Raw genomic sequence first — 55,542 nt, 5'->3', positions numbered from 1 at the left:
TCATTCAATCCCCCACCGGAGTGCCGTGATGCCCATTGCCCTGCTCGCGCTGACCCTCAGCGCTTTCGCCATCGGGACGACCGAGTTCGTCATCGTTGGCCTGCTTCCTACCATCGGCGCCGATCTCGGCGTCAGCCTGCCGTCCGCCGGTCTGCTGGTCAGTCTCTATGCCCTCGGCGTAGCCATCGGTGCGCCGGTGCTGACCGCCCTCACCGGCAAAGTCCCGCGCAAACTGTTGCTGCTGTCGCTGATGGTGCTGTTCACCCTCGGCAACCTGCTGGCCTGGCTGGCGCCAAGTTATGAATCACTGGTGCTGGCGCGGATCGTCACGGGTCTGGCCCATGGCGTGTTCTTCTCCATCGGCTCGACCATCGCGACCAGCCTGGTGCCCAAGGAAAAAGCCGCCAGTGCGATTGCGATCATGTTCACCGGCCTGACCGTGGCGCTGGTCACCGGCGTGCCGCTGGGCACGTTCATCGGTCAGCATTTCGGCTGGCGTGAAACCTTCCTCGCCGTGTCGGCACTCGGCGTGATCGCGTTCATCGGCAGCTTGCTGTACGTGCCGAAAAACATCGCCCACAGCAAACCAGCCTCGCTGTTGCAGCAATTGCAGGTGCTCAAGCAACCGCGCCTGTTGCTGGTGTACGCCATGACCGCCATCGGTTACGGCGGTTCGTTCATCGCCTTCACATTCCTGGCGCCGATCCTTCAGGACATCTCCGGCTTCAGCGCCGGCACCGTCAGCCTGGTGTTGCTGGTGTACGGCGTGTCAGTGGCAGTCGGCAACATCTGGGGCGGCAAACTGGCGGACAAACGCGGGCCGATCAGCGCGCTGAAAATCATCTTCGCCCTGCTCGCCGCCGTGCTGTTCGTGCTTACTTTCACCGCAGGAAATCCATGGCTGGCGCTGGCCACCGTGCTGGTCTGGGGCGCAGTCGCCTTCGGCAACGTGCCGGGCTTGCAGGTGTATGTGGTGCGTCAGGCTGAACATCACACACCACAAGCCGTGGACGTCGCATCGGGCCTGAACATTGCCGCGTTCAACCTCAGGATTGCCGGCGGTGCGTGGGGTGGCGGTTTGATCGTCGAGCACATCGGCCTGATTCACACCGCGTGGATCGGCGGCCTGGTGGTACTGGTGGCATTGGCCCTGACAGCCTTGAGCGGTCGCCTCGATCGCCTGGGCCCGGTGTACGCCGAACCCGCCGAAGGCTCGGCCCGGATCGTCACCGGGCATTGATCAAGCCAGCCCGACCGTCCGTAATCCCGTCGAAACTTTCCGCGACCGCCCGCAGTCATCCACAGACAGAGGCCGTACGGGGACTTTCGACGGGAGGGCGGCATGGCAACGATTCATATCGGTATTTCAGGCTGGCGTTACGCCCCGTGGCGCGGGGACTTTTACCCGAAGGGGCTGGCGCAGAAACGCGAATTGCAGTTCGCCTCACGGGCGGTCAACAGCATCGAAATCAACGGATCGTTCTACGCCCTGCAACGGCCGGAACGCTACGCCCAGTGGTACGCCGAGACGCCGGATGACTTCGTGTTCAGCATCAAGGCGCCCCGCTTCATCACCCACATCCGCCGCCTGCGCGATATCGAAAAACCCCTGGCCAATTTCTTCGCCTCCGGAGTGCTGGAGCTGAAGGAAAAACTCGGTCCGGTCCTCTGGCAGTTCCCGCCCAACTTCACGTTCGACCCCGAACGCTTCGAAGCCTTTCTCGATCAGTTGCCCCACGACACCCAGGCTGCCGCCGCCCTCGCCCGCCAGCACGACTCACACCTGCACGGCCACGCGAGCCTGAAGGCCTACGGCAAAAAACCGCTGCGCCATGCCGTGGAAATCCGCAACGACAGTTTCATCGACCCCGACTTCGTGCGCCTGCTCAAACGCTACAACACCGCGCTGGTGATCGCCGACACCGCCGGGAAATGGCCGTACCGCGAAGACCTCACCAGCGATTTCGTCTACCTGCGCCTGCACGGTGCCGAAGAACTTTACGCCAGCGGTTACACCCGTGCCGCCCTGCAACGCTGGGCCGAGCGGATCGACGCCTGGCACCACGGCCGGCAACCGGGCGACGCCCATTTGATCGCGCCGCGCCTGAAGCCTCGGACCCGTAAATCCCGCGAGGTGTTCTGCTACTTCGACAACGACATCAAGGTCCGCGCGCCGTTCGATGCCCGCAGTCTCCTGCAGCGTTTCGATCTGGATAAAAACCTTGAAACCGTGCCCGGTGAGCCAGCCGCCGAAGGGGTACTCGCATGAGCATTCCCGAGCCGCTCGGCGTCACCGACGAGCAGACCACGGTAATCACCACGGTGCGCCGATTCACCGTGCTGACGGTCAACACCCACAAGGGTTTCACCGCACTGAACCGGCGTTTCATCCTGCCGGAATTGCGCGAAGCGGTGCGCAGCGTGTCCGCCGATGTAGTGTTTCTCCAGGAAGTCCACGGCACTCACGAACATCATCCCAAGCGCTACAACAATTGGCCGACGATGCCGCAGTACGAATTTCTCGCGGACAGTCTCTGGCCGCAGTTCGCCTACGGGCGCAACGCCGTGTATCCGGAGGGCGATCATGGCAATGCAGTGCTGTCGAAATTCCAGATCGTGCGCCATGACAACCTCGACGTTTCGATCAGCGGCCACGAAAACCGTGGCCTGTTGCACTGCGTGCTGCGCCTGCCGGGAGATGACCGTGAAGTGCATGCGATCTGCGTCCATCTGGGCCTGCGCGAAAGTCATCGCAACGATCAACTGCGCCTGCTGCGAGAACGTCTGGCCGAACTGCCTGATGACGCGCCGGTGATCGTCGCCGGTGATTTCAACGACTGGCGCCAGCGCGCCGATGCCTTGCTTGAACCCTGTGGCCTGCGTGAAGTATTTGCGGCGCATCACGGCCGGTCGGCGCGCAGCTTTCCCGCACGTCTGCCATTGCTGCGCCTGGACCGGATCTACGTACGCAACCTCAAGGCCAGTCAGCCAAAAGTGCTGGCGAACCGTCCCTGGTCACACCTTTCCGACCACGCACCGCTATCGGTGGAGATTGAACTATGAGCAGTGCACCGTTGGAGAAATCCGCTGTGGAGCCCGTCAGCATCACCCCGCCCGTGCGCGAGCCGGGCACCGTCGATGTCGAGTATCGCTGGCAGGGCAACAACCGGATCGAGCTGCTGGAAAACGGCGAGGAATATTTCCCCCGGGTGTTCGAAGCGATGCGCGCGGCGAAAAGCGAAATCCTGCTGGAGACCTTCATCGTCTTCGAAGACAAGGTCGGCAAGGAATTGCAGGAGATCCTGATCGATGCCGCCCGGCGTGGCGTGCGCACCACCGTCAGCCTCGACGGTTTCGGTTGTGGCGAACTGAGCACCGGCTATCTCGCCGCGCTGAGTGAAGCCGGCGTGCATCTGCAAATCTTCGATCCGGCCCCCAAGCATCTGGGGATTCGCACCAACTGGTTCCGGCGGTTGCATCGCAAGATTGTGGTGGTCGACGGGTTGGTCGCATTCATTGGCGGGATCAATTTTTCCGGTGATCACCTGGCCGATTTCGGTCCCGAAGCGAAGCAGGATTACTCGGTGGAAATTCAGGGCCCGGCAGTGGCCGACATCCATCATTTCGCTTTGCTGCAAAGCGGCCGACCGGGACGGGCGAGATTCTGGTGGCAGCGTCGCCGGCAACGGCGTGCCGAGATGGCGTTCGACGATCACGACGGTCAGGTGCGTCTGGTGTTCCGCGACAACGACCGGCACCACACGGATATCGAAGACGTTTATTTGCAGGTGCTGCGCCGCGCCCAACGGCGGGTGGTGATCGCCAACGCCTACTTCTTTCCCGGCTATCGCCTGCTGCGTGAGATCCGCAACGCAGCCCGGCGCGGGGTCGAGGTGCGGCTGATTTTGCAGGGGCAGCCGGACATGCTGGTGGCCAAACTCGCCGCGCGCATGACCTACGACTACCTGCTCAAGGCCGGGGTGCAGATTCACGAATATTGCGAGCGGCCGCTGCACGGCAAAGTGGCGCTGGTGGACGAGGAATGGAGCACTGTCGGCTCGAGCAATCTTGATCCGCTGAGCCTTTCGCTGAACCTGGAAGCCAATGTGCTGATCCGCGACCGCGCCTTCAATCGCCACCTGTTCGAACGCCTCGAAGACCTCAGCCACAACCACTGCAAGGCGATGGACGCCGCGAAGTCGCCGCGCGGGCGAATCTGGCACATGACCGTGGGCTTTCTGGTGTTTCACTTCCTGCGGCATTTCCCGGCGATGGCCGGCTGGCTGCCGGCGCACAAGCCACGGCTCAAACCCTTCACCCACGCCGCCGGGAGCGATCCGTCATGAGCCATTCCGAAGCCCACGCGGCGGTGCATCCGGCACCGGCGGGCAAGTCCCGCTGGAGCCGCTGGAAACGTCCGCTGACCCTGCTGTTTTTCCTTGCGCTGATCGTTTTGCTGACGATGTTCGCCAGCCGTATCGAATGGGCCGAGGTGCTGCAAACCCTCGCCGACTTCAAGGTGCGCACGCTGATCATCGCCTCCAGCCTGACCCTGCTGAGCTTTCTGGTGTACGCCAGTTTCGACCTGATCGGCCGCACTTACATTCGTCAGGACCTGACGTGGAAACAGATCCTGCCGGTGGGCGTCATCAGCTATGCGTTCAACCTCAACCTCAGCGCGTGGGTCGGCGGAATCGCCATGCGCTATCGCCTGTATTCGCGGCTCGGGGTGAGCAAAAGCAACATCGCCAAGATCCTCGGCCTGAGCCTGGCGACCAACTGGTTCGGCTACATGACCATCGCCGGCGTGGTGTTCGCCAGCGGGCTGGTGCGGATGCCACCGGGCTGGAAAATCAGCAGCGGTGCGTTGCAGGGCATTGGCGTGTTGCTGCTGTTGGTCAGTGTCGGCTATCTGGTCGCCTGCCAGTTTTCCCGGCGGCGCGAGTGGTCGATTCGCGGGGTGGAGATCAACCTGCCGTCGCTGCGCATGGCGGTCCTGCAATTGCTGCTCGGGGCGCTGAACTGGTCGCTGATGGCGGCGGTGATTTTCACCTTGCTACCGAGCAAACTCGACTATCCGCTGGTGCTCGGGGTGCTGTTGATCAGCGCGATTGCCGGTGTCATCACCCACATTCCCGCCGGGCTCGGCGTGCTGGAAGCAGTGTTCGTGGCGCTGCTGCAACACGAGGCTTCGCGCGGCAGTCTGGTGGCGGGGCTGCTGGCCTATCGGGCGATCTATTTCCTGCTGCCGCTGCTGATCACCGTGCTGATGTATCTGGTGGTGGAAGCCAAGGCCAAGGCGTTGCGGATCGAGAAGAAACCCAAGTCCTGATCAGCGCGACTGAATGATGCTCAACCGCTCGCCCACCACCATCTCGGTGATCCAGTCGACCAGGATCGAGGTGTAGGCCTGCTGCGAGGTCGGATCGCTCAGGGCATGGTCGGCGCCGTCGATGATGCGGTGCGTCAGCGAGTGAGTCTGCTGGCATGCGGCGCGGTAACTCATGATCGTCGCGTGGGGCACGTAGTCGTCGGTTTCCGACTGCACCAGCAGCACGTCGCCAGTGAATTGCGAGCAGGCGTGCAAGGCACGGTTGCTGTCGGCGCGCACCAGCGTGCCGCGATAATCGCGCAGGTCGGCCTTGTCCAGATCGCGCTTGGGCGTGTGCCATTGCTCGTCGCGGTACAGCGCCGGCACCCGCAGCGCCAGCCAGCGCACCGGGCGCAGCGAGGTCAGAATCGAAGCGAGGTAACCGCCATAGCTGGTGCCCACTACCGCAATGGCCGAGGTGTCCAGCGCCGGATGGGCGAGCAACCGGTCGTAGGCCGCCAGCAAGTCACGCAGGTTGTCTTCACGGGTGACCCGGCTCAGCGGAATGCCGGTGCCGCCGGTATGCCCGCGCAGATCGAACGTCAGGCACACGCAGCCCAGGCCGGCGATGCCTTTAGCCCGTTCCAGATCGCGCTCCTGACTGCCGCCCCAGCCGTGCACGAACAACACGCCGGGGACTTTCGATTTGGGACTGAGAAACGTCCCGCTCATCTGTTCATCATCAATGTCGATTTGAATGCTTTCGCTTCTAGCCGTCATAGGATTTGACCGTTACGTATTTGAGGAGAAAGTCGCTGTTCTCGGCCGGCCCGCGATACACCTCGATGGCATCCGCCGGCAGGGCCTGATCGGTATAGGTTTCCACCGACGACACGCGGATCGCGCGCATCGAAGGATCGTTGACGAAGCTTTGCAGCGCCGCCACTTCCGCGCTGCTGGCGCCGCCCATGCGCCAGGACTGTTCGAGAACGCCACTGCGCGGCCGGCCTTCGCTGTCCAGGCCCTGGGCGATGTCGTAATTGCGCCGCGAGGCATAGAAACGCGGATAGGCTTCGTCCGCCGCCCGGTCGAACACCTGCGCCTGCTGAATGGCCAGACGCACGTCGTCGGGCAGATCCAGCGCCAGCAGATCCTCGTAACCGCCCTGCACCACCAGCAGGTTCGAGCCTCCGTACACCTCTTCGCCGTGGGCGTCCTTGGTCAAGTATTGATCACCGCAGTAACTCAGCACCCTGCCGCCGATGAACGACTGACCGACGCTGTGGGTAACCACCTGACTCAAATCCTGCTCCAGCACCACGCCATCGCTGAACAGTTCTCCGGCCTCGGGTCGGGCGAGAATTTCGTCGAACGCATCCAGGCTCTTGATCACTTCCTGTCCGCGCCCGGCACAGGCGTGAATCGGCTTGATCCGGATCGGTCCGCTGTACAACAGATGTTCAGCGGCAGGCCGGGCATCTTCCAGCGCAAAGACGCTGAGCCCGTCCAGCACCACGGTGCGCACCCGCTCGGAAAACAGTGGCGACCAGCCTTGCGGCGCATGGGCCTGATGGCTGCGCAGACCGTGGCTGATGGCTTTGGTGCAGATGAAATCGTGCTCGACGAAACCGCCCCACAGATCATCCGGGCCGCTCACACCCAATTCGCGGGCCGCCGCGCCGACGAGGGTCTGGGTCGGCAGCAGATAAATATCCCGGCCGCGATGTTTTTCGGCGTCGTAACTGCCGCCGAACTTGAGACCGAGGATCTGCGCCAGCCATCGCGCGAGGGCCTTGTTGGTCTGCACTTCATGTTGTGGTGCGCCGGGTCGAACCGAGTGGGCGACGACCACTTTCCTGCGGGATGTCGGGGTCATGCGTCCCCCTTCCAACGGCGGGTTGAATGTAGGTCAGAGGGTGCAGAGATCAGGCCAACCGGGGTTCGCCGGAAACGCCCTGCAAATCAGCCACTTGAAAAACCCGTGCTGGCACCGCGCCTATTTCAATCTGCACGACTGCGCTGTGGGCTCCGGCATTTTGCACGACGGGTGCGTATTACTTCGCCACGGCTGGCGGCGGACTCACGCCGAATCGCGTGCGGTATTCACTCGGCGCCAGCCCGGTGATTTTCTTGAACGTCGCGCGAAAGGCTCCCGGATCCTGATAGCCCACCGTCCACGCGATGTGGTCAATAGTGCCATTGGTGAACTCGAGCATTTCCCGGGCCTTGCCGACCCGCAGGTGCTGGCAGTATTCGGTTGGCTTCAGGCCGGTCGCCGCGCGGAAACGACGCAGGAACGTGCGCTCCTCAAGGCCCGCGCGCTCGGCCATCGCCGTCAGTGAGACATCGGTCGCGCCATTGCTTTGCAGCCAGTGCTGAACCTTGAGAATCGCCGCGTCGCCATGATTGAGGATCGGGGCGAAATTGCTGCCGCAGGCACTGGCGCTGTCGCTGTGTTCCACCACCAGGAACCGCGCGGTCGCGCTGGCGATGCTCGGCCCGAGCAGACGATCGACCAGCCGTAGCCCCAGTTCCGACCAGGCCATCAATCCGGCCGTGGTGATCAGGTCGCCGTCATCGACAATCGGTGTGTCGGCCTTGAGTTTGATGTGCGGATAACGCTCGGCAAACGCCTTGGCTGACGTCCAGTGCGTGGTGGCGCTGCGACCGTCGAGCAGACCGCTTTCGGCCAGCAGCAGAGAACCCACGCACACCCCGCCGAGGGTGGCGCCGCGGGCGTGTTGCTCGCGCAGCCAGTGAATCAACCCGACGGACACCTGGGCCGCCGAGAAACCACCAATGGACGGCGGAATCACGACCGCCACCAGACCCGCTTCGGCGCCGGGGTCGCTGTCGTGGACCCGTACCGGCGGCTGATCGCCCTCAACCTGCCAATGGCTGACGCGCAAGCGCGGCAACTGCGCACTCTGGTACTCGGCAGCGACCCGGTTGGCCACCGCGAACAGGTCAGTCAAACCATGCACCGCCGCCAGCTGCGCGCCGGGATAGATCAGCACACCCAGTTCGACGACCGCCGGTTTCGCGTCCATTGTCAGTTTTCCCCTGTGTATTGTCGGTGCGGCCAATCCTCGAAAACGTGGCCAGCGCCAATACTGAGCCCACACCCAACGTTCACTTCGAGGACACACCCATGGCCAAGCAAGCGCTCATCGTAGTCGATATCCAGAACGACTACTTCCCCCAAGGCAAGTGGCCGCTGGCCGGTGCCGACGCCGCAGCGGACAACGCCGCCCGGTTGATCGCGGCGTTCCGCGAGGCCGGTGATTCGGTGGTGCACATCCGCCACGAATTCACTTCGCCCGAAGCACCGTTTTTCACCCCGGGCTCTGAAGGCGCGAAACTGCATCCGAAAGTGCTCAACCGCGCCGATGAGCCGGTAGTGCTCAAGCACTTCGTCAATTCATTCCGCGAAACAGAGCTGCAATCGATCCTCGATGAACAAGGCATCAAAGAGTTGGTAGTGGTCGGTAGCATGAGCCACATGTGCGTCGACGGCATCACCCGCGCAGCGGCAGATCTGGGTTACACCGTCACGGTGATCCACGATGCCTGCGCCAGCCGCGATCTGGAATTCAACGGCATGACCGTTCCCGCCGCCCACGTGCATGCGGCGTTCATGTCGGCGCTGGGGTTTGCCTACGCCAGCGTGGTGTCCACCGACGAGTTCCTCGTCGCCAGCCACTGAGCCCTGCTCTGATACAACCAGAAAAACCTGCGCCCGCCTCGTTGCGGGCGTTTTTTCGCGTGTCATGAAAATCTCACGCGTGAGCCATTGATGGCATTTTGATTTGGTTGTAGTGTTGCTCACGCGTGAGATGTTCATAACGGAGTCATCGCCATGAAAAGCCGCTCCCCCGCTACAGCGTCAGAGAGCCCAAAGGGAGTGCGCTCGACACCGTCCGCGAAAAAACCGTCGAGCTTCTACATGAAGCAGATGCGCGCGGGCCTGGCTGCCGCCGGTTATGTGAAACACGAAACTTGGGTGCTTCCGGAAAACCGAAGCTTGCTCAAGCAAATGGAGCAACAGCTACGCCAACCGATTCTGGCTGGCTCTTTCATGTCGGAGAATTACATGAGCGCAGGCAACAACTGGAACATCGATAGCCTCTACAACGCTTTCAAGGCGCTGGACGAGGTGGCTTCGCAAGAAATCACGCTGTCTCTGATCCAGAGCTCCGAACCCAGCCTCAAGCTGGAAATGAACGAATTCGGCGGTCTGCCGATTCACATCGCCATCGCCGGCCAGCAGATCATCGTCGACACCGTGCTGGTGGACATTGATTCGATCACCGACGTACGCGCGTTCAACGACGCCGTGCTGCGCAGCCGGGAAATGTTCCCGCTGTCGTCGATCGGCATCGAAACCATGCCCAATGGCCAGACCGTCTACAACATGTTCGGTGCACTGAGTGCCGATTCGAGCCTGACCAACGTAGTCACCGAGGTGAAAACCCTGGTCGACAACGTGCAGCGCGCCAGCGAAGCCTTCGAACACTTCTTCAAGTAATCAACAGGGAAAATCCAATGACTCAGTCCATCTGGAACAAGTTGTTCACCGCGCTGCGCGGCGGCGCCAATGAAGTCGGCGAAGCGATCGTTGACCAACAGGCCCTGCGCATCCTCGATCAGGAAATCCGTGACGCCGACAGCGCCCTGTCCAACGCCCGTCGCGAACTGGTCACCATCATGGCCAAGCACAAGCTGTCCGCCGACCGCGTGAGCGAGTACGACGCCAAGATCAAGGACCTGGAAGCCAAGGCTGTTTCCGCCCTGAACGCCGGCCGCGAAGATCTGGCGATGGAAGTGGCCGAAGCAATTTCGACCCTGACCAACGACCTGACCACCGAGAAGGCCCAGAGCGACGAGTTCGGCACCTACGCCGACAACATGCGCAAGGACATCAACAAGGCCGAAGCGCGGATCAAGAGCCTGCGCCAGCAAGTGGACATGGCTAAGGCCCGTGAAAGCGTGCAGAAGGCTCAGGTCAGCGCTTCGATCGCCAGCGGCGGCGCCAACGGCAAACTGGAAACCGCCGTCGGCACCCTGAACCGTCTGCAGGAAAAGCAAAAGCAACGTGCCGCCGAGCTGAATGCTCAGGACGAACTGGCCGATGCCACGACCGGCAACGACCTGGACCGCAAGCTGCGCGAAGCCGGCATCACGCCGAACGAAGGCAGCGCCAACGCCATCCTCGAGCGTCTGAAGCAGAAGTCCGCCCAGTAACGGCGGCCAGAAAAAGAAGGGCACCGCGTGCCCTTCTTTTTTTTGCCTGCTCGTTCGCCGCGCGGCCCGGTACACTAGCGGCGTTTTGCCAACGAATACCTCCACCCGCTTCAAGGAATGTACCCATGGGATGGTTCAAAGATTTGCTCGGCACCAGCAACCGGCAGTCGGCGGCGTCGACCTCCGAGTCTGCCGGTGGCCCGCTCGGACTGGCGCAGGGCAAGGCGATCCGCTTCGACACGACCCTCGGCCTGTTGCTCGACGGCAGCACCTCGGTACGTGTTCCCGACGCCCAGGCCATCTGGAGCGCCGGCTGGATCGACCTCGGTCAGTCGAACAAACTGCATCGCTACTATCTGAACGATGAAGAATTCTGGGTACAAGTCCATGTCACCGGCGACGACCAGATCGAGTCGGTGACGCTGTTCAATTACGTCAGCTATGTGACGGTCAACAGTGACGCCGAACTGCAGCGCCTGGCCGGCCCGAACAGCCTGATCGGCCTGCCGACCTACCGCCACGAAGGTGTCGAATACACTCGTGAATGGGGCACCGAACGTGGCCAGACCGAACTGGTGCCGCTCACCGAACAGGTGATCAACCCCGACGAGTCCTACACCATCAACCATCACTCGATGCTCTACGCCCGCGAGACCGGCCTGACCGATCGCCGCGAGCTCTTGCTGTTCTCCGTCGAACAGGACGAAGAAGGCACCGTCAGCCTGAGCACCTCGCTGGGCATCTCGCTGTACACCACCGATTTGAGCACTATCTAAAAGGAAGTTTTCCATGCTGGAAGCGTTGTCCATTTCCCTGAACAAAGCCGCGCTGGTCGGTTTCGTTGCCTACCTGATCGGCGCCGTGCTGCTGTTCATGCTGTTTCAGTTCGTCTACACCCGCGTCACGCCGCACAAGGAATTCGAGCTGATTCGTTCCGGCAACGTCGCCGCCGCCATTGCCCTGTCCGGCGCGATCATCGGCTTCGCGATTCCGGCGAGCAACGTGATCGCCCATTCGATCAACGTGCTCGACTTCGTGCTCTGGGCGGTGATCGCGGCTGTGGTGCAATTGCTGGCCTTCCTGGCGACCGGGCTGGTGCTCAAAGGCACGTCCCAACGCATCGCCAACGGTGAAATCGCCGCGGGCATTTATGTGGCGGCGGTGGCAATCAGCGTCGGCATGCTCAACGCCGCGTGCATGACCCCGTCCTACTGATCGGCAGGAAGCCTGAGATGAAACGAAGCAAGTACGTTCAACTGTCCCTGGCCGCTTCGGTGGCCCTGGCGATTTCCGGTGAAGTGGCCGCCCAGGAACAGCAACGCAACTTCCAGAGTGTCGAACAATGCGTCGACGCCGAACTGGCGCCGGATGTCTGCTCGAATGCCTACGTCGCCGCCCTGGCCGAACACCGGCGGATCTCCCCGGCCTACGACGACAAGGCTGCCTGCGACGCGGACTTTGCTGCTGACTGGTGTCAGAAAAATTCCGCCGGCCGTTTCGTGCCGAAACTCGGTGGCTTCAAGGTGCCGCAGGACGGTGAGCCGGCGCAGAACCTCGATGCGATCGCCAATGCACAGATGCCGGCGGGTGATGCGGCTGCCGTGCAGAGCAATCAGACAAGTACCTCGCACTCATCCAGCGGTGCAGGCAACGGCTGGCTCACCGGATGGCTGATCGGCAATGCCATGAGCAACAACCGCGCGAGCGACTCGCGGCCGGTTTATCGTGAGCGCAATACCCGCCAGACCTACGACACCTCGACGCTGAACCGTCGAATCGAGTCGGCACCGAGCCGCAGCCAGCGGGACTACGACAGCGATTACCGCAAACCGGTCAACGTCGCCTCGTCCACTTCCCGTGGCGGTTTCGGCAGCCAGTCCAGCGCACGCAGCGGTTGGGGCGGCTGGGGCCGTTCGAGCAGCTGACCATGAAGAAGATCCACTGCGCCGAGCGCCACGACTGGAAACAGACCGCCGAAAGCCTCGGTTTTCTGTTTCATACCATCGACGACGAGCCGTACTGGGACGAGCGCGCCTACTACCAGTTCACGCTCGCGCAGATCGAAAACGATCTGGAGGATCCGACCACCGAGTTGCACGAGATGTGCATGGATCTGGTCGACCGCGTCGTGCACAGCGAAGAACTGCTGGATCGTCTGAGCATTCCGGCACCGTACTACGACATGATCCGAACGTCCTGGCTGGAAGGTCATCCGCATCTGTACGGGCGCATGGACTTCTCCTACAGCGGCAACGGCCCTGCGAAGCTGCTCGAACTCAACTACGACACGCCCACCAGCCTTTATGAAGCGGCGGCGTTCCAGTGGGGCTGGCTGGAGCAATGCATCGAGCGCGGAATGCTGCCGCGCCATGCCGACCAGTTCAACAGCATCGACACCCGGCTGCACGAAGCCTTTGCTCAACTGAAACTGAAGCGGCCGTTTTACTTCGCCTCGATGAAAGACTCGGTCGAAGACAAGGGCACCACGGATTATCTGCGGCTGATCGCAGAGAAGGTCGGCATCGAATCGCGGCACATCGATATTGAAGACATCGGCCTGAGCGCTGACGGCCGCTTCGTGGATCTCGAAGATCGCTGGATCCCGCACCTGTTCAAACTGCACGCCTGGGAATTCATCTTCCACGAGCCGTTCGGCGCGGCGATTGCCGAGTGCGACACGCAGTTTTTCGAACCGGCGTGGAAGTCGATCCTCTCCAACAAGGGCGCCCTGCCCCTGCTATGGGAGTTTCACAAGGGCCACCCGAATCTGCTCGCCGCGCACCTCGACCCGAACCCGGGCAGCGCGGTGCCAAAGGGTTGGGTACGCAAACCGTACTTCTCTCGGGAAGGCGCCAACATCGAGCTGCAGACCGCCGAAGGTCTGATCGTCAAAGAGGATGGGCCCTACACCGACGCGCCCTTCATCCTGCAGGAGTTTGCCCCTTTGCCGAAGTTCGACGACAGCTACACGTTGATCGGTTCGTGGGTAATCGGTGATCAGGCGGCGGGGATTGGCGTACGCGAAGACAACAGCCTTATCACCAAGGATTCGAGCCGGTTTCTGCCACATCTGATTCTTGATTGAAAAACCTGCGTGCATGAAAAAGGCCCGTCGCATTCAGCGACGGGCCTTTTTTGTTTAGCGCGGATACAGCAGCGAATCAGAACGGAATGTCGTCATCGAAGCTGTCGAAATCCGGAGCCGGTTGCGGTGCGGCCTGCTGTGGAGCCGGGGCCGAACGCTGCTGAGGTGCCGACTGCTGCGGACGCGGAGCCTGCTGGCGTGGCGCCTGCTGCTGGTAGTTGTTGCCACCGCCTTGTTGGTCGCCCTGTTGTGGACGGCCGCCGAGCAGTTGCATGGTGCCTTGCATGTCGACCACGATTTCAGTGGTATAACGCTTGATACCGTCTTTTTCCCACTCACGGGTCTGCAGCTTGCCTTCGATGTAAACCTGCGAACCCTTGCGCAGGTATTCGCCGGCGATTTCGGCAACCTTGCCGAACATCGATACGCGGTGCCACTCGGTCTTCTCGACCTTCTGACCGGTCTGCTTGTCGGTCCACTGCTCGCTGGTCGCCAGACTCAGGTTGGTCACGGCGTTACCGTTGGGCAGGTAGCGTACTTCGGGATCCTGGCCGCAAGTACCGACCAGAATGACTTTGTTAACCCCACGGGCCATAACGTTCTCCTAGGCTTCGCACGCAGTCTGCGCCGGGTTGTTCACCAGGCGTTCGAGAGTGGTGCGATCCATTAATTCGGTGTCCAGTTTGATGTAGATCGCCGCTTCATCAGCGACTATCACTGCATCAGTTACCCCTACGAGGGCCTTGAGACGCTCGACCAGACCCGCTTCGCGGATCGCTTCGGGCGACAACGGCAGGCGCAGGCTCGTCACGTAGGGAGGTTCGCGCATGGTAACAGCAAAGGCCAGCCAAAGTGCAGCCAGCCCGGCACATCCGAGGAACACAACCGACAGACCGCCATGCTGGAACATCCAGCCGCCGAGAATACCGCCGAGTGCCGAACCGAGGAACTGACTGGTGGAGTACACGCCCATGGCCGTGCCTTTGCCACCTGCCGGTGAAACCTTGCTGATCAGCGACGGCAGCGAAGCTTCCAGCAGATTGAACGCGGTGAAGAACACCACCGTCCCGATCACCAGAGCCCGCAGGCTGTCACCGAACTGCCAGAAGAATAGCTCAGTGAGCATCAGCGTCATCACGGCGCCGAGCAAAACTCGTTTCATTTTGCGTTTCTTCTCGCCGTAGATAATGAACGGGATCATGGCGAAGAAAGAAATCAGCAGTGCGGTGAGGTAGACCCACCAGTGCTGTTCCTTGGGCAGACCGGCCTTTTCAACCAACGCCAAAGGCAGTGCGACGAAGCTCGACATCAACATCGCATGTAACACAAAAATGCCCAGGTCCAGCCGCAGCAGGTCCGGGTGCTTGAGTGTCGGCATCAACGCCTGCCGTGCAACGCCGGACTCGCGATGGCTCAACGGCCCGGTGGATTTCGGCACCATGAACATAACGATCACGACCCCGACCAGTGCCATGCCACCGGTGGCGAGGAACAGGCCGGACAAGCCGAATGCACGGGTCAGCAGCGGGCCGACCACCATCGCCACGGCGAACGACAGGCCGATGGTCATGCCGATCATGGCCATTGCCTTGGTGCGGTGCTGTTCGCGGGTCAGGTCGGAGAGCAAGGCCATGACCGCCGCAGAAATAGCGCCGGCGCCCTGCAGGATCCGCCCGGCAATCACGCCCCAGATCGAATCGGCCTGAGCCGCCAGCACGCTGCCGAGGGCGAAGACGATCAGCCCCAGGTAAATCACCGGACGGCGACCGATGCGGTCGGAAATGATCCCGAACGGAATCTGGAAAATCGCCTGGGTCAGGCCGTAAGCGCCGATCGCCAGCCCGATCAGGGCCGGGGTCGCTCCCGCCAGATCCATGCCGTAGGTCGCCAGTACCGGCAACACCATGAACATGCCAAGCATACGGAAGGCGAACACCAGGGCCAGACCGCTCGCCGCGCGGGTCTCGCTGCCACTCATGCGTTCGCTGTGGGGATCGTGCATGGAAAAACCTCGTGTGAACCGGCGGCGATTCTACCAGTCCCATCGAGAGACGGGGTATATCGCGACGCTTTGACGCGTACAGATGAAACTCTCTTCATGTAAGGCAAAAAACCCTTAACTTGATAGTGTGCATCCATCCAGTATTTGGCCGTATACTCCTGTGTTTTCGACGCCCGCCGAGCGAGGCCATTTTGGACAAGATCCTGATTCGTGGGGCCCGCACCCACAACCTGAAGAACATCGACCTGACCCTGCCACGGGACAAACTGATCGTCATCACCGGCCTGTCCGGATCCGGCAAGTCGTCCCTGGCCTTCGACACGCTGTACGCCGAAGGTCAGCGCCGCTATGTCGAATCCCTGTCGGCCTATGCCCGACAGTTCCTGTCGATGATGGAAAAACCCGACGTCGACACCATCGAAGGCCTGTCGCCGGCGATCTCCATCGAACAGAAGTCGACCTCGCACAACCCGCGCTCCACGGTCGGCACCATCACTGAAATCTACGACTACCTGCGTCTGCTGTATGCCCGCGTCGGTACGCCGCGCTGCCCGGATCACGACATTCCGCTGGAAGCCCAGACCGTCAGCCAGATGGTCGACCTGGTGCTGGCTCAGCCGGAAGGCAGCAAGCTGATGCTGCTGGCGCCGGTGATTCGCGAGCGCAAGGGCGAGCATCTGTCGGTGTTCGAAGAACTGCGCGCCCAGGGCTTCGTCCGGGCCCGGGTCAACGGCCGGCTCTGCGAGCTGGACGAACTGCCGAAACTGGATAAACAGAAGAAGCACACGATTGAAGTCGTGGTCGACCGCTTCAAGGTTCGCGCGGATCTGCAGCAGCGTCTGGCGGAATCCTTCGAGACCGCGCTGAAGCTGGCGGACGGCATCGCGCTGGTGGCGCCGATGGACGACGAGCCAGGCGAAGAGATGATTTTCTCCGCGCGCTTCGCCTGCCCGATCTGCGGCCACGCGATCAGCGAGCTGGAACCCAAGCTGTTTTCCTTCAACAACCCGGCCGGCGCCTGCCCGACCTGCGACGGTCTGGGCGTGAAGCAGTTCTTCGACATCAAGCGACTGGTCAACGGTGAACTCACGCTGGCCGAGGGCGCGATTCGTGGCTGGGATCGGCGCAACGTCTATTACTTCCAGATGCTCGGCTCGCTGGCCGCGCATTACGGCTTCAGCCTGGAGCAGCCGTTCAACGAGCTGCCGGCCGACCAGCAGAAGTACATCCTGCACGGCAGCGGCTCGCAGAACGTCGATTTCAAATACCTCAACGACCGGGGCGACATCGTCAAGCGCTCGCACCCGTTCGAAGGCATCGTGCCGAATCTCGAACGCCGCTACCGCGAAACCGAATCGGCAAGCGTTCGCGAAGAACTGGCGAAGTTCCTCAGCACCCAGTCCTGCCCGGATTGCCGTGGCACCCGCCTGCGTCGCGAAGCGCGGCACGTGTGGGTCGGCGAGAAAACCCTGCCGGCGGTGACCAACCTGCCGATCGGCGACGCTTGCGATTACTTCGGCGCGCTGAAGATGACCGGGCGCCGTGGCGAGATCGCCGACAAGATTCTCAAGGAAATCCGCGAGCGCCTGCAATTCCTGGTCAATGTCGGTCTCGACTATCTGTCGCTGGATCGCAGTGCCGACACGCTATCTGGCGGCGAGGCACAGCGGATTCGTCTGGCCAGCCAGATCGGCGCGGGCCTGGTGGGTGTTCTGTACATCCTCGACGAGCCGTCCATTGGCCTGCACCAGCGCGACAATGACCGCCTGCTCGGCACCCTCAAGCACCTGCGCGACATCGGCAATACGGTGATCGTGGTCGAGCATGACGAAGACGCGATTCGTCTCGCTGACTACGTAGTGGATATCGGCCCGGGCGCCGGGGTTCATGGCGGGCAGATCGTCGCCGAAGGCACGCCGGACGAAGTCATGGCACACCCGGACTCGCTGACCGGTAAATACCTGTCGGGCCGGGTGAAGATTGAAGTGCCGGCCAAGCGCACGCCGCGCAACAAGAAACAGGTGCTGGCGCTCAAGGGCGCGCGTGGCAACAACCTGCGCAACGTTGACCTGGAAATCCCGATCGGCCTGCTGACCTGCGTGACCGGCGTTTCCGGCTCCGGCAAATCGACGCTGATCAACAACACGCTGTTCCCGCTGAGCGCAACGGCACTCAATGGCGCGACCACCCTGGAAGCCGCAGCCCACGACAGCATCAAAGGCCTGGAACATCTGGACAAGGTTGTCGACATCGACCAGAGCCCGATCGGCCGTACACCACGCTCCAACCCGGCAACCTATACCGGGCTGTTCACGCCGATCCGCGAACTGTTCGCCGGCGTGCCCGAGTCCCGCTCCCGTGGTTACGGCCCGGGGCGTTTCTCGTTCAACGTGAAGGGTGGTCGTTGCGAAGCCTGCCAGGGCGACGGTCTGATCAAGGTGGAAATGCACTTCCTGCCGGACATCTACGTTCCGTGCGACGTGTGCAAGAGCAAGCGCTACAACCGCGAAACACTGGAGATCAAATACAAGGGCAAGAGCATCCACGAAACCCTCGAGATGACCATCGAGGAAGCGCGGGAGTTCTTCGATGCGGTACCAGCGCTGGCGCGCAAGCTGCAAACGCTGATGGATGTAGGCCTGTCCTACATCAAGCTCGGGCAGTCGGCGACCACGCTGTCCGGTGGTGAGGCTCAGCGGGTCAAGTTGTCTCGCGAGCTGTCCAAACGCGATACCGGCAAGACCCTGTACATCCTCGACGAGCCGACCACCGGTCTGCACTTCGCGGATATCCAGCAACTGCTCGACGTACTGCATCGCCTGCGCGACCACGGCAACACCGTGGTGGTGATCGAGCACAACCTCGACGTGATCAAGACCGCCGACTGGCTAGTGGATCTCGGCCCCGAGGGTGGCTCGAAAGGTGGGCAGATCATCGCCACCGGCACGCCGGAGGAAGTGGCCGAGATGAAACAGTCTCACACCGGCCATTACCTCAAGCCGCTGTTGCTCCGCGATCGGGCCTGATCGCCGGGCATGAAAAAACCCCTGCCACTTCATCAGTGACAGGGGCTTTTTTGTATCGGCTGCAATCAGGACGCGTGGGACTGCAGGTAGTTCTGGATACCGATCAGTTTGATCAGGCCCAACTGCTTTTCAAGCCAATAGGTGTGATCTTCTTCGGTATCGTGCAACTGAAGCTTGAGGATATCGCGGCTTACATAGTCGCCATTCTTTTCACACAGCTCGATGCCTTTGCACAGTGCAGCACGAACCTTGTACTCAAGACGCAGATCCGCCTCGAGCATGGTCTCTACCGTGGTCCCAACATCCAGGTCATCCGGGCGCATGCGCGGAGTGCCTTCGAGCATCAGAATGCGGCGCATCAGCGCATCGGCGTGACCGGCTTCTTCTTCCATCTCGTGGTTGATTCGTTCGTAGAGCTTGGTGAATCCCCAGTCCTCATACATCCGCGAGTGAACGAAATATTGGTCACGCGCGGCCAGTTCGCCGGTCAGCAACGTGTTGAGGTAATCGATAACGTCTGGGTGGCCTTGCATCGCCCTACATCTCCCTGCTTGAAAGTCTGTAGTTTGAACCAACCTGACTGGAAGGTCACTCACTTCGCGCAATAAAAGCGAAGATATTCTGAGAAAAGCAGCCTAAATAACGCAAAAACCGCCCTAATGAGGGCGGTTCTGCTTCTCGTTTAGACTTCGTTAAGCTGTACGTTGAGCAGCTTTGCGATTGCTTCTCCGTACGCCGGATCGGCCTTGTGGAAATGCTGCAACTGACGGTCGACGACATCACTCGATACACCCGCCATCGCGCCGGCGATGTTGCTGACCAGCAATGCTTTCTGCTCGTCGCTCATCAAACGGAACAGCGCACCGGCGTGGCTGTAGTAGTCGCTGTCTTCACGATGATCGTAGCGATCAGCCGCGCCGCTCAGGGCCAGTGCAGGCTCGGCATAGTGCGGCGCTTGCTTCGGCGACTCTACATAGCTGTTCGGCTCGTAGTTAGGCGCTGCGCCACCATTGCTGCCAAAAGCCATCGAACCATCACGCTGGTAAGTATTCACCGGGCTGCGTGGGGCATTCACCGGCAGTTGCTGGTGGTTGGTGCCTACACGGTAGCGGTGAGCGTCGGCGTATGCGAACACACGACCTTGCAGCATGCGATCCGGCGACAGACCTACGCCAGGCACCATGTTGCTGGGACCGAACGCAGCTTGCTCGACTTCAGCAAAGTAGTTGAGCGGATTACGGTTCAGTTCCAGCTCACCCACTTCAATCAGTGGAAACTCCTTCTGCGACCAAGTCTTGGTCACGTCGAACGGGTTCTCGTAGTGCGCAGCGGCCTGGGCCTCGGTCATGATCTGGATGCACACGCTCCATTTCGGGAAGTCACCACGTTCGATGGCCTCGAACAGATCGCGCTGGGCGTAGTCGGGATCTGTGCCCGCCAAACGTGCCGCGTCTGCCGGCGCCAGGTTCTTGATTCCTTGCTTGGTCTTGTAATGCCACTTCACCCAGTGGCGCTCGCCTTGAGCGCTGATCAGGCTGTAGGTGTGGCTGCCGAAGCCGTGCATGTGGCGATAGCCGTCCGGAATGCCGCGATCGGAGAACAGGATCGTGACCTGGTGCAGCGCTTCAGGAGAATGCGACCAGAAGTCCCACATCATCTGCGCGCTTTTCAGGTTACTTTGCGGCAGGCGTTTCTGGGTGTGGATAAAGTCAGGGAATTTCAGCGGATCACGAATGAAGAACACCGGCGTGTTGTTGCCGACGATGTCCCAGTTGCCTTCTTCGGTATAGAACTTGAGGGCGAAGCCACGTGGATCGCGCTCGGTGTCGGCCGAGCCACGCTCGCCACCGACCGTTGAAAAACGCAGGAAGGTCGGCGTCTGTTTGCCGACAGCGGAGAACAGCTTGGCGCTGGTGTACTGCGTAATGTCGCGAGTGACCGTGAAAGTACCGTATGCGCCCGAACCCTTGGCGTGTACACGACGCTCAGGAATGTTTTCCCGGTTGAAGTGAGCAAGCTTCTCGATCAGATGGAAATCATCGAGCAGCAACGGGCCACGAGGGCCAGCGGAGCGAGAATTCTGGTTATCAGCGACAGGTGCGCCACTGGCGGTCGTAAGCGTCTTGTTCTGGCTCATGCGATCTTCATCCTCTATCGGTCTTGAACTGCCGGCTAATCGGCTTGTTAGGGAGTATCGATCATCAATATGACAGCCACAAATTCATTAACTCATGACTATCAATAGATAAAAACTAACGATAAATCCTGGCATATAGTGCAGAACCAAACAAAGTAGAAGCTTGTACGAATAGCGCATTTCTTACAGGCACAAAAAACCGGGCACTAGGCCCGGTTCCTTGTTTCAGACTGATGTCTTACTCAGCGGATACAGCTTCACCGCCGACAGCACGATCAACCAGTTCGACGTACGCCATAGGCGCGTTGTCGCCAGCGCGGAAACCGCACTTGAGGATGCGCAGGTAGCCACCCTCACGGGTAGCGTAACGCTTGCCCAGGTCGTTGAAGAGCTTACCAACGATAGCTTTCGAACGAGTACGGTCGAAAGCCAGACGACGGTTAGCAACGCTGTCTGTCTTGGCCAGAGTGATCAGCGGCTCGGCAACGCGGCGCAGTTCTTTGGCTTTTGGCAGAGTAGTTTTGATCAGCTCGTGCTCGAACAGCGACACCGCCATGTTCTGGAACATGGCCTTGCGGTGCGAGCTGGTGCGGCTCAGGTGACGCCCACTTTTACGATGACGCATGGTTCATTCCTTACCAAACACTACGTTCGGTGATTACGACGATCAGGCAGTCGCCTTGTCGTCCTTCTTAAGACTTGCAGGCGGCCAGTTGTCGAGGCGCATGCCGAGGGACAGACCGCGGGAGGCCAGAACGTCCTTGATTTCAGTCAAGGATTTCTTGCCCAGGTTCGGAGTCTTCAACAGCTCTACTTCGGTACGCTGAATCAGGTCGCCGATGTAGTAGATGTTTTCCGCCTTAAGGCAGTTAGCCGAACGTACAGTCAGTTCCAGATCGTCAACCGGGCGAAGCAGGATCGGATCGATCTCGTCTTCCTGCTCGACAACCACTGGCTCACTGTCACCTTTGAGGTCGACGAACGCAGCCAACTGCTGTTGCAGAATGGTTGCAGCGCGGCGGATAGCCTCTTCAGGATCCAGAGTACCGTTGGTTTCCAGATCAATAACCAGCTTGTCCAGGTTGGTGCGCTGCTCGACACGGGCGTTTTCCACCACGTATGCGATACGGCGAACCGGGCTGAACGAAGAGTCAAGCTGCAAGCGACCGATGCTGCGGCTTTCGTCTTCATCGCTCTGACGCGAGTCTGCTGGTTCATAACCACGACCACGAGCTACGGTGAGCTTCATGTTCAGGGCGCCGTTAGACGCCAGGTTAGCGATTACGTGATCGGGATTAACGATCTCGACATCATGATCCAGCTGAATATCGGCAGCGGTAACCACCCCCGAACCCTTCTTCGACAAGGTCAGCGTAACTTCGTCACGACCGTGCAGCTTGATGGCCAGACCTTTAAGGTTCAACAGGATTTCAATTACGTCTTCCTGTACACCTTCGATGGCGCTGTACTCGTGGAGCACACCGTCAATCTCGGCCTCGACTACTGCGCAGCCGGGCATTGAGGACAACAGGATGCGGCGCAGCGCGTTGCCCAGGGTGTGGCCAAAACCACGCTCGAGAGGCTCGAGAGTGATCTTGGCGCGGGTTGGACTGACAACCTGCACATCAATGTGGCGGGGTGTCAGGAACTCATTTACCGAAATCTGCATGGATGCACCTATTTTCTAGCCCTTACTTGGAGTAGAGCTCGACAATCAGGCTTTCGTTGATGTCGGCGGACAGATCACTGCGAGCAGGAACGTTCTTGAAAACGCCCGACTTCTTCTCAGTGTCTACTTCTACCCATTCTACGCGGCCACGTTGGGCACACAGATCGAGAGCTTGGACAATGCGAAGTTGGTTTTTTGCTTTCTCGCGAACAGCAACCACGTCACCAGCACGAACCTGGTAGGACGGAACGTTTACGGTCTGACCGTTAACGCTGATCGACTTGTGCGATACCAGCTGACGGGATTCGGCACGAGTCGAACCAAAGCCCATACGGTATACAACGTTGTCCAGACGGCATTCGAGCAGTTGCAGCAGGTTTTCACCAGTTGCACCTTTCTTGCCAGCAGCTTCTTTGTAGTAGCCGCTGAACTGACGCTCGAGAACGCCGTAGATACGACGGACCTTCTGCTTTTCACGCAGTTGGGTGCCGTAGTCGGACTGGCGACCGCGGCGTTGGCCGTGGATACCAGGTGCTGCTTCAATGTTGCACTTCGATTCGATCGCGCGCACGCCGCTCTTCAGGAAGAGATCGGTGCCTTCGCGACGAGCGAGTTTGCATTTTGGACCAATGTAACGAGCCATTCTTTACAATCTCCTGGATTACACGCGGCGCTTCTTCGGCGGACGGCACCCGTTGTGCGGGATTGGCGTCACGTCGGTGATGCTGGCGATCTTGTAGCCACAGCCGTTCAAAGCGCGGACTGCGGATTCACGACCTGGACCTGGACCCTTGACGTTCACGTCGAGGTTTTTCAGGCCGTATTCCAGCGCAGCTTGACCAGCACGCTCAGCAGCTACTTGAGCAGCGAACGGGGTGGACTTGCGGGAACCGCGGAAACCCGAACCACCGGAGGTAGCCCAGGAAAGAGCGTTACCTTGACGGTCGGTGATGGTCACGATGGTGTTGTTAAAAGAAGCATGGATGTGGGCGATGCCATCAACCACTGTCTTTTTAACTTTTTTACGAGGACGAGCAGCAGGTTTTGCCATGATTAAATTCCTGTCGATTCGCTGGGGCGATTACTTGCGGATCGGCTTACGCGGACCTTTACGGGTACGCGCGTTGGTCTTGGTACGCTGACCGCGTACTGGCAGACCACGACGATGACGCAGACCGCGATAGCAACCGAGGTCCATCAAGCGCTTGATTTTCATGTTGATTTCGCGACGCAGGTCACCTTCAGTGGTGAACTTCGCCACTTCGCCACGCAGCTGTTCAATCTGCTCGTCGCTCAGATCCTTGATCTTTGCGGCTGGGTTTACCCCAGTCTCTGCACAGATCTTCTGTGCAGTAGTGCGACCAACACCATAGATGTAGGTCAGCGAGATAACAGTATGCTTGTTATCTGGAATGTTAACGCCTGCAATACGGGCCATTCAGTGGGACTCCAATTGACAGCTACCTACGCCCCGGAAGCCAAGAAATAGGGCGCGAGATAATATCGCTGTAATAACAAATAATCAACCCGGTAGCGCACTAGCTACCGGGCTTGAAGCACAATCACACTCAGCCTTGGCGCTGTTTGTGACGCGGTTCCGCGCTGCAAATTACTCGAACAACACCTTCGCGGCGAATAATCTTGCAGTTACGGCACAGCTTTTTCACCGATGCACGAACTTTCATCACCAACTCCTCGAACCTTATGGGTACTCAGCGCAACATGCCGCTGCCGTAACCCTTCAGGTTGGCTTTCTTCATCAGGGATTCGTACTGGTGCGAAACGAGGTGCGATTGTACTTGGGACATGAAGTCCATCACAACCACGACCACGATCAGCAACGAGGTCCCGCCAAGGTAGAACGGAACGTTTGCTGCAACCACCAGGAACTGGGGCAACAAGCACACGGCCGTCATGTAAAGAGCACCGAACATGGTCAAGCGAGTCAAAACGCCATCAATATAGCGTGCGGACTGCTCACCTGGACGGATGCCCGGAATAAAGGCACCGGACTTCTTCAGGTTTTCCGCTACGTCTTTCGGATTGAACATCAACGCCGTATAGAAGAAGCAGAAGAAAATAATCCCTGCACTAAACAGCAGAATATTCAACGGCTGACCAGGAGCGATCGACTGCGAGATGTCCTGCAACCAGCCCATACCTTCAGACTGACCAAACCAGGCACCCAACGAAGCCGGGAACAGCAAAATGCTGCTCGCGAAAATAGCCGGAATAACACCGGCCATGTTCACCTTCAGCGGCAAGTGGCTTGTCTGCGCAGCAAAAACCTTGCGGCCCTGCTGACGCTTGGCGTAGTGAACAGCGATACGACGCTGACCACGCTCAATGAACACCACGAAACCGATAATCGCTACTGCCAGCAAACCGATGGCAACCAAAGCGAAGATGTTGATATCGCCCTGACGCGCAGACTCGAAAGACTGCCCGATTGCTCTCGGAAGACCGGCGACGATACCCGAAAAAATCAACATCGAGATACCGTTGCCTACACCACGCTCAGTAATCTGCTCACCCAGCCACATCATGAACATCGCGCCAGCCACAAACGTGGAGACCGCGACGAAATGGAAGCCAAAGTCACCAGTGAACGCAACGCCCTGCCCCGCCAGACCAATGGACATGCCAATGGCCTGAACGAGAGCGAGGACGACGGTGCCGTAGCGGGTGTACTGGCTGATCTTGCGACGGCCAGCTTCACCTTCCTTCTTCAACTGCTCCAGCTGCGGGCTGACGGCGGTCATCAACTGCATGATGATCGATGCCGAAATGTACGGCATGATCCCCAGTGCAAAGATGCTCATCCGCTCCAGCGCGCCGCCGGAAAACATGTTGAACAAGCTAAGAATGGTCCCCTCATTCTGTCGAAACAGGTCTGCGAGTCGGTCCGGGTTGATACCTGGAACCGGGATGTGTGCGCCTATTCGGTAGACGATAATCGCCAGGAACAGAAAACGCAGACGAGCCCAGAGTTCAGACATACCGCCTTTGCCGAGCGCAGAGAGAGCACCTTGCTTAGCCATTTATTCCTCGAACTTGCCGCCAGCTGCTTCGATAGCCGCACGCGCACCTTTGGTGGCGCCGATTCCCTTGCCGATAGTGACAGCGCGAGTCACTTCACCGGACAGCATGATTTTCACACGCTGTACGTTGACGTTGATCACGTTGGCATCTTTCAGGGACTGCACGGTGACGATGTCGCCTTCCACTTTAGCCAGCTCGGACAGACGCACTTCTGCGCGGTCCATGGCTTTCAGGGAAACGAAACCGAACTTCGGCAGGCGACGATGCAGCGGCTGTTGACCGCCTTCAAAGCCTGGAGCAATGGTGCCACCGGAGCGGGAAGTCTGACCTTTGTGACCACGGCCACCAGTCTTACCCAAACCACTACCGATACCACGGCCCGGACGATGCTTTTCGCGACGGGAACCCGGCGCTGGACTCAGATCATTGAGTTTCATCGATTAACCCTCGACACGCAGCATGTAGTAAGCCTTGTTGATCATCCCGCGATTCTCGGGAGTATCCTGGACTTCTACAGTGTGACCGATGCGACGCAGACCCAGACCCTTAACGCACAGTTTGTGGTTAGGGATGCGGCCGGTCATGCTTTTGATCAGCGTAACTTTAACGGTAGCCATGATTACTTGATCTCCTCAACACGCAGGCCACGTTTGGCTGCAATGGATTCAGGAGACTGCATAGCCTTCAGACCCTTGAAAGTGGCGTGAACCACGTTTACAGGGTTAGTCGAGCCGTAGCACTTGGCCAGAACGTTCTGAACGCCAGCAACTTCGAGGACAGCACGCATAGCGCCGCCAGCGATGATACCGGTACCTTCAGAAGCAGGCTGCATGTACACCTTCGAAGCGCCATGGGCGGACTTCATTGCGTACTGCAGAGTGGTGCCGTTCAGATCAACCTGGATCATGTTGCGGCGAGCAGCTTCCATTGCCTTCTGGATCGCAGCAGGCACTTCACGCGACTTGCCACGGCCGAAGCCAACACGCCCTTTACCATCACCAACCACGGTCAACGCGGTGAAAGTGAAGATACGGCCGCCTTTAACGGTTTTGGCTACGCGGTTAACTTGAACCAGCTTCTCGATGTAGCCTTCGTCGCGCTTTTGGTCGTTATTTGACATAACTTAGAACTCCAGCCCAGCTTCACGAGCAGCATCAGCCAGCGCTTTAACGCGGCCGTGGTACTTGAAGCCAGAGCGGTCGAAAGCCACCTGCGAGACGCCAGCGGCCTTAGCACGCGTAGCGACCAGCTGGCCAACCTTAGTGGCCGCGTCGATGTTGCCAGTGGCGCCATCACGCAGTTCTTTATCCAAAGTCGAGGCGCTTGCCAGGACTTTGTTGCCGTCGGCCGAAATGACCTGGGCGTAGATGTGCTGCGAAGAGCGGAACACGCAGAGACGCACGACTTCGAGTTCGTGCATTTTCAGGCGTGCTTTGCGAGCGCGACGCAGTCGAGTAACTTTTTTGTCGGTCATTTGCTATGCCCTACTTCTTCTTGGCTTCTTTACGACGGACGACTTCGTCCGCGTAGCGCACACCTTTGCCTTTGTACGGCTCTGGTGGACGGAAGTCGCGGATCTCGGCGGCCACTTGACCTACCAGCTGCTTGTCGATGCCCTTGATCAGGATATCGGTCTGGCTAGGAGTCTCAGCGGTGATGCCTTCCGGCAGTTCGTAATCCACTGGGTGCGAGAAGCCAAGAGCCAGGTTCAGCACCTGACCTTTTGCTTGCGCTTTGTAACCAACACCGACCAGCTGGAGCTTACGCTCGAAGCCTTGGCTTACGCCCTGGACCATGTTGTTTACCAACGCACGAGTGGTACCGGCCATTGCGCGAGTCTGTTGATCGCCATTGCGAGCAGCAAAACGCAGCTCACCGGCTTCTTCAACGACTTCAACGGACGAATGGACGTTCAGTTCAAGAGTACCCTTGGCACCCTTCACCGAAAGCTGTTGGCCTGCGAATTTTACTTCGACACCGGCTGGCAGCTTAACGGGGTTCTTAGCGACGCGAGACATGCTTATCCCCCCTTAGAACACAGTGCAAAGAACTTCGCCGCCGACACCGGCAGCGCGCGCAGCACGATCAGTCATCACACCTTTGTTGGTGGAGACGATAGACACACCGAGACCGCCACGTACTTTTGGCAGTTCTTCGACGGACTTGTACTGACGCAGGCCTGGACGGCTAACGCGCTTCACTTCCTCGATGACCGGACGGCCTTCGAAGTATTTCAGCTCGATGGACAGCAGTGGTTTGGTTTCGCTGCTGATCTGATAACCCGCGATGTAACCTTCGTCCTTCAGGACTTTTGCTACAGCCACCTTCAACGTGGAAGACGGCATGCTTACGACGGACTTTTCAGCCATCTGGGCATTACGGATTCGAGTTAGCATGTCCGCTAACGGGTCCTGCATACTCATGGGCTAGACGCTCCTAATACAGAAAAATTAGCCTTGCGGCTACTACTTGTCGCCGAGAAATTCCGGGCATAAAAAACACGGGCTCAGGCGAGCCGGTCATTCTAGACATACCCCAGAAATGAATCAAGCCCCAAAAGGGGCTTGATTCAAGTTCAAGGCCACCGATGGTCAGGTTCTTGCGACCCCGACCATCAAGGCTTTGACAGCAATTACCAGCTGGCTTTAACCAGACCTGGTACGTCACCACGCATTGCCGCTTCACGCAATTTGTTACGGCCGAGGCCGAACTTGCGGTAAACGCCGTGCGGACGACCGGTCAGACGGCAACGGTTACGCATGCGCGAGGCGCTTGCGTCACGTGGCTGCTTCTGCAGAGCTACGGTAGCTTCCCAACGCGCTTCTGGACTTGCGTTCAGATCAACGATGATAGCTTTCAGCGCTGCACGCTTGACGGCGTACTTGGCAACGGTGAGCTGACGCTTCAGCTCACGGTTTTTCATGCTCTTCTTGGCCATTTTCCTACTCCAATCAGTTGCGGAACGGGAATTTGAAAGCACGCAGCAGAGCGCGGCCTTCATCATCGTTCTTGGCAGTGGTGGTCAGGGTAATGTCCAGACCGCGGAGAGCATCGATCTTGTCGTAGTCGATTTCCGGGAAAATGATCTGCTCTTTCACGCCCATGCTGTAGTTGCCACGACCATCGAAGGACTTGGCATTCAGGCCGCGGAAGTCGCGAACCCGAGGCAGGGAGATCGACAGCAGACGATCCAGGAACTCGTACATACGCTCACGGCGCAGGGTCACTTTGACGCCGATCGGCCAACCTTCACGGACTTTAAAGCCAGCGATGGATTTGCGAGCGTAGGTCACAACGACTTTCTGGCCGGTGATCTTTTCCAGGTCAGCAACAGCGTGCTCGATGACTTTTTTGTCGCCGATCGCTTCGCCCAGACCCATGTTCAGGGTGATTTTGGTAACGCGCGGAACTTCCATCACGTTCGAAAGCTTAAGTTCTTCCTTAAGTTTCGGAGCGATTTCCTTCCGGTAAATCTCTTTTAGTCGTGCCATGGTCTTCTACCTAGCAGTGTTCAAGCATCAACCGCTTTTTGGGTCGACTTGAAGACACGAATTTTCTTACCGTCTTCTACTTTGAAACCAACGCGGTCAGCCTTGTTGGTTTCGCCGTTGAAGATGGCGACGTTGGAAGCGTGCAGTGGCGCTTCTTTCTCGACGATACCGCCCTGTACGCCCGACATCGGGTTAGGCTTGGTATGACGCTTGACCAGGTTCAGACCACCAACAACCAGACGGTTGTCAGCAAGAACCTTCAGCACCTTACCGCGCTTACCTTTGTCTTTGCCGGCGATCACGATGATCTCGTCGTCACGACGAATCTTTTGCATGTCGGATCTCCTTACAGCACTTCTGGGGCGAGCGAGACGATCTTCATGAACTTCTCAGTACGAAGTTCACGGGTCACTGGCCCAAAGATACGGGTGCCGATCGGCTCTTGCTTGTTGTTCAGAAGAACAGCAGCGTTGCCATCAAAGCGGATAATGGAGCCATCAGCACGACGTACGCCGTGACGAGTGCGGACTACAACAGCAGTCATCACTTGGCCTTTTTTCACCTTACCGCGAGGAATTGCTTCCTTCACGGTAACTTTGATGATGTCACCGATACCAGCGTAACGACGATGGGAGCCACCCAGCACCTTGATGCACATAACGCGGCGAGCGCCGCTGTTATCGGCCACATCGAGCATGGATTGAGTCTGAATCATATAATTTCTCCGACCCCTAGCCCTTAGACTTCCACAGCGCGTTCGAGAACATCAACCAGCGCCCAAGACTTGGTCTTGGCCATCGGACGAGTTTCACGAATAGTGACTTTGTCGCCGATGTGGCACTGATTGGTTTCGTCGTGCGCGTGCAGCTTAGTCGAACGCTTAACGTATTTACCGTAGATCGGGTGCTTAACGCGACGCTCGATCAGAACGGTGATGGTTTTGTCCATCTTGTCGCTGACAACACGGCCAGTCAGCGTACGGACAGTTTTTTCGGCTTCAGCCATGATCACTTACCTGCCTGCTGGTTGAGCACAGTCTTCACGCGAGCGATGTCACGCTTAACTTGCGAGAGCAGATGAGACTGCCCCAACTGGCCAGTTGCTTTCTGCATGCGCAGATTGAACTGGTCGCGCAGCAAGCCGAGCAGTTGCTCGTTCAGCTGCTGTGCGGATTTTTCACGAAGTTCATTCGCTTTCATCACATCACCGTCCGTTTAACAAAGGAGGTGGCGAGCGGCAGCTTTGCAGCAGCCAGGGCGAAAGCCTCACGCGCCAGCTCTTCAGAAACACCCTCGATTTCATACAGGACTTTGCCTGGCTGAATCTGGGCAACCCAGTACTCCACGTTACCCTTACCTTTACCCATACGAACCTCGAGAGGCTTCTTGGAGATCGGCTTGTCCGGGAATACACGGATCCAGATCTTGCCGCCACGTTTTACGTGACGGGTCAGAGCACGACGCGCTGACTCGATCTGACGAGCGGTGAGACGACCACGAGCTACAGACTTCAGCGCGAACTCGCCGAAGCTGACTTTGCTACCGCGCAGTGCCAGACCACGGTTGTGGCCGGTCATCTGCTTGCGGAACTTCGTACGCTTAGGTTGCAACATTTGGCGTACCCCTTACTTAGCAGCTTTTTTACGAGGCGCTGGTGCTTGTGGCTTCAGCTCTTCTTGGCGACCACCAATTACTTCGCCTTTGAAGATCCAAACCTTTACACCGATCACACCGTAAGTGGTGTGAGCTTCGTAGTTGGCATAGTCGATGTCGGCACGCAGGGTGTGCAGTGGCACACGACCTTCGCGATACCATTCAGTACGTGCGATTTCAGCACCGCCGAGACGACCGCTCACTTGGATTTTGATGCCTTTGGCACCAATGCGCATGGCGTTCTGTACAGCGCGCTTCATGGCGCGACGGAACATTACACGACGCTCCAGCTGCTGAGCTACGCTCTGCGCAACCAGCATACCGTCGAGTTCCGGCTTGCGGATCTCTTCGATATTGATGTGCACAGGCACACCCATTTGCTTGGTCAGGTCCTGACGCAGCTTCTCAACATCTTCACCTTTCTTCCCGATAACGATACCTGGACGAGCGGTGTGGATGGTGATGCGTGCAGTTTGGGCCGGACGATGGATATCGATACGGCTTACGGACGCGCTTTTTAGTTTGTCTTGGAGGTATTCACGCACCTTCAGATCAGCGAACAAGTAGTCCGCATAAGTCCGACCGTCTGCGTACCAGACGGAGGTGTGCTCCTTGACGATTCCCAGGCGAATGCCAATGGGATGTACTTTCTGACCCATCTCTTCGACTCCGTTACTTGTCAGCAACCTTGACAGTGATATGGCAAGACCGCTTGACGATGCGATCAGCACGGCCTTTGGCACGTGGCATGATGCGCTTCAGCGAACGCCCTTCGTTGACGAAAACGGTGCTGACCTTCAGGTCATCAACGTCTGCGCCTTCGTTATGCTCGGCGTTGGCTACGGCCGACTCCAGCACTTTTTTCATGATCTCGGCGGCTTTCTTACTGCTGAAAGCCAACAGGTTGAGCGCTTCGCCCACCTTCTTCCCGCGGATCTGGTCGGCGACCAAGCGGGCTTTCTGGGCGGAGATTCGAGCGCCCGACAACTTAGCGGCTACTTCCATTTCCTTACCCCTTAACGCTTGGCTTTCTTGTCTGCCACGTGCCCGCGATAAGTGCGGGTACCGGCGAACTCGCCCAGTTTGTGGCCGACCATGTCTTCGTTTACGAGAACTGGGACGTGCTGACGACCGTTGTGTACAGCGATGGTCAAACCGACCATTTGTGGCAGGATCATCGAACGACGCGACCAAGTCTTAATTGGTTTGCGATCGTTCTTTTCCGCCGCCACTTCGATCTTCTTCAGTAGGTGAAGATCAATAAAAGGACCTTTTTTCAGAGAACGTGGCACTGTCGTATCCCTCTATTTACTTGCGACGACGGACGATCATTTTGTCGGTACGCTTATTACCACGAGTCTTCGCGCCCTTAGTCGGGAAGCCCCATGGCGATACCGGATGACGACCACCAGAGGTACGACCTTCACCACCACCATGTGGGTGGTCAACCGGGTTCATGGCAACACCACGAACGGTTGGGCGAACGCCACGCCAGCGCTTGGCACCAGCTTTACCCAGCGAACGCAGGCTGTGCTCGGAGTTCGAGACTTCGCCCAGGGTCGCACGGCACTCAGCCAATACTTTACGCATTTCACCGGAACGCAGACGCAGGGTCACGTAAACGCCTTCACGAGCGATCAGCTGAGCCGAAGCACCAGCGGAACGAGCGATCTGTGCGCCTTTACCTGGCTTCAGTTCGATGCCGTGTACGGTAGAACCGACTGGAATGTTGCGCAGTTGCAGAGCGTTACCTGGCTTGATTGGAGCCAGGGCACCTGCGATCAGCGTGTCGCCAGCACTCACGCCTTTAGGGGCGATGATGTAGCGGCGCTCGCCGTCTGCGTAGCAGAGCAGTGCGATGTGAGCAGTACGGTTTGGATCGTATTCGATACGCTCAACAGTGGCGACGATGCCATCTTTGTCGTTGCGACGGAAATCGACCATACGGTAATGCTGCTTATGACCACCACCGATGTGACGAGTGGTAATACGGCCATTGTTGTTACGACCACCAGTCTTCGATTTTTTCTCGAGCAGCGGTGCGTGAGGAGCGCCTTTATGCAGCTCCTGGTTGACCACCTTGACCACAAAACGGCGGCCAGGGGAAGTCGGTTTGCATTTAACGATTGCCATGATGCACCCCTTCCTTACTCAGCACTGCTGCTGAAATCGAGATCTTGGCCTGGCTGAAGGGAGATAACTGCCTTCTTCCAGTCATTACGCTTGCCCAGACCGCGAGCGGTGCGCTTGCTCTTACCCAGAACGTTCAGGGTAGTAACACGCTCAACTTTCACGCTGAACAGGCTTTCGACGGCCTTCTTGATTTCCAGCTTGGTTGCGTCAGTAGCAACCTTGAAAACGAACTGGCCTTTCTTGTCTGCCAGAACCGTAGCCTTCTCGGAAACGTGCGGGCCAAGCAGAACTTTAAATACGCGTTCCTGGTTCATCCCAGCAGCTCCTCGAATTTCTTCACGGCCGACACGGTGATCAACACCTTGTCGTATGCGATCAGACTAACTGGATCGGAACCTTGCACGTCACGTACATCTACGTGTGGCAGGTTGCGAGCAGCCAGGTACAGGTTCTGATCAACAGCGTCCGACACGATCAGAACGTCGGTCAGGCTCATGTTGTTCAGTTTGCCCAGCAGGTCTTTGGTTTTCGGAGTTTCAACTGCGAAATCCTGAACCACGACCAGACGATCAGTACGCACCAGCTCAGCAAGGATGGAACGCATTGCTGCGCGATACATCTTCTTGTTCAGCTTCTGCGAGTGATCCTGTGGACGAGCTGCGAAAGTGGTGCCGCCGCCGCGCCAGATTGGGCTACGGATAGTACCGGCACGAGCACGGCCAGTACCTTTCTGACGCCATGGGCGCTTACCGCCACCACGAACGTCGGAACGGGTCTTTTGCTGCTTGCTACCTTGACGGCCGCCGGCCATGTAGGCCACGACTGCTTGGTGAACCAGCGTCTCGTTGAATTCGCCGCCAAATGTCAGTTCGGAAACTTCGATCGCTTGAGCGTCATTTACATTTAATTGCATGTCAGCTTCCCCTTAACCGCGAGCCTTGGCTGCTGGACGTACAACCAGGTTGCCGCCAGTAGCGCCAGGAACAGCACCCTTGACCAGCAACAGATTGCGTTCAGCGTCCACGCGCACTACTTCCAGGGACTGCACGGTCACGCGCTCAGCGCCCATATGACCGGACATTTTTTTGCCCTTGAATACACGACCAGGAGTCTGGCACTGGCCGATAGAGCCTGGGACGCGGTGGGATACGGAGTTACCGTGGGTGTTATCTTGCCCGCGGAAATTCCAACGCTTGATCGTACCCTGGAAGCCTTTACCTTTGGACTGACCGGTTACATCAACCAGTTGACCAGCAGCGAAGATTTCAGCGTTGATCAGATCGCCGGCCTGGTACTCGCCTTCTTCAAGGCGGAATTCCATTACGGTACGACCAGCGGCAACGTTCGCCTTGGCGAAGTGGCCAGCCTGAGCAGCTGTTACACGGGAAGCACGACGCTCGCCGACAGTGACTTGCACTGCACGATAGCCATCGGTTTCTTCAGTTTTGAACTGGGTGACGCGATTCGGCTCGATCTCAATGACCGTGACCGGAATGGAGACACCTTCTTCGGTGAAAATACGGGTCATACCCGCTTTACGACCGACTACACCAATAGTCATGTTGTAAACCTCATGAGTGTACGGGGCTTTCACCCGCTATGGCCGCCCATTTCAGAGCGTTACACGACCAAGACCGAGTCTTAGCCGAGGCTGATCTGCACTTCCACACCGGCCGCAAGATCAAGCTTCATAAGTGCATCAACGGTTTTATCCGTTGGCTGGACGATGTCCAGAACGCGCTTATGAGTGCGGATCTCGTACTGGTCACGCGCGTCTTTGTTGACGTGCGGGGAAACCAGAACGGTGAACCGCTCTTTACGGGTAGGCAGTGGAATTGGACCACGCACTTGAGCACCAGTACGTTTCGCGGTTTCCACGATTTCCTGGGTTGATTGGTCGATCAGGCGATGGTCAAAAGCCTTCAACCTGATACGGATTTGCTGATTTTGCATTGGATTTCAGACTCCGGCTGCTATTCCCACCGGGCGCAATACGCCCGTTAAAAGGAGGCGCAATTCTATAGACGCCCCAGATAGGTGTCAACCCAATAAAAAAGCCCCCGCTAAGCGGGGGCTTTTTTCAACTCATCAAAGCTGACTCAATAAAGAGATCACTCGATGATTTTAGCTACGACACCAGCACCAACGGTACGGCCGCCTTCACGGATTGCGAAACGCAGGCCGTCTTCCATCGCGATGGTTTTGATCAGGGTAACAGTCATCTGAATGTTGTCACCTGGCATTACCATTTCAACGCCTTCTGGCAGCTCGCAGTTACCAGTCACGTCAGTAGTACGGAAGTAGAACTGTGGACGGTAGCCTTTGAAGAACGGAGTGTGACGGCCGCCTTCTTCCTTGCTCAGAACGTAAACTTCTGCGGTGAACTTGGTGTGCGGCTTAACCGAACCCGGCTTAACCAGAACCTGACCACGCTCAACGTCGTCACGCTTGGTGCCACGCAGCAGAACGCCGCAGTTCTCGCCAGCACGACCTTCGTCCAGCAGCTTGCGGAACATCTCAACACCGGTGCAGGTGGTGGTGGTGGTGTCACGCAGACCAACGATTTCCAGGGCGTCTTGAACGCGAACGATACCGCGCTCGATACGACCGGTCACAACAGTACCGCGACCCGAGATCGAGAACACGTCTTCGATTGGCATCAGGAAAGGCTTGTCGATAGCACGCTCTGGCTCTGGGATGTAGCTGTCCAGAGTTTCCACCAGCTTCTTAACAGCGGTGGTGCCCATTTCGTTGTCGTCTTTGCCTTCCAGCGCCATACGAGCCGAACCGATGATGATCGGAGTGTCGTCGCCTGGGAAGTCGTAGGTGGACAGCAGGTCGCGAACTTCCATCTCAACCAGTTCCAGCAGCTCAGCGTCGTCTACCAGGTCAGCCTTGTTCAGGAAAACCACGATGTACGGAACGCCTACCTGACGGGACAGCAGGATGTGCTCACGGGTTTGTGGCATCGGACCATCAGCGGCCGAGCAAACCAGGATCGCGCCGTCCATCTGCGCAGCACCAGTGATCATGTTCTTCACGTAGTCAGCGTGACCTGGGCAGTCAACGTGAGCGTAGTGACGAATGTTCGAGTTGTACTCAACGTGCGCGGTGTTGATGGTGATACCGCGAGCTTTTTCTTCTGGAGCGCTGTCGATCTTGTCGAATTCAACTACGGCCGAACCGAAAACTTCGGAGCAGACGCGAGTCAGAGCAGCGGTCAGAGTGGTTTTACCGTGGTCAACGTGGCCGATGGTGCCAACGTTTACGTGCGGTAGGGAACGATCAAATTTTTCTTTAGCCACGACAATTAACTCCTAGCCTAAAGGGGCTGAATCAGCCTTGTTTTTTGGTAACGGATTCGACGATGTGCGACGGAGCCGTATCGTATTTTTTGAATTCCATAGAGTAGCTTGCGCGACCCTGAGACATGGAACGAACGTCGGTCGCATAACCGAACATCTCACCCAGCGGAACTTCGGCACGGATAACCTTGCCGGACACTGTGTCTTCCATACCCTGGATCATGCCGCGACGACGGTTAAGGTCGCCCATCACATCACCCATATAGTCTTCAGGCGTAACAACCTCTACCGCCATGATCGGCTCGAGCAACTCACCACCGCCCTTCTGGGCCAGTTGCTTGGTCGCCATGGAAGCAGCCACTTTAAACGCCATCTCGTTGGAGTCGACGTCGTGGTAAGAACCATCGAACACGGTAGCCTTCAGGCCGATCAGCGGATAGCCGGCAACAACGCCGTTCTTCATCTGCTCTTCGATACCCTTCTGGATAGCCGGGATGTATTCCTTAGGAACCACACCACCCACTACTTCGTTCAGGAATTGCAGACCTTCCTGACCTTCGTCAGCAGGAGCAAAGCGAATCCAGCAATGACCGAACTGGCCACGACCGCCGGACTGACGAACGAACTTGCCTTCGATTTCGCAGTTCTTCGTGATGCGCTCACGGTACGAAACCTGTGGCTTGCCGATGTTGGCTTCGACGTTGAACTCACGGCGCATCCGGTCAACCAGGATGTCCAAGTGCAGCTCGCCCATGCCGGAGATGATCGTTTGACCAGTCTCTTCATCAGTTTTGACGCGGAAAGACGGGTCTTCCTGAGCAAGCTTACCCAGAGCGATACCCATTTTTTCCTGGTCATCCTTGGTCTTAGGCTCTACGGCAACCGAAATAACCGGCTCCGGGAAGTCCATGCGAACCAGGATGATTGGCTTGTCAGCATTGCAGAGGGTTTCACCAGTGGTGACGTCCTTCATGCCGATCAGGGCCGCGATGTCGCCAGCGCGTACTTCCTTGATCTCTTCACGGGCGTTTGCGTGCATTTGCACCATACGACCCACGCGCTCTTTCTTGCCTTTAACCGAGTTGATCACGCCGTCGCCGGAGTTCAACACGCCCGAGTAAACGCGGACGAAGGTCAAGGTACCCACGAATGGGTCGGTAGCGATCTTGAACGCCAGGGCCGCGAACGGCTCGTCGTCGCTTGCATGACGCTCCATCTCTTCTTCCTCGTTATCAGGGTTGGAACCCTTGATAGCAGGAATGTCGGTCGGAGCAGGCAGGAAGTCGATAACGGCGTCGAGAACCAGGGGAACGCCCTTGTTCTTGAACGAAGAACCGCAAACAGCCAGAACGATTTCGCCGGCGATAGTACGCTGACGCAGAGCAGCCTTGATCTCGGCGATCGACAGCTCTTCACCTTCCAGGTACTTGTTCATCAGCTCTTCGCTGGCTTCGGCGGCGGCTTCAACCATGTTGTTGCGCCATTCTTCAGCCAGTTCAAGCATGTCCGCAGGGATTTCCTTGCGAACCGGAACCATACCCTTGTCAGAATCGTTCCAGTAGACAGCTTGCATGTTAATCAGGTCGATCTGGCCCTGGAAGTTATCTTCCGAACCGATAGCCAGCTGGATCGGCACCGGAGTGTGACCCAGACGCTGTTTGATCTGACCGATCACGCGCAGGAAGTTGGCACCAGCACGGTCCATCTTGTTTACATAAACAAGACGTGGAACGCCGTATTTGTTGGCCTGACGCCATACGGTTTCCGACTGAGGCTCAACACCCGAAGTACCGCAGAACACAACGACCGCGCCGTCGAGTACGCGCAGGGAACGCTCTACTTCAATGGTGAAGTCTACGTGGCCCGGAGTATCGATTACGTTGAAGCGATGCTCGTGTGGGTACTGCTTCTCGGAACCTTTCCAGAAGGCGGTAATGGCAGCAGAAGTAATGGTAATACCACGCTCCTGCTCCTGAACCATCCAGTCTGTGGTCGCGGCGCCGTCATGCACCTCGCCCATTTTGTGACTTTTGCCAGTGTAAAAAAGGACGCGCTCGGTGGTGGTGGTTTTACCAGCATCCACGTGTGCGACGATACCGATGTTACGGTAGCGACTAATCGGAGTAGTACGAGCCATAAAGCCCTCGCAAAATTAGTGAAGCTAAAATTAGAAGCGGTAGTGCGAGAAAGCTTTGTTAGCTTCGGCCATACGGTGCACGTCTTCACGCTTCTTAACAGCAGCACCTTTACCTTCAGCAGCATCCAGCAGCTCGCCAGCCAAGCGCAGAGCCATAGACTTCTCGCCGCGCTTGCGGGCGAAGTCTACCAACCAGCGCATTGCCAGAGCGTTACGACGGGACGGACGAACCTCGACCGGAACCTGGTAAGTAGCACCACCAACGCGGCGCGACTTCACTTCGACCAGCGGAGCGATGGCGTCGAGTGCTTTTTCGAAGAGTTCCAGGGGATCGGTGCCGGTCTTGCGAGCCGCAACGGTTTCCAGGGCACCATAAACGATACGCTCGGCAACGGCTTTCTTGCCGCTTTCCATAACGTGGTTCATGAATTTGGCGAGGATTTGGCTTCCGTATTTCGGATCGTCCAGAATCTCACGCTTTGCTGCTACGCGACGTCTTGGCATTGATAAGCCCTCAAACGGTCTTCAGGTTAGCTCGGGACAGATCCAGTGGATGCGCGCCCGACCTTACTCTTATCGACTCAATAAAATGAAAATCTGCAAAACGGCCGATTACTTCGGACGCTTGGTACCGTACTTCGAACGACCCTGGTTACGGCCTTTAACGCCGGAAGTATCCAAGGAGCCGCGAACGGTGTGATAACGAACACCTGGCAAGTCTTTTACACGACCGCCGCGGATCAGTACCACGCTGTGCTCTTGCAGGTTGTGGCCTTCACCACCGATGTACGAGGAAACCTCGAAACCGTTGGTCAGACGCACACGGCATACTTTACGCAGTGCCGAGTTAGGTTTTTTCGGCGTAGTGGTGTACACACGGGTGCACACGCCACGACGTTGCGGGCAGTTCTGCAGCGCAGGCACGTCGGATTTCTCGACGATACGCTTACGCGGCTGACGTACCAGCTGGTTGATAGTTGCCATCTACTAGCTCCACTGTTGTCTTGCGACGCTATTGTCTTGCAAGAAAAGCAAAATGGCAGGAACGAATTCCCGCCAAATTTAGGGGATCAAGAGTCTAAAGAGGATCTTGTCCCCAGTCAAGGCAAGGCCCCGACCTCCCCGCTCGTCGAACCTCGACAAATTGTCTCGATTCGATGAACGGCTTGATCAGGGCCTCAGCTCATTTTTCGCAGAACTCAGTTACCGCTCGAGTTCAGCGCTTCGGTCAGTGCAGCTTCCACTTCACTGGCGCTTACGCGCAACGGCTTGTCTGCATCACGACGACGCTTGCGCTCGCTGTGATAAGCCAGACCGGTACCGGCCGGGATCAGACGACCCACGACCACGTTTTCTTTCAGGCCGCGCAGGTAATCGCGCTTGCCGGTTACGGCCGCTTCGGTCAGTACGCGGGTGGTTTCCTGGAAGGAAGCCGCCGAGATGAACGATTCGGTCGACAACGACGCCTTGGTGATACCCAGCAGAACGCGGGTGAACTTGGAGACAAATTTGTCTTCCGCGTTCAGACGCTCGTTCTCTACCAGAACGTGAGTCAGTTCCATCTGGTCGCCCTTGATGAAGCTGGAGTCGCCGGACTCGGAGATCTCAACTTTACGCAGCATCTGACGCAGGATGGTCTCGATGTGCTTGTCGTTGATCTTCACGCCTTGCAGACGGTAAACGTCCTGGATCTCGTTGACGATGTACTTGGCCAGCGCGCTCACACCCAGCAGACGCAGGATGTCGTGCGGATCGCTCGGACCGTCGGAGATAACTTCGCCGCGGTTTACCTGTTCGCCTTCGAACACGTTCAGGTGACGCCACTTCGGAATCAGCTCTTCGTACGGATCGCTACCGTCGTTCGGGGTAATAACCAGACGGCGCTTGCCTTTGGTCTCTTTACCGAACGCGATGGTGCCGCTGACTTCAGCCAGAATCGACGCTTCTTTCGGACGACGGGCTTCGAACAGGTCGGCAACACGCGGCAGACCACCGGTGATGTCACGGGTTTTCGAAGTTTCTTGCGGGATACGAGCGATAACATCACCGATCGCAATCTTCGCACCGTCCGCAACACCGACCAGGGCGTTGGCTGGCAGGAAGTACTGAGCGATAACGTCAGTGCCTGGCAGCAACAGATCCTTGCCGTTGTCATCAACCATCTTCACCGCAGGACGGATGTCCTTGCCGGCAGCCGGACGGTCTTTGGCATCGAGTACTTCAATGTTTGTCATACCGGTCAATTCGTCAGTCTGACGCTTGATCGTGATGCCTTCTTCCATGCCCACGTAGGTCACGGTACCTTTCATTTCGGTAACGATCGGGTGAGTGTGCGGATCCCACTTGGCCACGATTGCGCCAGCGTCGACCTTGTCACCTTCTTTAACCGAAATCACGGCACCGTAAGGCAGCTTGTAACGCTCGCGCTCACGACCGAAGTCGTCAGCGATTGCCAGCTCACCGGAACGGGACACAGCAACCAGGTTGCCATCCACACGTTCAACGTGTTTCAGGTTGTGCAGACGGACGGTACCGCCATTCTTCACCTGAACGCTGTCGGCTGCGGAAGTACGGCTTGCCGCACCACCGATGTGGAACGTACGCATCGTCAGCTGGGTACCCGGCTCACCGATGGACTGGGCAGCGATAACGCCGACCGCTTCACCGATGTTCACCTGGTGACCACGAGCCAGGTCACGGCCGTAGCACTTGGCGCAAATGCCATAGCGGGTTTCGCAGCTGATCGGCGAACGCACGATCACTTCGTCGATGCTGTTCAGCTCGATGAACTCGACCCACTTCTCGTCTACCAGAGTGCCAGCAGGAACGATGACGTCCTCGGTACCCGGCTTGAATACGTCACGGGCAATGACACGACCCAATACGCGCTCACCCAACGGCTCTACAACGTCACCGCCTTCAATGTGCGGAGTCATCAGCAGACCGTGTTCAGTGCCGCAATCGATCTCGGTTACAACCAGATCCTGCGCCACGTCTACCAGACGACGAGTCAGGTAACCGGAGTTCGCAGTTTTCAACGCGGTATCCGCCAGACCTTTACGAGCACCGTGAGTCGAGATGAAGTACTGGAGTACGCTCAGACCTTCACGGAAGTTCGCAGTAATCGGCGTTTCAATGATGGAACCGTCCGGCTTGGCCATCAGACCACGCATACCGGCCAGCTGACGAATCTGTGCTGCGGAACCCCGCGCACCCGAGTCGGCCATCATGTACATCGAGTTGAACGATTCTTGCTCGACTTCGTGGCCGTGACGGTCGATGACTTTCTCTTTCGAGAGGTTGGCCATCATCGCCTTGGAGACTTCGTCGTTCGCTTTCGACCAAAGGTCGATCACTTTGTTGTACTTCTCGCCCTGGGTTACCAGGCCGGAGGCGTACTGGCTCTCGATTTCTTTCACTTCGTCGGTGGCAGCACCGATGATGCGGGCTTTTTCATCCGGGATAACGAAGTCGTTAACACCGATGGAAACGCCGGAAATGGTCGAATAGGCAAAACCGGTGTACATCAACTGGTCAGCGAAGATCACGGTCTCTTTCAGACCAACCACGCGGTAGCACTGGTTGATCAGCTTGGAGATCGCCTTTTTCTTCATCGGCAGGTTGACGACGTCGAACGACAGACCTTTTGGCACAACCTGGAACAGCAGCGCACGGCCGACAGTGGTGTCGACGATACGGGTGTTGTTCACGCTGTTGCCGTCACGATCGTTCACGGTTTCGTTGATACGAACCTTGATCTTGGCGTGCAGTGCGGCTTCGCCGGCACGGAACACACGGTCAACTTCCTGCAGATCCGCAAACACACGACCTTCGCCCTTGGCGTTGATCGCTTCACGAGTCATGTAGTACAGACCCAATACAACGTCCTGCGACGGAACGATGATTGGCTCACCGTTGGCTGGCGACAGAATGTTGTTGGTCGACATCATCAACGCACGCGCTTCGAGCTGGGCTTCCAGCGTCAGCGGTACGTGTACGGCCATTTGGTCGCCGTCGAAGTCGGCGTTGTACGCGGCGCAGACCAGAGGGTGCAGCTGGATAGCCTTACCTTCGATCAGTACCGGTTCAAACGCCTGGATACCCAGACGGTGAAGAGTCGGTGCACGGTTGAGGAGGACCGGGTGTTCGCGAATCACTTCAGCGAGAACGTCCCAAACTTCTGGCAGTTCGCGCTCGACCATTTTCTTGGCCGCTTTGATGGTGGTCGCGAGACCACGCATTTCCAGCTTGCCGAAAATGAACGGCTTGAACAGCTCGAGAGCCATCTTCTTCGGCAGACCGCACTGATGCAGACGCAGGGTCGGGCCTACGGTAATTACCGAACGACCGGAGTAGTCAACACGCTTACCGAGCAAGTTCTGACGGAAACGACCTTGCTTACCCTTGATCATGTCAGCCAGGGATTTCAGAGGACGCTTGTTGGAACCTGTGATAGCGCGGCCACGACGACCGTTGTCGAGCAGTGCATCGACAGCTTCCTGCAACATACGCTTTTCGTTGCGCACGATGATGTCCGGAGCGGACAGATCCAGCAGACGCTTCAAACGGTTGTTACGGTTGATCACTCGACGATACAGATCGTTGAGGTCGGAAGTCGCGAAACGACCGCCATCCAGCGGAACCAGTGGACGCAGATCTGGCGGCAGAACCGGCAGAACGGTCAGCACCATCCACTCTGGCAGGTTGCCGGAACCCTGGAAGGCTTCCATCAACTTCAGACGCTTGGACAGCTTCTTGATCTTGGTTTCGGAGTTGGTTTGCGGAATTTCTTCACGCAGACGGCCAATCTCGTGTTCCAGGTCGATAGCGTGCAGCAGTTCACGGACAGCTTCGGCACCCATACGGGCGTCGAAGTCATCACCGAACTCTTCCAGCGCTTCGAAGTACTGCTCGTCGTTCAGCAGCTGACCTTTTTCAAGAGTGGTCATGCCCGGGTCGATAACGACATAGCTCTCGAAGTAGAGAACGCGTTCGATATCACGCAGGGTCATGTCCATCAGCAGGCCGATACGGGACGGCAGCGATTTCAGGAACCAGATGTGGGCAACTGGCGAAGCCAGTTCGATGTGCGCCATGCGCTCACGACGAACCTTGGCCAGTGCAACTTCAACGCCGCACTTCTCGCAGATCACACCACGGTGCTTCAAGCGCTTGTACTTACCGCACAGGCACTCGTAATCCTTTACCGGGCCAAAGATCTTGGCGCAGAACAGACCGTCACGCTCAGGTTTGAACGTACGGTAGTTGATGGTTTCCGGCTTTTTAACTTCACCGAACGACCACGAGCGGATCATCTCAGGCGAGGCCAATCCGATACGGATGGCGTCGAACTCTTCGACTTGACCCTGGTTTTTCAGCAAATTCAGTAGGTCTTTCAAGGCCTTTCCTCCTGGCGGAGCAGAGAGCGGGCAATCCTGCCCCGCTCTCGATCGCGTCACGTGTTATTCGGTTTCCAGATCGATATCGATGCCGAGGGAACGAATTTCCTTGATCAACACGTTGAAGGACTCGGGCATGCCCGGCTCCATACGGTGATCGCCGTCCACGATGTTTTTGTACATCTTGGTCCGGCCGTTCACATCGTCCGACTTCACTGTGAGCATTTCTTGCAGAGTGTAAGCAGCACCGTATGCTTCCAGTGCCCAGACCTCCATCTCCCCGAAACGCTGACCACCGAACTGCGCCTTACCACCCAGCGGCTGCTGGGTAACCAGGCTGTACGAACCGGTAGAACGCGCGTGCATCTTGTCGTCTACCAAGTGGTTCAGCTTCAGCATGTACATGTAGCCAACGGTAACTGGACGCTCGAACTTGTTGCCGGTACGGCCGTCGGTCAGCTGCATCTGGCCGCTTTCTGGCAGGTCTGCCAGTTTCAGCATGGCCTTGATTTCGCTTTCCTTGGCACCGTCGAACACTGGAGTGGCCATTGGAACACCGCCACGCAGGTTCTTCGCCAGATCCAGGATTTCCTGATCGGAGAAGCTGTCCAGATCTTCGTTACGACCGCCGATCTGGTTGTAGATCTCGTCCAGGAAGGTACGCAGCTCAGCGACTTTGCGCTGCTCTTCGACCATCCGGTTGATCTTCTCGCCCAGACCTTTGGCCGCGAGGCCCAGGTGGGTTTCAAGGATCTGACCAACGTTCATACGCGAAGGTACGCCCAGCGGGTTGAGGACCACGTCGACCGGGGTGCCATTGGCATCGTGCGGCATGTCTTCAACCGGCATGATCACGGAGACCACACCTTTGTTACCGTGACGACCGGCCATCTTGTCGCCCGGCTGGATGCGACGACGGATTGCCAGGTAAACCTTGACGATCTTCAGCACGCCTGGAGCCAGGTCATCGCCCTGCTGCAGTTTGCGCTTCTTGTCTTCGAACTTGTCGTCCAGCAGACGGCGGCGATCAACGATGTAGGCCTGAGCCTTCTCGAGCTGCTCGTTCAGAGCATCTTCAGCCATGCGCAGTTTGAACCACTGACCATGCTCAAGACCGTCGAGTACTTCGTCGGTGATGTCCTGACCTTTCTTCAGGCCCGCGCCGCCTTCAGCCTTGTGGCCTACCAGAGCGGAACGCAGACGTTCGAAGGTCGCGCCTTCAACGATGCGGAACTCTTCGTTCAGATCCTTGCGGATCTCGTCCAGCTGGGACTTCTCGATCGACAGTGCACGAGCATCACGCTCAACGCCGTCACGAGTGAAGACCTGCACGTCGATGACAGTACCTTTGGTGCCGGTAGGCACGCGCAGGGAGGTGTCTTTAACGTCGCTGGCTTTTTCACCGAAGATCGCACGCAGCAGTTTTTCTTCCGGAGTCAGTTGGGTCTCGCCTTTCGGAGTGACCTTGCCTACCAGGATGTCGCCTGCGCCGACTTCAGCACCTACGTAAACGATACCGGCTTCGTCCAGCTTGTTCAGAGCGGCTTCACCCACGTTCGGGATGTCCGCAGTGATTTCCTCTGGGCCAAGCTTGGTGTCACGGGCCACACAGGTCAGTTCCTGAATGTGGATCGTGGTGAAGCGGTCTTCCTGAACCACACGCTCGGACAGGCAGATGGAGTCTTCGAAGTTGAAGCCGTTCCATGCCATGAACGCGATGCGCATGTTCTGACCCAGAGCCAGTTCACCCATGTCGGTGGACGGGCCGTCGGCCATGATGTCGCTACGCTGAACGCGATCACCTTTGCTCACCAGCGGACGCTGGTTGATGCAGGTGTTCTGGTTCGAGCGGGTGTATTTGGTCAGGTTGTAGATGTCGACACCAGCTTCGCCGGTTTCAACTTCGTCATCAGCAACACGAACCACGATACGACTGGCATCAACGGAGTCGATCACGCCGCCACGACGAGCCACGACGCAAACGCCGGAGTCGCGAGCCACGTTACGCTCCATGCCGGTACCTACCAGCGGCTTGTCAGCGCGCAGGGTTGGTACAGCTTGACGCTGCATGTTCGAACCCATCAACGCACGGTTGGCGTCGTCGTGCTCGAGGAACGGAATCAGCGACGCTGCAACCGAAACTACCTGCTTCGGCGAAACGTCCATCAAGGTGACGTCTTCCGGCGCCTTGACGGTGAATTCGTTCAGGTGACGCACGGCCACCAGTTCGTCGATCAGGACTTTCTGCTCGTTCATGGTCGCCGAAGCCTGCGCGATCACGTGATCGGCTTCTTCAATGGCGGACAGGAACACGATGTCGTCGGTGACCACACCCTCTTTCACCACACGGTACGGGCTCTCGAGGAAGCCGTACTGGTTGGTGCGAGCGTAAGCAGCCAGCGAGTTGATCAGACCGATGTTCGGACCTTCCGGCGTTTCAATCGGGCAGACACGACCGTAGTGAGTCGGGTGTACGTCACGGACTTCGAAGCCCGCGCGCTCACGAGTCAGACCGCCAGGGCCGAGTGCAGAGACACGACGCTTGTGGGTGATCTCGGACAACGGGTTGTTCTGGTCCATGAACTGCGACAGCTGGCTGGAACCGAAGAACTCTTTCACCGCCGCAGCCACTGGCTTGGCGTTGATCAGGTCTTGCGGCATCAGGCCTTCGCTTTCAGCCATCGACAGACGCTCTTTGACCGCACGCTCAACACGTACCAGGCCAACGCGGAACTGGTTCTCGGCCATTTCGCCTACGCAGCGAACACGACGGTTACCCAGGTGGTCGATGTCGTCGACGATGCCTTTACCGTTACGGATGTCGACCAGAGTCTTCAGTACCGCGACGATGTCTTCCTTGCACAGCACGCCCGAACCTTCGATCTCGGTACGACCGATACGACGGTTGAACTTCATCCGGCCGACCGCAGACAGGTCATAGCGCTCAGGGCTGAAGAACAGGTTGTTGAACAGGGTCTCGGCAGCGTCTTTGGTTGGCGGCTCGCCTGGACGCATCATGCGATAGATCTCGACCAGCGCTTCCAATTGGTTGCTGGTGGAGTCGATCTTCAGCGTGTCGGAGACGAACGGACCGCAGTCGATGTCGTTGGTGTACAGAGTTTCGATGCGTACGACGCCGGCCTTGGCGATTTTCGCCAGGATCTCGGTCGACAGCTCGGTGTTGCATTCTGCCAGGATCTCACCGGTAGCCGGGTGTACGATGGCCTTGGCGGTGGTACGACCCAGAACGTAATCCAGAGGCACGTCCAGCTCTTTGATCCCGGCTTTTTCCAGCTGGTTGATGTGGCGGGCAGTAATACGACGGCCCTGCTCAACGATCACCTTGCCTTTGTCATCCTGGATGTCGAGAACTGCGACTTCACCACGCAGGCGCTGAGGCACCAGCTCCAGGCTCAGGCCTTCGCCTTTCACGTGGAATACGTTGGTGGTGTAGAACGCGTCCAGCACTTCCTCGGTGGTATAACCGAGCGCGCGCAGCAGTACCGAGGCCGGCAGTTTGCGACGACGGTCGATACGCACGAATACGCAGTCTTTCGGGTCGAACTCGAAGTCCAGCCACGAACCGCGGTAAGGAATGATGCGCGCGGAGTACAGCAGTTTGCCGGAGCTGTGCGTCTTGCCACGGTCGTGGTCGAAGAACACGCCCGGGGAACGGTGCAGCTGGGAAACGATAACACGCTCGGTACCGTTGATTACGAAGGTACCGTTCTCAGTCATCAATGGGATTTCACCCATGTAGACTTCTTGCTCTTTGATGTCCTTGATCGCTTTGTTCGACGATTCTTTGTCGAAAATGATCAGGCGCACTTTTACCCGCAAAGGTACGGCGAAAGTTACACCGCGCAATACGCATTCTTTGACATCAAATGCCGGTTCGCCCAAGCGATAACCGACGTACTCCAGCGCAGCATTGCCGGAGTAGCTGATGATCGGGAAAACGGATTTGAAGGCCGCATGCAGGCCCACGTCGCGGAACTGATCTTTAGTCGCTCCCGCTTGCAAGAATTCACGATACGAATCCAGCTGGATGGCCAGGAGGTAAGGCACATCCATGACGTCCGGCAACTTGCTAAAGTCCTTGCGGATACGTTTTTTCTCAGTATATGAGTAAGCCATCAGCGTTCCCCAGCTTGGTCACCTGCTTGTTTGGCCCCTCCCGACGGGAGCAGCCAGAAAATCGTGCAAACCCCATGGTTTGCGCCACCGCATCGGGTGGTTACAGCTCGTTATCGACACCGACCCAGTCGGCTGCCAATAACGGAAAAAGGCCGGTGGCAAGAGCCACCAGCCATCAGCCTGTCGCTTGACGCTCGGGCTGGAGGAGCAAAGTCGATGCTTACTTCAGCTCGACTTTAGCGCCTGCTTCTTCCAGCTTCTTCTTAGCGTCTTCAGCAGCTTCTTTCGAAACGCCTTCAGCTACAACCTGAGGAGCGCCGTCGACTTTCTCTTTGGCTTCTTTCAGGCCCAGACCGGTCAGTTCACGAACTGCCTTGATCACGTTTACTTTCTTCTCGCCGGCTTCAACCAGAACAACGTTGAACTCGGTTTGCTCTTCAACAACAGCGGCAGCAGCAGCTGGACCAGCAGCAGCAACAGCAGCGGTCACGCCGAAGGTTTCTTCCATTGCTTTGATCAGCTCAACAACTTCCAGAACGGTTTTCTGGCCGATTGCTTCGATGATTTGTTCGTTAGTCAGAGACATGACTCAATTCCTGATTTGGTGGACAGCCTGTACGGCCGTCGAAATAAACAAAAATACGCGAGAGTGGAAACGCTCAGCCTCAGGCTGCAGCTGCTTCTTTCTGATCGCGAATTGCCGCCAGAGTACGAGCCAGCTTGCTGGTAGCGCCTTGAATCACGCTCATCAGTTTCGCAATAGCTTCGTCGCGAGTTGGCAGGCTTGCCAGCACGTCGATCTCATTCGCTGCGAGGAACTTGCCCTCGAACGAAGCTGCCTTGATCTCGAACTTATCCTGACCCTTGGCAAATTCCTTGAACAGACGAGCAGCAGCGCCCGGGTGTTCGTTGGAGAATGCAATCAGGGTCGGGCCGGTGAACACGTCGTTGAGGACACTGTAAGGAGTGTCAGCAACAGCGCGCTTGAGCAGGGTGTTACGTACAACACGTACGTAAACGCCAGCTTCACGAGCCTCTTTACGGAGTCCGGTCATTGCGCCTACTGTTACGCCACGGGCATCAACCACGACAGCGGACAGAGCGACTTTGGCAGCCTCGTTGACTTCAGCGACGATGGCCTTCTTGTCTTCGAGATTAATTGCCACGGGTTTAACTCCTGCTTGTTACCGTTTCATTCGATCGAAACCGAATGTCGTTTTGGTGTCTGATTCGGTAAGGAACCGGGAGCACCATCTGCGTAGGCTTGAGGTTTAAGACTTGCGTCGCCTACGGTCTTGGATAGCCCCCGCCAGGCAGGGACCCCAATCTTTCAATTGGCGCAGTCAACTGCGCCAATTTTTGTCTTACGCGTCCAGCGAGCTCTGGTCGATGACCAGACCTGGGCCCATAGTGGTGCTCAGGGTAACGCGCTTGACGTAGATACCTTTCGAAGAAGCTGGCTTGATACGCTTCAGATCAGCGATCAGGGCTTCAACGTTTTCCTTCAGCTTGACGGCATCGAAGCCGATCTTGCCAACGGAAGTGTGGATGATGCCGTTTTTGTCGGTGCGATAACGAACCTGACCAGCCTTGGCATTTTTAACCGCGGTAGCGACGTCTGGGGTAACAGTGCCGACTTTCGGGTTAGGCATCAGACCACGTGGACCGAGGATCTGACCCAGCTGACCTACAACGCGCATGGCATCCGGGGATGCGATCACTACGTCATAGTTCAGGTCGCCGCCTTTCATTTCGGCAGCCAGTTCGTCCATACCTACACGGTCAGCGCCGGCAGCCAGAGCGGCCTCAGCAGCTGGACCCTGGGTGAACACAGCAACGCGAACAGTCTTGCCAGTGCCGTGTGGCAGCACAGTAGCGCTACGAACGACCTGGTCGGATTTACGCGGGTCTACGCCCAGGTTTACAGCTACGTCGAACGACTCGCTGAACTTGACAGTCGACAGCTCGGCCAGCAGTGCAGCGGCTTCTACAATGTTGTAGGCCTTGCCTGCTTCGATTTTGCCGGCGATAGCCTTTTGACGCTTGGTCAGCTTAGCCATTACACACCCTCCACGTTAAGGCCCATGCTACGAGCAGAACCGGCGATAGTACGCACGGCTGCATCCATATCAGCTGCAGTCAGATCCGCGTTTTTGGTTTTCGCGATTTCTTCCAGCTGAGCACGGGTAACAGTGCCAACCTTAACGGTGTTCGGACGAGCGGAACCGCTGGTCAGACCGGCCGCCTTCTTCAGCAGAACCGAAGCAGGGGTGGATTTGGTTTCGAAAGTGAAGCTACGGTCGCTGTAGACAGTGATGATCACTGGAGTCGGCAGACCAGCTTCCAGACCCTGGGTACGGGCGTTGAAAGCTTTGCAGAATTCCATGATGTTCACGCCGTGCTGACCCAGAGCAGGACCAACAGGTGGGCTTGGGTTAGCCTGAGCGGCCTTCACTTGCAGCTTGATGTAAGCGGTAATCTTCTTGGCCATGAGGCACTCCAATTACGGGTTCGAACGCCTCGAAAGGCTCCCCGGTTACTTGCGCGTTTATCCCAGTGACGACAAAACCCCACAGCCTAGGGCTGCGGGGTTGGGATGCTTGCTCAGCTAGACCTTTTCGACCTGACTGAACTCCAACTCTACCGGAGTAGAGCGTCCGAAAATGAGCACTGCCACTTGGATCCGGCTCTTTTCGTAGTTAACTTCTTCAACAACACCGTTAAAGTCAGCAAACGGACCATCATTGACTCGAACGGTTTCGCCTGGCTCGAACAGCGTCTTCGGCTTCGGCTTGTCGCTACCGTCAGCAACGCGACGCAGAATCGCTTCAGCTTCTTTATCGGTGATTGGTGCTGGCTTATCAGCAGTACCGCCGATAAAACCCATCACCCGAGGAGTATCCTTGACCAAGTGCCAAGTACCCTCGTTCATATCCATCTGAACCAGCACATAACCTGGGAAGAATTTGCGCTCGCTTTTGCGTTTCTGGCCATTACGCATTTCAACCACTTCTTCAGTGGGAACCAGAATTTCGCCGAAGCCATCTTCCATGCCAGCCAGCTTTACACGCTCGATCAACGAACGCATGACATGCTTCTCGTAACCCGAGTAAGCATGCACAACGTACCAACGCTTAGCCACGGGACACCCTTAGCCGACAATCAAGGAAACAAGCCAGCCGAGCAGGGAATCAAGCCCCCACAACAGCAACGCCATAACCAGAACAACAGCCACAACAATCAGCGTGGTCTGCGTGGTTTCTTGGCGAGTTGGCCATACGACTTTACGAATCTCGGTGCGAGCTTCCTTAACCAGTACAAAGAAAGACTTGCCCTTGGCAGTCTGCAGGCCTACAAAGGCAGCTACAGCAGCAATAACAAGCAATGCGAGTACACGGTACAGGATCGGCGAAGCAGCGTAATACTGATTGCCGACAACGCCAACAATTACCAAAGCGACTACGACAAGCCACTTGAGCAAATCGAAGCGAGAGCCTTGAGCTTCAGCTTTAGGAGTCATCTATGAAGATCCTGTGAAAAGAAAGCCAGACACACCAAGTGAATCTGGCAGGTCAGGAGGGAATCGAACCCCCAACCTACGGTTTTGGAGACCGTCGCTCTGCCAATTGAGCTACTGACCTAAAACAAAATCAGGCCGGCCATTATGCCGGCCTGAAAAAGACATTACAACTATTTACTCGATGATCTTGGCTACGACGCCAGCACCAACGGTACGGCCGCCTTCACGGATTGCGAAACGCAGGCCGTCTTCCATCGCGATGGTTTTGATCAGGGTAACAGTCATCTGAATGTTGTCACCTGGCATTACCATTTCAACGCCTTCTGGCAGCTCGCAGTTACCAGTCACGTCAGTAGTACGGAAGTAGAACTGTGGACGGTAGCCTTTGAAGAACGGAGTGTGACGGCCGCCTTCTTCCTTGCTCAGAACGTAAACTTCTGCGGTGAACTTGGTGTGCGGCTTAACCGAACCCGGCTTAACCAGAACCTGACCACGCTCAACGTCGTCACGCTTGGTGCCACGCAGCAGAACGCCGCAGTTCTCGCCAGCACGACCTTCGTCCAGCAGCTTGCGGAACATCTCAACACCGGTGCAGGTGGTGGTGGTGGTGTCACGCAGACCAACGATTTCCAGGGCGTCTTGAACGCGAACGATACCGCGCTCGATACGACCGGTCACAACAGTACCGCGACCCGAGATCGAGAACACGTCTTCGATTGGCATCAGGAAAGGCTTGTCGATAGCACGCTCTGGCTCTGGGATGTAGCTGTCCAGAGTCTCCACCAGCTTCTTAACAGCGGTGGTGCCCATTTCGTTGTCGTCTTTGCCTTCCAGCGCCATACGAGCCGAACCGATGATGATCGGAGTGTCGTCGCCTGGGAAGTCGTAGGTGGACAGCAGGTCGCGAACTTCCATCTCAACCAGTTCCAGCAGCTCAGCGTCGTCTACCAGGTCAGCCTTGTTCAGGAAAACCACGATGTACGGAACGCCTACCTGACGGGACAGCAGGATGTGCTCACGGGTTTGTGGCATCGGACCATCAGCGGCCGAGCAAACCAGGATCGCGCCGTCCATCTGCGCAGCACCAGTGATCATGTTCTTCACGTAGTCAGCGTGACCTGGGCAGTCAACGTGAGCGTAGTGACGAATGTTCGAGTTGTACTCAACGTGCGCGGTGTTGATGGTGATACCGCGAGCTTTTTCTTCTGGAGCGCTGTCGATCTTGTCGAATTCAACTACGGCCGAACCGAAAACTTCGGAACAGACGCGAGTCAGAGCAGCGGTCAGCGTGGTCTTACCGTGGTCTACGTGACCGATGGTGCCTACGTTGACGTGCGGCAGGGAACGATCAAATTTTTCCTTAGCCATCGATATCACCCCTAACAGAAGAAATTGAGCAAACAACACGAGCCATTAAAACAAAGGCAGATATTTTCATATCTGCCTTGTTATATGGAGCTCTTGAGCGGATTTGAACCGCTGACCTCACCCTTACCAAGGGTGTGCTCTACCAACTGAGCTACAAGAGCGTAAAACTTTGCACAACCTGCAAACTTGGAGCGGGTAGCGGGAATCGAACCCGCATCATCAGCTTGGAAGGCTGAGGTTCTACCACTAAACTATACCCGCGGAGCCTGCAGCTCACGCTAAAATCTGGTGGAGGGAGAAGGATTCGAACCTTCGAAGTCGTAGACGTCAGATTTACAGTCTGATCCCTTTGGCCGCTCGGGAACCCCTCCTAATCAGGCCGGCATTCTATACTATGCCAAACCCCTGTCAAGCATTTTCTCATTTAAAAACCTGAGGTTAGCTGCATTGACACCACCCCACTGCTTCTACCTTTTCAGGTCTTCGCTGTGGAGCGGGCGCCATTCTATGCAAACTATTCAGTAGGTGCAACCCCCTCGCACAGCATTATTTTATGTTTTAACTCATTGAATTCCCTGGAAAGGTTTTGTAACTGAGCATCACCCAGCAAACGCTGGGTTTCGGGCGTAATCTGGAACCAATATGAGCCGCCGGAAGACTCTTTTGACGAAGGAAGAGCTTTTGCTCCAATCTCCGTCAAACGCTGTTCCAACGCCTGAGCGGTCTCGGGGCGCGCCAAACCACCTACATAAAGGCACTGCCCATCAGACTTCCCCCCAGTCCTTTTTTCACGGGAAGCATCACCACCAGCTTCACTCAGCAAGCGAATATCCTGTTGCGAGCCACGATAAAGACTGAGCGGCGTTACATCCTTTGCGCGTAGCGGGGCCTCCTGCTGATGCCAGACGTAATAAAACACATTGAGTACCAGAAGCAGAAGAAACAACCAACGCATACAAACCTCAGGACAAAGGACACGCCATAGCCAAACCCACGAACACCAAATCGGGAACAATCCGAGCCTCAGGCGCAACATCCGAAACCAGCTCGGCATCACCACCCGTAATGAAGACACTGTAGTCATCACCCCAGTAGGAGCGCGCCATCTCCAGCTGCGTCAACACAAATCCTCTGAGCATCAACGAACAGCCACGCTCTACAGCCTCAGCCGTATTGCGCCCCGGAGCCTGGCTCGTCAATGCACGCTCTGCCGCCAGGTCTCCATAGCGAATTTTTCGAGTATGCGTACGCAACTGATTACGCATCAGCGGCATGCCAGGACAAATGAAGCCTCCCAGATGCTCGCCGTCCACGGAGATAAAGTCCGCAGTCACCGCTGTCCCGAAATCAAGAACCAGACAAGCACCTTTAGCCAGGTGAAAACCACCAAGCATCGCCAGCCAGCGATCGAGACCAAGGCGCTCATAGTCGTCGTAACCATTCTTTACGCCGGACATCTCGCGAGCGGGCGCCGCACAGACAACGGAAATGCCGAACTCATGCTTGAGCAAGCCAATCAGCAAATTAGTCTCATCTTCGGTTCTTACGCTGACGAGGCGACATTTCTTGAGAGACACTTTCTCGAACGATCGAAGACCGTCAACCAACGCCATGTCAGAGTCGACCACGCCCTCCGCGACCAAGACGCCGGCCTCAACGCTCAGCACACGCCATTTGATAAAGCTGTTTCCACAATCGAGCTCAAGAATCATCACGCAACCTCAAGCTGAGCTCACCGCCACTAAAGACCTTTTCCACACCATCTACCTTCAGCCTAAGCGCGCCCTGATTATCGATTCCCAGCACCACACCCTCTACCTGATTGACACCGGCGGTGAGAGAAACCGGCTGCCCTTGCCACAAATGACTCGCCTCCCACTCCGCCTGAAGCGCAGAGAAGCCACCTGATTGGTGACGCTGCAGATAGAGTTGCAGCTGCTTACTCAGCTCAATCGCCAGAATATTGCGATCACAAGATTTGCCCGATTCTAGACGCATTGAAGTCCATTGCTGATCAACTTCGTCTGTAGCCTGCATGTTCACATTAATGCCTATGCCCAACACTACATGGCACACGTCTGCTGGATCACCAACCAGCTCCAACAGGATCCCGGCGATTTTTTTTTGGTCGACCAATACATCATTGGGCCATTTCAGCCCTGCACCTGGCACCCCAAGCGCATGCAAGGCCTGCATGACCGCGAGACCAACAACGAGACTTAACCCTTCAAGCTGACGCATCCCACCATCGATGCGCAGCACGAGACTGTAATAGAGGTTTTCAGCAAACGGACTCACCCATTTACGGCCTCTGCGCCCCCGCCCTGAGCTCTGGCGCTCAGCCAGTACAAGAAAGGGAGCCGCCCGCCCCCCATCCACCGCGCGCAGCGATTCAGCATTAGTCGAGTCCACGGAATCGAAGATACTGACAGACCAGCCGGAAAGACTTTCCTCTATCCTGAGCGAGTCAAGCAGCGCCAATGGCGAAGCCAATTGATAGCCCCGCCCTCGAACTTTATGTATGGATAACCCAAGCTCCGCCTCCAGATGCTGAAGCTGCTTCCACACCGCACTTCGACTAATTCCCAGAGCAACACCCAGGGCCTGACCGGAATGGAATCGACCATCCTTCAGAAGGTTCAACAACGTCAGCATGCAGGTCTCGCCTCAGAATGAGGCCCGAATAATAGCCATGCACCGGGCCGCTGCATAGAATTCAAACAATCCATTTTCCTGCGGGCAAAACAAAACCCCAACTGCTTTCGCAATTGGGGTTTCGGAATTTAATCTTGACGATGACCTACTCTCACATGGGGAAACCCCACACTACCATCGGCGATGCATCGTTTCACTTCTGAGTTCGGGATGGGATCAGGTGGTTCCA

64 protein-coding genes, 4 tRNA genes and 1 rRNA gene are annotated in these 55,542 nt (G+C 57.5%); 13 read left to right on the top strand and 56 right to left on the bottom strand.

Features of this window, described 5'->3' with window-relative positions:
- The first annotated feature begins 28 nt into the window (after positions 1–28).
- The 5 genes from CAF74_RS20840 (at position 29) to CAF74_RS20820 (ending at position 5,332) form a co-directional block, all read left to right on the top strand.
- On the top strand, positions 29–1,240 hold the full coding sequence (locus CAF74_RS20840) for an MFS transporter (protein ID WP_085747606.1): 1,212 nt from the start codon (positions 29–31) through the stop codon (positions 1,238–1,240).
- Positions 1,241–1,342: 102 nt separating this feature from the next.
- Positions 1,343–2,269 carry a DUF72 domain-containing protein gene (locus CAF74_RS20835; protein WP_085747605.1) on the top strand — a complete coding sequence of 309 codons (927 nt, stop codon included), beginning with the start codon at positions 1,343–1,345 and terminating at the stop codon, positions 2,267–2,269.
- On the top strand, positions 2,266–3,063 hold the full coding sequence (locus tag CAF74_RS20830; RefSeq protein WP_085747604.1) for an endonuclease/exonuclease/phosphatase family protein: 798 nt from the start codon (positions 2,266–2,268) through the stop codon (positions 3,061–3,063). The genes CAF74_RS20835 and CAF74_RS20830 overlap by 4 nt, the downstream gene beginning before the upstream one ends.
- A complete protein-coding gene (gene clsB / locus CAF74_RS20825; RefSeq protein ID WP_085747603.1) occupies positions 3,060–4,346 on the top strand; it encodes a cardiolipin synthase ClsB in 1,287 nt (428 codons plus the stop codon). The genes CAF74_RS20830 and clsB overlap by 4 nt, the downstream gene beginning before the upstream one ends.
- Positions 4,343–5,332, top strand: a complete 990-nt coding sequence (locus CAF74_RS20820) for a lysylphosphatidylglycerol synthase domain-containing protein (protein WP_085747602.1) — start codon at positions 4,343–4,345, stop codon at positions 5,330–5,332. The genes clsB and CAF74_RS20820 overlap by 4 nt, the downstream gene beginning before the upstream one ends.
- Here CAF74_RS20820 and CAF74_RS20815 read toward each other — a convergent pair whose 3' ends face one another.
- From CAF74_RS20815 to CAF74_RS20805, 3 genes are all read right to left on the bottom strand, one after another.
- Positions 5,333–6,091, bottom strand: a complete 759-nt coding sequence (locus CAF74_RS20815) for a S9 family peptidase (protein WP_007955615.1) — start codon at positions 6,089–6,091, stop codon at positions 5,333–5,335.
- Positions 6,081–7,187 (bottom strand): DUF3182 family protein, encoded by a 1,107-nt coding sequence (locus CAF74_RS20810; RefSeq protein ID WP_085747601.1) that lies wholly within the window; start codon positions 7,185–7,187, stop codon positions 6,081–6,083. Before CAF74_RS20810 ends, CAF74_RS20815 begins: the two co-directional genes overlap by 11 nt.
- A gap of 178 nt (positions 7,188–7,365) precedes the next feature.
- Complete coding sequence (locus CAF74_RS20805) at positions 7,366–8,361, bottom strand: GlxA family transcriptional regulator (protein ID WP_085747600.1); 996 nt, start codon at positions 8,359–8,361, stop codon at positions 7,366–7,368.
- A gap of 101 nt (positions 8,362–8,462) precedes the next feature.
- Between CAF74_RS20805 and CAF74_RS20800 the strand changes: the two genes are divergently transcribed.
- The 7 genes from CAF74_RS20800 to CAF74_RS20770 all read left to right on the top strand — a co-directional run bounded on the left by CAF74_RS20800 (position 8,463) and on the right by CAF74_RS20770 (position 13,640).
- Positions 8,463–9,017 (top strand): cysteine hydrolase family protein, encoded by a 555-nt coding sequence (locus CAF74_RS20800; protein WP_085747599.1) that lies wholly within the window; start codon positions 8,463–8,465, stop codon positions 9,015–9,017.
- Positions 9,018–9,170: 153 nt separating this feature from the next.
- Positions 9,171–9,839, top strand: a complete 669-nt coding sequence (locus CAF74_RS20795) for a YjfI family protein (RefSeq protein ID WP_085747598.1) — start codon at positions 9,171–9,173, stop codon at positions 9,837–9,839.
- 17 nt (positions 9,840–9,856) lie between these two features.
- A complete protein-coding gene (locus CAF74_RS20790; protein WP_085747597.1) occupies positions 9,857–10,555 on the top strand; it encodes a PspA/IM30 family protein in 699 nt (232 codons plus the stop codon).
- Between the two features lie 125 nt (positions 10,556–10,680).
- Entirely contained in the window at positions 10,681–11,331 is a 651-nt protein-coding gene (locus CAF74_RS20785) for a DUF2491 family protein (protein ID WP_085747596.1), read from the top strand.
- A 13-nt stretch (positions 11,332–11,344) separates the two neighbouring features.
- Positions 11,345–11,770: a DUF350 domain-containing protein gene (locus tag CAF74_RS20780; protein WP_007955627.1), complete on the top strand. Its 426-nt coding sequence runs from the start codon at positions 11,345–11,347 to the stop codon at positions 11,768–11,770.
- 17 nt (positions 11,771–11,787) lie between these two features.
- Positions 11,788–12,480, top strand: a complete 693-nt coding sequence (locus tag CAF74_RS20775; protein WP_085609134.1) for a DUF1190 domain-containing protein — start codon at positions 11,788–11,790, stop codon at positions 12,478–12,480.
- Positions 12,481–12,482: 2 nt separating this feature from the next.
- Entirely contained in the window at positions 12,483–13,640 is a 1,158-nt protein-coding gene (locus CAF74_RS20770; RefSeq protein ID WP_085747595.1) for a glutathionylspermidine synthase family protein, read from the top strand.
- 76 nt (positions 13,641–13,716) lie between these two features.
- Here the strand turns inward: CAF74_RS20770 and CAF74_RS20765 are convergent, their stop codons facing one another.
- Together CAF74_RS20765 and CAF74_RS20760 are read right to left on the bottom strand one after the other, a co-directional pair.
- Positions 13,717–14,235 (bottom strand): single-stranded DNA-binding protein, encoded by a 519-nt coding sequence (locus CAF74_RS20765; RefSeq protein ID WP_003228709.1) that lies wholly within the window; start codon positions 14,233–14,235, stop codon positions 13,717–13,719.
- Positions 14,236–14,244: 9 nt separating this feature from the next.
- Positions 14,245–15,642, bottom strand: a complete 1,398-nt coding sequence (locus CAF74_RS20760) for an MFS transporter (RefSeq protein WP_085747594.1) — start codon at positions 15,640–15,642, stop codon at positions 14,245–14,247.
- A gap of 191 nt (positions 15,643–15,833) precedes the next feature.
- On the opposite strand from CAF74_RS20760, the gene uvrA reads away from it, so the two are divergent.
- Complete coding sequence (gene uvrA, locus CAF74_RS20755) at positions 15,834–18,668, top strand: excinuclease ABC subunit UvrA (protein WP_085747593.1); 2,835 nt, start codon at positions 15,834–15,836, stop codon at positions 18,666–18,668.
- 65 nt (positions 18,669–18,733) lie between these two features.
- On the opposite strand, the gene bfr is transcribed toward uvrA, so the two are convergent.
- The 51 genes from bfr to rrf all read right to left on the bottom strand — a co-directional run.
- A complete protein-coding gene (bfr, locus tag CAF74_RS20750; protein ID WP_007955633.1) occupies positions 18,734–19,201 on the bottom strand; it encodes a bacterioferritin in 468 nt (155 codons plus the stop codon).
- 149 nt (positions 19,202–19,350) lie between these two features.
- Positions 19,351–20,805, bottom strand: coding sequence for a catalase (locus CAF74_RS20745; RefSeq protein ID WP_085747592.1), 1,455 nt, complete (start codon positions 20,803–20,805; stop codon positions 19,351–19,353).
- Between the two features lie 238 nt (positions 20,806–21,043).
- Positions 21,044–21,430 carry a 50S ribosomal protein L17 gene (gene rplQ / locus CAF74_RS20740; RefSeq protein ID WP_007955635.1) on the bottom strand — a complete coding sequence of 129 codons (387 nt, stop codon included), beginning with the start codon at positions 21,428–21,430 and terminating at the stop codon, positions 21,044–21,046.
- Between the two features lie 42 nt (positions 21,431–21,472).
- On the bottom strand, positions 21,473–22,474 hold the full coding sequence (gene rpoA, locus CAF74_RS20735) for a DNA-directed RNA polymerase subunit alpha (protein ID WP_003186012.1): 1,002 nt from the start codon (positions 22,472–22,474) through the stop codon (positions 21,473–21,475).
- 22 nt (positions 22,475–22,496) lie between these two features.
- On the bottom strand, positions 22,497–23,117 hold the full coding sequence (gene rpsD, locus CAF74_RS20730; RefSeq protein WP_003176404.1) for a 30S ribosomal protein S4: 621 nt from the start codon (positions 23,115–23,117) through the stop codon (positions 22,497–22,499).
- Between the two features lie 18 nt (positions 23,118–23,135).
- Positions 23,136–23,525, bottom strand: a complete 390-nt coding sequence (gene rpsK / locus CAF74_RS20725) for a 30S ribosomal protein S11 (RefSeq protein WP_002555466.1) — start codon at positions 23,523–23,525, stop codon at positions 23,136–23,138.
- Positions 23,526–23,555: 30 nt separating this feature from the next.
- Positions 23,556–23,912 (bottom strand): 30S ribosomal protein S13, encoded by a 357-nt coding sequence (rpsM, locus tag CAF74_RS20720; protein ID WP_009045849.1) that lies wholly within the window; start codon positions 23,910–23,912, stop codon positions 23,556–23,558.
- Positions 23,913–24,042: 130 nt separating this feature from the next.
- Positions 24,043–24,159 carry a 50S ribosomal protein L36 gene (gene rpmJ, locus CAF74_RS20715; protein ID WP_002555468.1) on the bottom strand — a complete coding sequence of 39 codons (117 nt, stop codon included), beginning with the start codon at positions 24,157–24,159 and terminating at the stop codon, positions 24,043–24,045.
- Between the two features lie 27 nt (positions 24,160–24,186).
- Positions 24,187–25,515: a preprotein translocase subunit SecY gene (gene secY / locus CAF74_RS20710; RefSeq protein ID WP_003228718.1), complete on the bottom strand. Its 1,329-nt coding sequence runs from the start codon at positions 25,513–25,515 to the stop codon at positions 24,187–24,189.
- Positions 25,516–25,953, bottom strand: coding sequence for a 50S ribosomal protein L15 (rplO, locus tag CAF74_RS20705; RefSeq protein WP_003228720.1), 438 nt, complete (start codon positions 25,951–25,953; stop codon positions 25,516–25,518).
- 3 nt (positions 25,954–25,956) lie between these two features.
- Positions 25,957–26,133, bottom strand: coding sequence for a 50S ribosomal protein L30 (gene rpmD, locus CAF74_RS20700; protein WP_003176408.1), 177 nt, complete (start codon positions 26,131–26,133; stop codon positions 25,957–25,959).
- A gap of 2 nt (positions 26,134–26,135) precedes the next feature.
- Positions 26,136–26,636 carry a 30S ribosomal protein S5 gene (rpsE, locus tag CAF74_RS20695; protein ID WP_007955637.1) on the bottom strand — a complete coding sequence of 167 codons (501 nt, stop codon included), beginning with the start codon at positions 26,634–26,636 and terminating at the stop codon, positions 26,136–26,138.
- A 3-nt stretch (positions 26,637–26,639) separates the two neighbouring features.
- Positions 26,640–26,990: a 50S ribosomal protein L18 gene (gene rplR, locus CAF74_RS20690; RefSeq protein WP_003186037.1), complete on the bottom strand. Its 351-nt coding sequence runs from the start codon at positions 26,988–26,990 to the stop codon at positions 26,640–26,642.
- A gap of 10 nt (positions 26,991–27,000) precedes the next feature.
- On the bottom strand, positions 27,001–27,534 hold the full coding sequence (gene rplF / locus CAF74_RS20685; protein WP_011336170.1) for a 50S ribosomal protein L6: 534 nt from the start codon (positions 27,532–27,534) through the stop codon (positions 27,001–27,003).
- 12 nt (positions 27,535–27,546) lie between these two features.
- Entirely contained in the window at positions 27,547–27,939 is a 393-nt protein-coding gene (rpsH, locus tag CAF74_RS20680) for a 30S ribosomal protein S8 (protein ID WP_011336171.1), read from the bottom strand.
- A gap of 209 nt (positions 27,940–28,148) precedes the next feature.
- Positions 28,149–28,454, bottom strand: coding sequence for a 30S ribosomal protein S14 (gene rpsN / locus CAF74_RS20675; RefSeq protein ID WP_007955639.1), 306 nt, complete (start codon positions 28,452–28,454; stop codon positions 28,149–28,151).
- Between the two features lie 13 nt (positions 28,455–28,467).
- Positions 28,468–29,007 carry a 50S ribosomal protein L5 gene (rplE, locus tag CAF74_RS20670; RefSeq protein WP_003210069.1) on the bottom strand — a complete coding sequence of 180 codons (540 nt, stop codon included), beginning with the start codon at positions 29,005–29,007 and terminating at the stop codon, positions 28,468–28,470.
- A gap of 20 nt (positions 29,008–29,027) precedes the next feature.
- Positions 29,028–29,342, bottom strand: a complete 315-nt coding sequence (gene rplX / locus CAF74_RS20665; RefSeq protein WP_003186046.1) for a 50S ribosomal protein L24 — start codon at positions 29,340–29,342, stop codon at positions 29,028–29,030.
- A gap of 11 nt (positions 29,343–29,353) precedes the next feature.
- Complete coding sequence (gene rplN, locus CAF74_RS20660; RefSeq protein WP_002555479.1) at positions 29,354–29,722, bottom strand: 50S ribosomal protein L14; 369 nt, start codon at positions 29,720–29,722, stop codon at positions 29,354–29,356.
- A 23-nt stretch (positions 29,723–29,745) separates the two neighbouring features.
- The gene (rpsQ, locus tag CAF74_RS20655; protein ID WP_003194644.1) at positions 29,746–30,012 is read right to left on the bottom strand and encodes a 30S ribosomal protein S17; all 267 of its coding nucleotides are present in this window, start codon (positions 30,010–30,012) and stop codon (positions 29,746–29,748) included.
- A gap of 2 nt (positions 30,013–30,014) precedes the next feature.
- A complete protein-coding gene (gene rpmC / locus CAF74_RS20650; protein ID WP_002555481.1) occupies positions 30,015–30,206 on the bottom strand; it encodes a 50S ribosomal protein L29 in 192 nt (63 codons plus the stop codon).
- Positions 30,206–30,619, bottom strand: coding sequence for a 50S ribosomal protein L16 (gene rplP / locus CAF74_RS20645; protein WP_003228729.1), 414 nt, complete (start codon positions 30,617–30,619; stop codon positions 30,206–30,208). Before rplP ends, rpmC begins: the two co-directional genes overlap by 1 nt.
- Before the next feature lie 12 nt (positions 30,620–30,631).
- Complete coding sequence (gene rpsC / locus CAF74_RS20640; protein WP_003176422.1) at positions 30,632–31,318, bottom strand: 30S ribosomal protein S3; 687 nt, start codon at positions 31,316–31,318, stop codon at positions 30,632–30,634.
- Positions 31,319–31,331: 13 nt separating this feature from the next.
- A complete protein-coding gene (gene rplV / locus CAF74_RS20635) occupies positions 31,332–31,664 on the bottom strand; it encodes a 50S ribosomal protein L22 (protein WP_003103908.1) in 333 nt (110 codons plus the stop codon).
- Between the two features lie 11 nt (positions 31,665–31,675).
- The gene (gene rpsS / locus CAF74_RS20630; protein WP_003228731.1) at positions 31,676–31,951 is read right to left on the bottom strand and encodes a 30S ribosomal protein S19; all 276 of its coding nucleotides are present in this window, start codon (positions 31,949–31,951) and stop codon (positions 31,676–31,678) included.
- Positions 31,952–31,967: 16 nt separating this feature from the next.
- Positions 31,968–32,792: a 50S ribosomal protein L2 gene (rplB, locus tag CAF74_RS20625; RefSeq protein WP_008018194.1), complete on the bottom strand. Its 825-nt coding sequence runs from the start codon at positions 32,790–32,792 to the stop codon at positions 31,968–31,970.
- Positions 32,793–32,806: 14 nt separating this feature from the next.
- Complete coding sequence (gene rplW / locus CAF74_RS20620) at positions 32,807–33,106, bottom strand: 50S ribosomal protein L23 (RefSeq protein ID WP_002555488.1); 300 nt, start codon at positions 33,104–33,106, stop codon at positions 32,807–32,809.
- Positions 33,103–33,705, bottom strand: a complete 603-nt coding sequence (gene rplD, locus CAF74_RS20615; RefSeq protein WP_003228735.1) for a 50S ribosomal protein L4 — start codon at positions 33,703–33,705, stop codon at positions 33,103–33,105. The genes rplW and rplD overlap by 4 nt, the downstream gene beginning before the upstream one ends.
- A 12-nt stretch (positions 33,706–33,717) precedes the next feature.
- Positions 33,718–34,353, bottom strand: a complete 636-nt coding sequence (gene rplC, locus CAF74_RS20610; RefSeq protein ID WP_007955641.1) for a 50S ribosomal protein L3 — start codon at positions 34,351–34,353, stop codon at positions 33,718–33,720.
- Positions 34,354–34,433: 80 nt separating this feature from the next.
- Positions 34,434–34,745, bottom strand: a complete 312-nt coding sequence (gene rpsJ, locus CAF74_RS20605) for a 30S ribosomal protein S10 (protein ID WP_003186070.1) — start codon at positions 34,743–34,745, stop codon at positions 34,434–34,436.
- A gap of 158 nt (positions 34,746–34,903) precedes the next feature.
- A complete protein-coding gene (gene tuf / locus CAF74_RS20600; RefSeq protein ID WP_010220303.1) occupies positions 34,904–36,097 on the bottom strand; it encodes an elongation factor Tu in 1,194 nt (397 codons plus the stop codon).
- 31 nt (positions 36,098–36,128) lie between these two features.
- Complete coding sequence (gene fusA, locus CAF74_RS20595) at positions 36,129–38,234, bottom strand: elongation factor G (protein ID WP_011336173.1); 2,106 nt, start codon at positions 38,232–38,234, stop codon at positions 36,129–36,131.
- Positions 38,235–38,264: 30 nt separating this feature from the next.
- The gene (gene rpsG / locus CAF74_RS20590; protein WP_007957592.1) at positions 38,265–38,738 is read right to left on the bottom strand and encodes a 30S ribosomal protein S7; all 474 of its coding nucleotides are present in this window, start codon (positions 38,736–38,738) and stop codon (positions 38,265–38,267) included.
- A 108-nt stretch (positions 38,739–38,846) separates the two neighbouring features.
- Positions 38,847–39,218 (bottom strand): 30S ribosomal protein S12, encoded by a 372-nt coding sequence (gene rpsL / locus CAF74_RS20585; RefSeq protein WP_003186084.1) that lies wholly within the window; start codon positions 39,216–39,218, stop codon positions 38,847–38,849.
- 215 nt (positions 39,219–39,433) lie between these two features.
- Positions 39,434–43,633, bottom strand: a complete 4,200-nt coding sequence (rpoC, locus tag CAF74_RS20580; RefSeq protein ID WP_085747591.1) for a DNA-directed RNA polymerase subunit beta' — start codon at positions 43,631–43,633, stop codon at positions 39,434–39,436.
- Positions 43,634–43,696: 63 nt separating this feature from the next.
- Positions 43,697–47,770, bottom strand: coding sequence for a DNA-directed RNA polymerase subunit beta (gene rpoB, locus CAF74_RS20575; RefSeq protein WP_007957595.1), 4,074 nt, complete (start codon positions 47,768–47,770; stop codon positions 43,697–43,699).
- A 220-nt stretch (positions 47,771–47,990) separates the two neighbouring features.
- Positions 47,991–48,356 (bottom strand): 50S ribosomal protein L7/L12, encoded by a 366-nt coding sequence (rplL, locus tag CAF74_RS20570; RefSeq protein ID WP_007957596.1) that lies wholly within the window; start codon positions 48,354–48,356, stop codon positions 47,991–47,993.
- 79 nt (positions 48,357–48,435) lie between these two features.
- The gene (gene rplJ / locus CAF74_RS20565) at positions 48,436–48,936 is read right to left on the bottom strand and encodes a 50S ribosomal protein L10 (protein WP_007957597.1); all 501 of its coding nucleotides are present in this window, start codon (positions 48,934–48,936) and stop codon (positions 48,436–48,438) included.
- Between the two features lie 198 nt (positions 48,937–49,134).
- Positions 49,135–49,830 carry a 50S ribosomal protein L1 gene (rplA, locus tag CAF74_RS20560; RefSeq protein ID WP_085747590.1) on the bottom strand — a complete coding sequence of 232 codons (696 nt, stop codon included), beginning with the start codon at positions 49,828–49,830 and terminating at the stop codon, positions 49,135–49,137.
- On the bottom strand, positions 49,830–50,261 hold the full coding sequence (gene rplK / locus CAF74_RS20555) for a 50S ribosomal protein L11 (RefSeq protein ID WP_003228756.1): 432 nt from the start codon (positions 50,259–50,261) through the stop codon (positions 49,830–49,832). The genes rplA and rplK overlap by 1 nt, the downstream gene beginning before the upstream one ends.
- A 117-nt stretch (positions 50,262–50,378) precedes the next feature.
- A complete protein-coding gene (gene nusG / locus CAF74_RS20550) occupies positions 50,379–50,912 on the bottom strand; it encodes a transcription termination/antitermination protein NusG (RefSeq protein ID WP_007957598.1) in 534 nt (177 codons plus the stop codon).
- A 9-nt stretch (positions 50,913–50,921) separates the two neighbouring features.
- Positions 50,922–51,290 (bottom strand): preprotein translocase subunit SecE, encoded by a 369-nt coding sequence (gene secE / locus CAF74_RS20545; protein ID WP_007957600.1) that lies wholly within the window; start codon positions 51,288–51,290, stop codon positions 50,922–50,924.
- A gap of 45 nt (positions 51,291–51,335) precedes the next feature.
- Positions 51,336–51,411: transfer RNA gene (locus CAF74_RS20540), tRNA-Trp, on the bottom strand.
- A gap of 53 nt (positions 51,412–51,464) precedes the next feature.
- Entirely contained in the window at positions 51,465–52,658 is a 1,194-nt protein-coding gene (gene tuf, locus CAF74_RS20535; RefSeq protein ID WP_010220303.1) for an elongation factor Tu, read from the bottom strand.
- 85 nt (positions 52,659–52,743) lie between these two features.
- Positions 52,744–52,819 (bottom strand) — tRNA-Thr (locus tag CAF74_RS20530).
- Positions 52,820–52,845: 26 nt separating this feature from the next.
- A tRNA-Gly gene (locus CAF74_RS20525) sits at positions 52,846–52,919 on the bottom strand.
- A gap of 25 nt (positions 52,920–52,944) precedes the next feature.
- Positions 52,945–53,029, bottom strand: a tRNA-Tyr gene (locus CAF74_RS20520).
- A 143-nt stretch (positions 53,030–53,172) separates the two neighbouring features.
- The gene (locus tag CAF74_RS20515; protein WP_085747589.1) at positions 53,173–53,613 is read right to left on the bottom strand and encodes a hypothetical protein; all 441 of its coding nucleotides are present in this window, start codon (positions 53,611–53,613) and stop codon (positions 53,173–53,175) included.
- Positions 53,614–53,620: 7 nt separating this feature from the next.
- The gene (locus tag CAF74_RS20510) at positions 53,621–54,370 is read right to left on the bottom strand and encodes a pantothenate kinase (RefSeq protein ID WP_085747588.1); all 750 of its coding nucleotides are present in this window, start codon (positions 54,368–54,370) and stop codon (positions 53,621–53,623) included.
- Positions 54,360–55,313, bottom strand: a complete 954-nt coding sequence (birA, locus tag CAF74_RS20505) for a bifunctional biotin--[acetyl-CoA-carboxylase] ligase/biotin operon repressor BirA (RefSeq protein ID WP_085747587.1) — start codon at positions 55,311–55,313, stop codon at positions 54,360–54,362. Before birA ends, CAF74_RS20510 begins: the two co-directional genes overlap by 11 nt.
- Before the next feature lie 132 nt (positions 55,314–55,445).
- Positions 55,446–55,542, bottom strand: a 5S ribosomal RNA gene (gene rrf, locus CAF74_RS20500); the annotation flags it as partial.

The organism is Pseudomonas sp. R45(2017), assembly GCF_002112305.1.
Classification (GTDB): domain Bacteria; phylum Pseudomonadota; class Gammaproteobacteria; order Pseudomonadales; family Pseudomonadaceae; genus Aquipseudomonas; species Aquipseudomonas paraglycinae.
Note: the sequence above shows the minus strand (reverse complement) of the source record. Positions and strands in the feature narration are given on the sequence as shown.

Coding starts and splice junctions, on each gene's coding strand:
- CAF74_RS20820 (WP_085747602.1), top strand. CDS start 4,343: ATGAGCCATTCCGAAGCCCACGCGGCGGTGCATCCGGCACCGGCGGGC.
- rpsN (WP_007955639.1), bottom strand. CDS start 28,454: ATGGCCAAGAAGAGCATGAAAAACCGTGAGCTGAAGCGTCAGCTCACC.
- fusA (WP_011336173.1), bottom strand. CDS start 38,234: ATGGCTCGTACTACTCCGATTAGTCGCTACCGTAACATCGGTATCGTC.
- secY (WP_003228718.1), bottom strand. CDS start 25,515: ATGGCTAAGCAAGGTGCTCTCTCTGCGCTCGGCAAAGGCGGTATGTCT.
- CAF74_RS20785 (WP_085747596.1), top strand. CDS start 10,681: ATGGGATGGTTCAAAGATTTGCTCGGCACCAGCAACCGGCAGTCGGCG.
- rplC (WP_007955641.1), bottom strand. CDS start 34,353: ATGACTATTGGTGTAGTCGGTCGTAAAGCGGGTATGACCCGTATTTTC.
- rplP (WP_003228729.1), bottom strand. CDS start 30,619: ATGTTGCAACCTAAGCGTACGAAGTTCCGCAAGCAGATGACCGGCCAC.
- CAF74_RS20745 (WP_085747592.1), bottom strand. CDS start 20,805: ATGAGCCAGAACAAGACGCTTACGACCGCCAGTGGCGCACCTGTCGCT.
- clsB (WP_085747603.1), top strand. CDS start 3,060: ATGAGCAGTGCACCGTTGGAGAAATCCGCTGTGGAGCCCGTCAGCATC.
- CAF74_RS20790 (WP_085747597.1), top strand. CDS start 9,857: ATGACTCAGTCCATCTGGAACAAGTTGTTCACCGCGCTGCGCGGCGGC.
- CAF74_RS20775 (WP_085609134.1), top strand. CDS start 11,788: ATGAAACGAAGCAAGTACGTTCAACTGTCCCTGGCCGCTTCGGTGGCC.
- CAF74_RS20780 (WP_007955627.1), top strand. CDS start 11,345: ATGCTGGAAGCGTTGTCCATTTCCCTGAACAAAGCCGCGCTGGTCGGT.
- bfr (WP_007955633.1), bottom strand. CDS start 19,201: ATGCAAGGCCACCCAGACGTTATCGATTACCTCAACACGTTGCTGACC.
- tuf (WP_010220303.1), bottom strand. CDS start 52,658: ATGGCTAAGGAAAAATTTGATCGTTCCCTGCCGCACGTCAACGTAGGC.
- birA (WP_085747587.1), bottom strand. CDS start 55,313: ATGCTGACGTTGTTGAACCTTCTGAAGGATGGTCGATTCCATTCCGGT.
- CAF74_RS20840 (WP_085747606.1), top strand. CDS start 29: ATGCCCATTGCCCTGCTCGCGCTGACCCTCAGCGCTTTCGCCATCGGG.
- rplF (WP_011336170.1), bottom strand. CDS start 27,534: ATGTCTCGCGTCGCTAAGAACCCCGTTAAGCTGCCAGCCGGTGTCGAA.
- rpsM (WP_009045849.1), bottom strand. CDS start 23,912: ATGGCCCGTATTGCAGGCGTTAACATTCCAGATAACAAGCATACTGTT.
- rplO (WP_003228720.1), bottom strand. CDS start 25,953: ATGAAACTCAATGATCTGAGTCCAGCGCCGGGTTCCCGTCGCGAAAAG.
- CAF74_RS20805 (WP_085747600.1), bottom strand. CDS start 8,361: ATGGACGCGAAACCGGCGGTCGTCGAACTGGGTGTGCTGATCTATCCC.
- rplR (WP_003186037.1), bottom strand. CDS start 26,990: ATGACCGACAAAAAAGTTACTCGACTGCGTCGCGCTCGCAAAGCACGC.
- rplK (WP_003228756.1), bottom strand. CDS start 50,261: ATGGCCAAGAAGATTACCGCTTACATCAAGCTGCAAGTGAAGGCCGCT.
- CAF74_RS20800 (WP_085747599.1), top strand. CDS start 8,463: ATGGCCAAGCAAGCGCTCATCGTAGTCGATATCCAGAACGACTACTTC.
- CAF74_RS20815 (WP_007955615.1), bottom strand. CDS start 6,091: ATGACGGCTAGAAGCGAAAGCATTCAAATCGACATTGATGATGAACAG.
- rpmJ (WP_002555468.1), bottom strand. CDS start 24,159: ATGAAAGTTCGTGCATCGGTGAAAAAGCTGTGCCGTAACTGCAAGATT.
- rpsL (WP_003186084.1), bottom strand. CDS start 39,218: ATGGCAACTATCAACCAGCTGGTACGTCAGCCGCGTAAGCGTATCGTC.
- CAF74_RS20515 (WP_085747589.1), bottom strand. CDS start 53,613: ATGCGTTGGTTGTTTCTTCTGCTTCTGGTACTCAATGTGTTTTATTAC.
- rpsG (WP_007957592.1), bottom strand. CDS start 38,738: ATGCCAAGACGTCGCGTAGCAGCAAAGCGTGAGATTCTGGACGATCCG.
- CAF74_RS20795 (WP_085747598.1), top strand. CDS start 9,171: ATGAAAAGCCGCTCCCCCGCTACAGCGTCAGAGAGCCCAAAGGGAGTG.
- rpsD (WP_003176404.1), bottom strand. CDS start 23,117: ATGGCTCGTTACATTGGTCCAAAATGCAAACTCGCTCGTCGCGAAGGC.
- rpsC (WP_003176422.1), bottom strand. CDS start 31,318: ATGGGTCAGAAAGTACATCCCATTGGCATTCGCCTGGGAATCGTCAAG.
- CAF74_RS20770 (WP_085747595.1), top strand. CDS start 12,483: ATGAAGAAGATCCACTGCGCCGAGCGCCACGACTGGAAACAGACCGCC.
- rpoB (WP_007957595.1), bottom strand. CDS start 47,770: ATGGCTTACTCATATACTGAGAAAAAACGTATCCGCAAGGACTTTAGC.
- rpsE (WP_007955637.1), bottom strand. CDS start 26,636: ATGTCAAATAACGACCAAAAGCGCGACGAAGGCTACATCGAGAAGCTG.
- secE (WP_007957600.1), bottom strand. CDS start 51,290: ATGACTCCTAAAGCTGAAGCTCAAGGCTCTCGCTTCGATTTGCTCAAG.
- CAF74_RS20510 (WP_085747588.1), bottom strand. CDS start 54,370: ATGATTCTTGAGCTCGATTGTGGAAACAGCTTTATCAAATGGCGTGTG.
- rpsQ (WP_003194644.1), bottom strand. CDS start 30,012: ATGGCTGAAGCCGAAAAAACTGTCCGTACGCTGACTGGCCGTGTTGTC.
- rplD (WP_003228735.1), bottom strand. CDS start 33,705: ATGCAATTAAATGTAAATGACGCTCAAGCGATCGAAGTTTCCGAACTG.
- rplQ (WP_007955635.1), bottom strand. CDS start 21,430: ATGCGTCATCGTAAAAGTGGGCGTCACCTGAGCCGCACCAGCTCGCAC.
- rpsK (WP_002555466.1), bottom strand. CDS start 23,525: ATGGCAAAACCTGCTGCTCGTCCTCGTAAAAAAGTTAAAAAGACAGTG.
- rplE (WP_003210069.1), bottom strand. CDS start 29,007: ATGGCACGACTAAAAGAGATTTACCGGAAGGAAATCGCTCCGAAACTT.
- rpoA (WP_003186012.1), bottom strand. CDS start 22,474: ATGCAGATTTCGGTAAATGAGTTCCTGACACCCCGCCACATTGATGTG.
- rpmD (WP_003176408.1), bottom strand. CDS start 26,133: ATGGCTACCGTTAAAGTTACGCTGATCAAAAGCATGACCGGCCGCATC.
- rpsJ (WP_003186070.1), bottom strand. CDS start 34,745: ATGCAAAATCAGCAAATCCGTATCAGGTTGAAGGCTTTTGACCATCGC.
- rplW (WP_002555488.1), bottom strand. CDS start 33,106: ATGAACCAGGAACGCGTATTTAAAGTTCTGCTTGGCCCGCACGTTTCC.
- CAF74_RS20760 (WP_085747594.1), bottom strand. CDS start 15,642: ATGCACGATCCCCACAGCGAACGCATGAGTGGCAGCGAGACCCGCGCG.
- rplB (WP_008018194.1), bottom strand. CDS start 32,792: ATGGCAATCGTTAAATGCAAACCGACTTCCCCTGGCCGCCGTTTTGTG.
- CAF74_RS20810 (WP_085747601.1), bottom strand. CDS start 7,187: ATGACCCCGACATCCCGCAGGAAAGTGGTCGTCGCCCACTCGGTTCGA.
- rplA (WP_085747590.1), bottom strand. CDS start 49,830: ATGGCTAAGCTGACCAAGCGTCAAAAGGCTATCGCCGGCAAAATCGAA.
- rpmC (WP_002555481.1), bottom strand. CDS start 30,206: ATGAAAGCGAATGAACTTCGTGAAAAATCCGCACAGCAGCTGAACGAG.
- rpsH (WP_011336171.1), bottom strand. CDS start 27,939: ATGAGTATGCAGGACCCGTTAGCGGACATGCTAACTCGAATCCGTAAT.
- rplN (WP_002555479.1), bottom strand. CDS start 29,722: ATGATTCAGACTCAATCCATGCTCGATGTGGCCGATAACAGCGGCGCT.
- CAF74_RS20830 (WP_085747604.1), top strand. CDS start 2,266: ATGAGCATTCCCGAGCCGCTCGGCGTCACCGACGAGCAGACCACGGTA.
- rplL (WP_007957596.1), bottom strand. CDS start 48,356: ATGTCTCTGACTAACGAACAAATCATCGAAGCAATCGGCCAGAAAACC.
- rplV (WP_003103908.1), bottom strand. CDS start 31,664: ATGGAAGTAGCCGCTAAGTTGTCGGGCGCTCGAATCTCCGCCCAGAAA.
- rplX (WP_003186046.1), bottom strand. CDS start 29,342: ATGCAAAAGATTCGTCGTGACGACGAGATCATCGTGATCGCCGGCAAA.
- CAF74_RS20765 (WP_003228709.1), bottom strand. CDS start 14,235: ATGGCCCGTGGGGTTAACAAAGTCATTCTGGTCGGTACTTGCGGCCAG.
- CAF74_RS20835 (WP_085747605.1), top strand. CDS start 1,343: ATGGCAACGATTCATATCGGTATTTCAGGCTGGCGTTACGCCCCGTGG.